Source organism: Rhizobium sp. Leaf311, assembly GCF_001423445.1.
In the GTDB taxonomy this organism is placed as follows: Bacteria; Pseudomonadota; Alphaproteobacteria; order Rhizobiales; family Rhizobiaceae; genus Agrobacterium.
Map to the genome: position 1 here is coordinate 413,316 of NZ_LMNZ01000020.1, position 57,671 is coordinate 470,986.

A 57,671-nucleotide genomic window follows, 5' to 3' on the forward strand; every position below is an offset into this window, starting at 1 on the left:
ATTGAGCGCCAAAAGGTTGGTCTGGAAGGCAATTTCATCGATAACGCTGATGATGTTGGTGATCTCGCCCGAGGAGCGTTCGATTTCGTTCATGGCAGTCACGGCCTGACGAACGACGTCGCCGGATTTTTCCGCACCCTGACGGGCCTTGGAAACAAGGCCGCCCACTTCTTCGGCGCGACGGCTGGAATCCTTCACTGTGGTGGTGATTTCTTCCAGAGCAGCTGCGGTTTCCTCGACGGATGCTGCCTGCTGTTCGGTGCGCTTGGAAAGATCGTCTGCGGCGGAGCGGATCTCGTTTGCGCCGGCATCGATGCCACGGGCATTCTGGCCAACGGCACGCAGTGCGTCGTTAAGATTGCCTACGGAGCTGTTGAAGTTTGCGCGGAGCGTATCGAGATGCGCAGCGAATGGCGTTTCAATGCGATAGGCGACATCACCGTCTGCCAGACGGTTAAGTGCCTTTGCGAGATGATCGACAGCGAACTGGGTATCTGCGGCATCCCTCGCCTTCTGGGCTTCGTTGTCTGCACGTTCTTTTTCAGACATGCTGCGGTTTGCTGCGGCTTCCTTTTCGAGGCGAATGGTCTCCAGCGCGTTGGTACGAAAGACCGAGACCGCCTGCGCCATTTGTCCCACTTCGTCTTTACGATCCTGCCCATCAACCGGCGCATCTGTCTGGCCGTTGGCCAGCGTTATCATGCGCTTGGACAAATTCGCGATTGGCGTGGTAATACCCTTGGCAGCAACCACGAGCGAAGCAACGATGCCAAGCGCGAATGTGAGACCGACGAAGATCAGCGACCAAAGAATCGTCGAGTCCGCCTGTTCGCTCAACGCGTGACTTCTTTCTGCGACATCAGTCATAACCTTATCCAGGAATTTGGATGCATCGGCTGCCAGCGGCACAATCATCGCGTCTGCTTTTGCCAGTGCCGCCTTCGCCGCATCATCCTGATCCATCGAGCCCAGACGGACTGCGTCATCCGTCAACGCAGTTACTTCTTTCGCCCTGGAAATAAAGGCGTCGACGGTTGGCTTTTCGGCAGGCAGAAGTTTAGCCGTTGTCTCCAATCGATCAAACAGCTTTGCTTTGGCGTCCGCATAAAGCGTCACTGCTGCTTTCATGCCGGGAGTGTCGCGGCCGTAGGCGAGAGTTTGATAGGCACCATAGGCGGTCGCGGCGAGATTTCTGTTCGCCCGAGCCATTGCTGTCACGCCGGCCGTGTCGTTGGAGATAAAATCCGTGTAACTGTTATCGGCACTCTTGAAGCTGCTCGACATAAAGGCCGTCGCACCCAACCCCACGACACAGAGTGGCAGGACGAGAGCGAGTATTTTCGTGCGTATGCTCGCGTTTTTAAGAAATGACATGATTTCTGGAGAACCCTGTTGATCGCCTAGGGCGCAGCAATACACCAGAAGACGCTCACTGAGCGAAGCCAGTGCCACTACGGAAGAATCGGCAGTTGATGATTGATGACAACCATCGCTCGCGATCATCGCGGCTCGGTGAAACTGTCTAGTAAATAACTAAAACAGCCAGTATTTAAATACTGTTAAAATGTTAGGGATACTTGCGAAAACCATTCTCGTCCCCATCAAGCCGGTCGTCGTTGTTGGTCAGCCTGAGTGTTCGATGTCCAGTCTGGCGCGAAGGCAATTAACGAAAAAGGCCGCATCGCTGCGGCCTTTTCCAATTCTCACTCAACAACCTCAACTCAAACCAACCGGCTACGCTCCAGCGCGGCTTCGATGAAGCTGGCAAAGAGCGGGTGCGGATCGAGCGGACGGCTCTTGAGTTCTGGGTGGTATTGTACGCCGATAAACCATGGGTGATCGGGATACTCGATGGTCTCAGGAAGAACGCCGTCCGGAGACATGCCCGAGAAGACGAGGCCGCAGCTTTCGAGGCGGTCCTTGTAATCCACGTTCACCTCGTAACGGTGGCGGTGGCGTTCGGAAATGTCGGTGGAGCCGTAGATTTCCGCGATCTTGGTGTCCTTTTTGAGCGATGCCTTGTAAGCACCAAGACGCATCGTGCCACCGAGGTCGCCGGCTGCGTTGCGCTTTTCAAGCTCGTTGCCCTTTACCCATTCGGTCATCAGGCCAACAACCGGCTGTGACGTCGTACCGAATTCGGTCGAGGATGCGTCTTCGATGCCAGCAAGATTGCGTGCCGCTTCCACGACTGCCATCTGCATTCCAAAGCAGATGCCGAAATACGGAACCTGACGCTCGCGTGCGAACTGCGCCGCACGGATCTTGCCTTCAGATCCACGCTCACCAAAGCCACCGGGAACGAGGATGGCGTCGACCTTTTCCAGATACGGCGAAGGATCTTCTTTTTCGAAGACCTCCGACTCGATCCATTCCAGCTTCACCTTCACACGGTTGGCAATGCCGCCGTGATGCAGGGCTTCGATCAGAGACTTATAGGCATCCTTCAGGCCGGTATATTTGCCAACGATGGCAATCGTGACTTCGCCTTCCGGCGTGTGAATACGGTTACAAACCTCTTCCCACAGCTCAAGGCGTGGCTTGGGAGCAGGCTCGATGCCGAACGCTGCCAGAACCTCATTGTCGAGACCTTCCTTGTGGTAGGCCATCGGCACGTCGTAAATATTGGCAACATCCAGCGCCTGGATGACGGCGGAAGGACGCACGTTGCAGAACAGCGAAAGCTTGCGACGTTCGGCTTCGGGAATTTCGCGGTCGGCACGCACCAGCAGAATATCGGGGTGAATACCCAGCGCCTGCAATTCCTTGACCGAATGCTGCGTCGGCTTCGTCTTCAACTCGCCAGCAGCGGGAATGTAAGGCATCAACGTCAGATGAACGAAGATGGCCGTGCCGCGTGGCAGGTCGTTCTTGGCCTGACGGATGGCTTCCATGAACGGCATGGCTTCAATATCGCCCACCGTGCCGCCGATTTCGCAGATGACAAAGTCGTATTCTTCATTTCCCTCGGTCACGAAATTCTTGATTTCGTTTGTGACGTGGGGAATGACCTGCACCGTCGCGCCGAGATAATCGCCGCGACGTTCCTTATCGATGATGTTCTTGTAGATGCGACCCGTGGTGATGTTGTCGGTCTTGGTGGCCGAACGCCCGGTAAAGCGCTCATAGTGACCGAGATCGAGGTCAGTCTCCGCTCCGTCATCCGTCACGAAAACCTCACCGTGCTGGGTGGGGCTCATCGTACCTGGATCGACATTGAGATAGGGGTCTAGTTTGCGAAGCCGAACCCGATAACCACGGGACTGCAACAACGCTCCGAGTGCTGCGGCCGCAATGCCCTTACCAAGTGAGGAGACCACGCCGCCTGTGATGAATACATATCGCGCCATGGGATTTACCGCTTACCTTTAAATGAGTGATTCCGCCAGCACAAATTTTGGAACATCCACATTCCATTTCTGGAACGCGTCCGCTTGGCCGGAATGTGAACAAAAGAAAACCGGCAGGCTTTTGGCCTGCCGGAGTGATATGCTTGAACCGGTTTTATTGGCCGGTTGGAACTGCGTTGGAATTGGCCGGAGCCGGAGTGGCTGGCGCTGCTGGCGTCGTTCCAGTTGCCGGTGCGGCTGCACCGTTGTTGGTGGACGGAACGCCATTCTGCGACGGAGCCTGATTGGCAGGCGGCGTAGCGGACGAAGGACCAAGCGTATCCAGAATACCATTGCCCTGCCCCTGCGTGGCGGGAATGCGATCCAGAATATCGGTTGGACGTGCTTCATACCGGGTCAACAGACCGAGACCGAGCGATGTTGCGAAAAACAGTGCCGCAAGAATGGCTGTGGTGCGTGTCAGGGCATTTGCCGTACCGCGGGCGGACATGAAGCCCGAACCACCGCCGATACCAAGACCACCGCCTTCGGACCGCTGGATCAGGACCACGCCGACCAGGGCCAGCACGATCATGAGGTGAATAACAATCAGTACGTTCTGCATGACAATCCATTCCATGCCCCAACTGGAGCACAATGAAGAAGTTTGCGGCTCTTTACATGAGGCGAAAGCGTATTCCAAGCCCCTCAAGGACGAAAGACGTGATCAAGCTGTCAATTGCTCATATGCCGCATAGATGGACAGGAAATCCGTCGCTTTCAAGCTGGCGCCGCCAATCAGCGCGCCATCGACATTCTCTACGCCCATCAGTTCCAGCGCATTGGTCGGCTTGACCGAGCCACCATAGAGAATGCGCATGACCTTGCCCTCGGCGCCGAAGCGCTTGACCAGCTCTTCACGCATGAAGGCATGTGCTTCGCGCACATCGTCCGTGGTGGGCGTAAGCCCAGTGCCGATTGCCCAGACGGGTTCATAGGCAATCACGGTATCGGCGGCCGTCGCCTCATCCGGCAGGGAGCCTGCAAGCTGGCGCTTGAGAACATCGAGCGTCTGGCCGGACTTGCGCTCGTCAGCCGTCTCACCGATGCAGACGATTGCCACCAATTCCGCCGCATGGGCGGCAGATGCCTTGGCCCGTACCAGATGGTCGGTCTCGGCATGGTCAGTGCGCCGTTCCGAATGGCCGACGATAACGTGGGTGCCAAAGCAATCGGCGACCATTTCAGCGGAGATATCGCCCGTATGGGCACCAGACGGGTTCTGGTGGCAATCCTGCGCGCCAATCAGGAGCGGGCTGTCATCGCACAACGCAGTCGCCACATAGAGCAGCGTTGAAGGCGGGCAGATCAGCGCATCAATCTTGCCAGCGAGCGATCCTTTGACACCTTCGGCCATCGCCTTGATCTGATCGAGCGACTGGCGGGTTCCGTTCATCTTCCAGTTTCCAGCGACGAGCGGGCGGACATCAGGTGTCATAAGCGATCCATTCCTTTTGCTTCATAGGGTGCTCAAACGCATCAGGCACCTGTCATGGAGGGTTTAGGTGAGTCTTAAAGGCTACAAATTCGATTTGGTACTAAAAAGAACGATTTTCGCTCAAAACATTGATTAAAATCGTGCCATTAAGTCGCTTTTTTCGCCGGGCGGCGCCTTCACCGCTCAGTGCACGAGCAGGAAGTTCAATACCGCCTTCCAATCCGTCATGCGTACCGGAGTACCGTGCGTCCCGGTTTTATAAAGCGTGAAGCGAGTTGACAGGCCAGCTTTCAAAAGGCTGCGAAAAATGGTCGCCTGCTGCTCGGCCGAATAGACCTTGTCTTCGCTGCCATGGGTAAACCAGACCGGTTTTTTAGCCTTCACATAGGCGCTTTTTGGAAAGTCGGGATCAACCGCGCCACCCAGTATGGCCATGCCCTTGAGATCGGAGACGGCTTTCTGATCGCGGCTGATGCCGTAGCAGATGAAGCTGCCCATTGAGGCGCAGGCAAGAATAACAGGACGACCGCCGGATTTTGCACGCGCATCGGCGATCAGCGCAGCAATATCCGCCACGCCCTTCTCATCGAAATTGCGGACGGTTGGCGCGTAGTAAGTGCCACCATTGGCGACAGCCAGATTCTTCAGGCGATTGAAATTGCCCCCGAATGTGTAGTCGTTCATTCCAAGCCTGCGATCCCCGGCGCGGCCGTGGATGAAAATGACCGTGAATGCCTGCCCGGATGCAGCCCCGACCCGTCCGACTTCGAGCGCCCTGCCCCCGGCGTCGATCGTTTCCATGGCCTGATATTTCTTTGGCGAGAGATCGACATAGTCCCGTTTCACGCGCCGTTCCGGGCTCTCGTCCCGGCCGTTGATATCGCGCATCTCATTATAGTCGATAACATTGGAGGCACCGCCATCGTCAGTCGAGAGCACGGTCTGGTTGGAAAACAGCTCATCCTTGAAAGGCCGAAGCGGACCGCCACTGTTTTGGGCATGGGCGGGCGTTATCGCAACAGACAGGCAAAAAAGAGTACAAAAGGTGAAGATAGCTGTGGACATGCCTTGAGTAACCGTTTCATTTGAGCCAGAACACTTGTCATCCGGGCGGGGGCAGCGCAATCCTTGTCGATGACGCAAACCCGATTATTCCGTGCTTGAGTAACAGTATGTTCTGCCGTTTCTGGCAAAACACACTGATTCGCATGGCCAAATTCTGATCGAACTGGGTACAATGGACGATAGCAACGACCTATTTTCAAGCCAAGCCGCACCGCAACGTCAGGAGATCGACAAACGGGAGGCCGCGCCTGTGGCAGCCGTTAAGGCCGTTTCCGCCGCGCCAAAGCCCGCGCTTGTCAGCACATCGTCCGGCGATGATTACGGTGCTTCCTCCATCCGCGTGCTGGAAGGCCTTGAGCCCGTGCGTATGCGTCCGGGCATGTATATTGGCGGCACGGACGAGAAAGCACTTCACCATCTGTTTGCCGAAGTCATCGATAACTCGATGGACGAAGCCGTTGCCGGGCACGCAAATTTCATCGAAGTCCATCTGGATGCCGAGGGCTTCCTGACCGTGAGCGATAATGGTCGCGGTATCCCTGTGGAAAACCATCCCCAGGTTCCCGGCAAATCGACGCTTGAAGTCATCATGACCAAGCTTCACGCCGGCGGTAAATTCGATGGCAAGGCTTATGAAACGTCCGGCGGTCTGCATGGCGTGGGCGTGTCTGTCGTCAATGCGCTCTCGGATGTTCTGGAAGTTGAAGTTGCGCGCAACCGCAAGCTATATCGTCAGCGTTTCTCGCGCGGTGTGCCGCAGGGCGGACTGGAAGAGCTGGGCGATGTGCATAACCGCCGGGGAACGCGTGTGCGCTTCCATCCCGATCCGCAGATTTTTGGCGATCACGCCCGCTTCGATCCGGCCCGCATTTTCCGCATGGCGCGTTCCAAGGCCTACCTTTTTGGTGGCGTGGAAATTCGCTGGAGCTGCGATCCCGGCATGGTGCCCCCGGATGGTGACATTCCGGAAAAGGCCGTATTCCATTTTCCCGGTGGTTTGAAAGACTATCTGGCGGCAACGCTTGGCAAGGACTTCACCGTTACCCGCGAGATATTCTCCGGACGGACGGAAAAGACCGGTGGACACGGCGCCATGGAGTGGGCCGTGACCTGGTATGGTGGCGATGCGCAGCTGCATTCCTATTGCAACACCATTCCGACGCCTGAAGGCGGCACCCACGAAGCCGGCCTTCGCATCGCGCTGACCAAGGGTCTCAAGAACTATGCGGAGCTGACGCAGAACAAGCGCGCCCGTGAAATTACCACCGACGACGTGATGATCTCTGCCGTCGGCATGCTCTCGGTTTTCATCCGCGAGCCGGAATTTGTGGGCCAGACCAAGGACAAGCTGGCGACGGTAGAAGCCCAGCGTATCGTCGAGAATGCGCTTCGCGACCCCTTCGACCACTATCTTGCCGGTAACCCGAACGAAGCGGCCAAGCTGCTGGATTGGGTTATCGAACGGTGTGAAGAGCGCCTGCGCCGCCGCAAGGAAAAGGAAGTCAACCGCAAGACCGCTGTGCGCAAGCTTCGGCTTCCCGGCAAGCTGGCAGACTGCTCGCAGAACACGGCAGAAGGTGCGGAACTCTTCATCGTCGAAGGTGACTCGGCTGGCGGTTCTGCCAAACAGGCGCGCAACCGCGCCAATCAGGCAATTTTGCCTTTGCGTGGCAAAATCCTAAACGTTGGCAGTGCCAGCCGTGAAAAGCTTTCGGCCAATCAGCAGATCGCCGATCTAATTCAGGCGCTCGGTTGTGGAACGCGCACCAAATACCGCGAGGAAGACCTGCGCTACGAACGCATCGTCATCATGACCGATGCCGACGTGGACGGCGCGCACATCGCATCGCTGCTCATCACCTTCTTCTATCAGGAAATGCCGGAACTGATCCGTGGCAATCACCTCTACCTCGCGGTGCCGCCACTTTACGTCATCCGTCAGGGTGCCAAGACAGTCTATGCCCGAGATGACGCGCACCGCGCCGAACTCATGGAGACGGTTTTCAAGGGCAAGAAGGTGGAAATTGGCCGCTTCAAAGGCCTCGGCGAAATGATGCCGGCGCAGCTGAAAGAAACCACGATGGATCCATCCAAGCGCACCCTGCTGCGGGTGGAAATAGACGATGTGGATTTTGAAGGTACGCGCGAGGCGGTGGATAATCTCATGGGCACCAAGCCCGATGCCCGTTTCCGCTTCATTCAGGACCGCTCGGCCTTCGCAGAAAACCTCGATATCTAAAGATCGAGCGCCGCGAAAATCAGGGAAAGCTCGTCAGGAGCTTTCCTTCTCTTCGGATGACCCACGTGCCAGTAAATGGCCGTTTCAGACGGCGAAATACCTGACATAGGCAAACTCGTCACCATCAGGTGACCAGTTGGGCGAGTTCATTGTGCCCTGCCCGCCAAACAGCTCAAACAGTGTTTCTACATTCGCCCCGTCTGGGTCCATCATGCGAACACGGACGTTGAGGTCGCGCGGATGATCAAAGACATCGGCATCGTAGGAAACGAAGACCACCTTGTCACCGCTGGGTGACGGATGCGGAAACCAGTCTCCGTACTGACTGTCCGTGATGCGCTCGACAACCGATCCGTCGACCTTCACGCGCCATATCTGCATCAGGCCGGTGCGGCTGGAGTTGAAATAAATCCACTGCCCATCCGCCGAGTAATCCGGCCCGTCATTGCGGCCTTCTCCATGGGTCAGACGGGTTTCAACGCCATGCTCGACATCCATCGAGTAGATATCGAATACCTGATCTCGGATGCCGCAATAGGCGAAGTTCCGGCCATCTGGTGACCAGCCATGCCAGTAGGACGGCAGATTGTGGGTCATCAATCGAGGCGTACCGCCCTGTGATGGCACGAGATAAATCGCGCTCTTGCCAAACTCGACCTTGTCGGAGATGGCATAGAGCGAACCGTCCGGAGAAATGCCGTGGTCGTTGTTACACTCTCTGGCGAAGCCCGTGTCGACAGGCGTCAGCACTGCTTCACCACCGAGTGACAACCGATAAAGCAAACCATTGCTGTTGAGCAGCAGGTAAGACCCGTCCGGCGACCAGTTCGGTGCCTCGAACAGTTCCGATGTCTGCCAGATGACCCGGTTCTGCCGGGTGCGGATGTTGAAGATTTCAACGGAACTGCGCATCGTGACTCCCACTAGATTACGGATCCTGGACGGGCAAAAGTCGATAACCTGTTTGCATCAGCCAGGATGATGGATATGACTCTATTGCCGCAGGCACCGTCCTGTAAATTTAAAAACGGAAGACGGCAGCGTTGCGGCACCGCCCGCATTCTCTGAGCCGGTTTTTCCCAATATTGAGGTTCCGCGATGACGACCATCGCTGATCAACCCATCCGGTTTGGCCGAGTGGCGCCAATGCTTCCTGTCAAGGATGTCCAGAAAGCTCACAATTTCTACGCCAGCATACTCGGCTTTCAAAAGACGTTCGAAAACGGAAATCCCGTCGGCTTCATGATCTTGAAGCGAGATGATGCCGAGTTGCATCTGACATTGCAGCCAGCTCACAAATCTCCGCCGTTTAACGTCGCGCACATGCTGGTAAGCGACGTAGATGCAGTCCACCGCCTTTGCAGTGACTACGGATTACGGATCATCAAAAGACTGGAAACAAAGGACTACGGCTTGCGGGCATTCGTTTTCGAGGATCCGGACGGAAACCGGATCGATGTGGCGCAAGTCATCTAGGCAGACGAGCGGCGCGGTTCATGACGCGCCGCTCAATTCGCTACCTGTCCCGGAAGCGATTGGTAATCGGATAGCGGCGGTCGCGTCCGAAATTCTTCTTGGTGATCTTCACACCCGGCGCAGACTGGCGGCGTTTGTATTCGGCCAGATATAGCAGGTGCTCGATGCGATGCACGGTCGCAACATCATGACCGCGCGCCACAATCTCCTCCACCGACATTTCCAGTTCAACAAGGCACTCGAGAATATCGTCGAGAACGGGATAAGGCGGCAGCGAATCCTGGTCGGTCTGGTTGGGTCTAAGCTCCGCAGAAGGTGCCTTCGAGATGATGTTGGCGGGAATGACCTCACCGGAAGGACCGAGCGCGCCCGGCGGCACATGGCTGTTACGCCATTTGGAGATGCCGTAGACCTGCATCTTGTAAAGGTCCTTGATGGGGTTGAAGCCGCCGTTCATATCGCCGTAAAGCGTGGCATACCCCACTGACATCTCGGACTTGTTTCCGGTTGTGACCACCATGGAGCCGAACTTGTTGGAGATGGCCATGAGAATGGTGCCACGTGCGCGGCTTTGCAGGTTTTCTTCGGTAATGCCCTCTTCGGTACCTTCAAAAAGCTCCGTCAACGCCGTCATGAAGCCATCGACCGGCTCGGCGATCGGCACGATGTCGTAACGGCAACCGAGTGCCTTGGCGCATTCCGCCGCATCCTTCAGCGATTCGTCTGATGTGTAGCGGTACGGTAGCATGATGCAGCGCACCCGCTCCTCACCCAGGGCATCGACCGCAATGGCGGCGCAGATGGCCGAATCGATGCCGCCAGAAAGGCCCAGCACGACGCTCTTGAAGCCATTCTTGTTTACATAATCGCGGAAGCCCAGCATACAGGCGCGGTAATCCGCCTCCTCACCCTCGGGTATCTGGGAGAAGGGTCCCTCGCTGCAGTGCCAGCCTTTTTCCGTGCGTTTCCAGTCCATCACCGCAAGGGTGCTTTCGAACTGGCTCATCTGGAAGGCCAGCGTCTTGTCGGCGTTGAAAGCAAAGCTTGCGCCATCGAAAACAAGCTCATCCTGTCCGCCAACCTGATTGGCGAAGACGAGCGGCAGCCCGCTTTCTATGACCTGGCGCAATGCCACCTGATGCCGAACATCCACCTTGCCGCGGTAATAGGGCGAGCCATTCGGCACCAGCAGAATTTCCGCACCGCTTTCGGCCAGTGTTTCGCAGACGCCGAAATCGTTCCAGATTTCCTCACAGATGGGAATACCGATACGCACGCCACGGAAATTATAGGGGCCGGAAATCGAGCCTTCGGCAAAGACGCGCTTCTCATCAAACTCGCCGTAATTCGGCAAATCTACCTTGTCACGCAGCGCAACGATCTTGCCGCCATCCAGCAGCGCGACGGAATTGTGCCGTCCCATTTCGCCCTGACGCGGCAAGCCAATGATGACACCCGGACCGCCATCTGCCGTTTCAGCCGCCAGTTCCTCCACCGCCTTCAGGCAGGCCTTGAGGAAGGATGGCTTCAAGACAAGATCTTCCGGCGGATAGCCGGAGATGAAAAGCTCGGTGAGGAGCAGCAGGTCCGCGCCCTGGGCAGTCGCATCGGCACGCGCTTCACGTGCCTTGGCAAGGTTACCCGCGACATCGCCGACGGTTGGGTTGAACTGCCCGACGGCAATTCGCAGAACATTGGGATTGGTGTGTACTTGGCTCATGACTCTCATTTACCGCGCTCCCGTCCGGCGCGCAACGCAAGCTGTTCAACTGGCTTAAAAAACGGCGACCAGACATTGGCAATGCGCCTCACGCAAAGGTTATTCCGGGCACCTGTGGATTCCGCATAGTTCATGTCGCATTCACCCCGCTTATGTGACAGTTACATGACACTTTCATGACGCCTGATTCACGGGCGCAGACACACTGCCGGAGTTGAAAATTGAGGAATTCGGTGCCCAGAGCGGTTGCCGAAAGGATGAAGCTCGTCCTTTCGAAACCTTTGACGCGCAACCCGGACAGAGTTGTTGGCGATGTCTATCCGGTTCTGAATCTTGCGCTTGCTGCCCTGCTGCTGATTGTCTGCATGGAGTGGATTGCGCGAGGCTCCCTGCATGACATCGGCACGTTCCTGTTTTCACCAGCGCGCCCCGGTCTCACGACTCTGGTCGCGGTCATGCTTTGTCTCACGGCACTCGATGCGCTGTTCGGCAGACACTATCAATCGCTTCTGGTGGCCGCCCCGGTTTTGCTGGTCACGGCCTTCATGTCGCATCAAAAGCAGCTTTATCTGTCAGATCCGCTCTACCCCTCCGATCTGTTGTTCGGCCGGCAAATACTGCAGCTGTTGCCGGCCATGCTGAAAGCCCAGCCCGTTACCGCGGTCGCACTTGCGGCAGGCCTTGTTCTGGCCGTCGCATCCGGTGTGATGATCTGGCACTTTATTCGCATGTATACACCGGCGATGGCGGCAAAAGCACGCTTCCTTCGGCTGGTGCTCGCACTTCCTTTGCTGGCGGGGCTTGGTTCGCTGATGGAATATTCGCACTATTCCTGGGTGCGCGACCGGCTCAACATCATTCCCATGATGTGGGATCAGAAGGAGAATTACCGGCATAACGGCTTCCTGCTTGCCTTCACATTCAACATTCCCATGGCGAATGTCTCCGCACCCGCAGGCTATGGTGAAAACACAATCGCTGACATCCCATCCGATGGCTCTGCCTTTGCCGTGAACCACAGCACGCGGCCGGATGTCATCATGATCATGAGTGAGTCGCTCTGGGACCCTACCCGGGTTCCTGATGTGGCTCTGTCCAGAGATCCGATGCCTTCGATACGCGCCAGACAATCCGGCCATGTTTTCTCGCCCGAATTTGGCGGCATGACTGCCAATGTCGAGTTCGAGGCGCTGACCGGTTTCTCGAATGCCTTCCTGCCCTATGGCAGCATTCCCTATCAGCAATATATTCGCCGAAACGTGCCTTCCCTCGCGACCTTCTTTCGCAGCGAGGGCTATTCCTCGATTGCGCTACACCCGTTCCAATCCTGGTTCTGGAACCGCGCCGAGGTCTACAAATCGCTCGGCTTCGAGGAATTCCGTTCGGAAGAAACGCTGCCAGCAATGGAAAAGCGCGGCATGTTTGCTTCAGACGCGGCCCTCACAACGGAAATCATTCAGACGGTGGAGGCAGCGGACAATCCTCTGTTTCTATTCGCTGTCACCCTTCAGGGACACGGGCCCTACGAGGCTGACCGATATGCTGATAGATCCGTTGGCGTGACGGGAGCTCTCTCTAATGGTGCAGCCGCATCGCTTGCGACCTATGCTCAGGGCGTGGCAGAGGCGGACGCCAGTTTCGCAAGGCTGATCGACTGGGCAAAGAACCGTGAACGCGACACCATTGTCGTTCTGTTTGGAGACCACCTCCCGCCGCTCGGACACGTCTATGTGGAAAGCGGCTATATGCCTGAGATGGTGGCGACCCGCCGCGCGCCGCTTGAAACGATGAAGAAGGAGCACGAGACACCACTCGTGGTCTGGTCATCCAGAACAGGACTTCATAACCGCATTGGTACCATCAGCCCGGCCTTGCTGCCCTACCACATCTTGAAGACAGCGGGCCTCGGCGATCCCTTCTACACCGGCGTTCTGGGCAAGGTGCAGGCATCATACTCCGTGATCGATCGGCATATGCTCATGGAAAGAGACGGCTCTGCATTGCCGGACTGGTTGACAGGGCCAAGCGAGATACCTGCTCCGATATCGGAATATCGCCAATTGCAGTTCGACATGATGTTTGGCAAGCAGTTTGCGAAGGAGCGGTTTTTCCCGGGCTTCAACTGGTTGAACAGTGGCAATCCCTCTGGCTGACGGCATCCTGAACACCGCCGAATTCATTTGAATTCGACACTCTTGCCAGCTTATCTCTTGATCCGCGCCGGACTTTAGCTCCCGGCGGTTCATGTAGGCTGGAGACCAGAATGGCAGCTATTCCGGATTATATCACCTCGCATTTCAAGCGTTCCTCCCGGGACATTGGCGAGGTGGAGAAGCGCATTGTTGATATAGCTCACCAGAAGAAGCTTATTTCAACGGATACGAATGCTGAGTTTTCGAAGGAATCGACCTTTGGAGAAAGACTGGCCGACAGTATTGCGCGGATTGGCGGCTCATGGGGCTTCATCATAAGCTTCCTCGTCTTTCTGGCGCTCTGGGCCGTGGTCAACACCATCGTCCTCACAACCCGTGCATTCGACCCCTACCCCTTTATTTTCCTCAATCTCATTCTCTCCATGCTGGCAGCGGTTCAGGCACCTATCATCATGATGTCGCAAAACCGGCAGGCTGTGCGAGACCGTTTTGAGGCGGCCAAGGACTACGAAGTGAATCTTAAAGCAGAGCTGGAAGTCCTTTCCCTTCATGAAAAGATCGATGTGAAAGTTCTGGCCGAGCTCGCAGCCCTGAGGCAGGAGATTGCCAAACTTCACCACCGCCGGGAAAACGAAGGCGAACTTCCCTGATTTCGATGAAGAAACCGGTGCCCCGTTTAGTCATGTCAGGTCAATTTGCGTCTTTTTTTGCGCTGGTTACGAATCCGTCAGATTCTTCCGCTACACATTGACGCGGGCATTTGTTGCATTGCACTCTTGGTGCAGCGACACGGGAATCACTTCCGTATCAGAATGGCATCACGCTTTTCCGAGCAGCGACGCCTCCGCACTGGAACATCCGTGTCCAGTAACCGCAAATTCTGTTCCGAGGCTTCTTCATGAACCAGTACGATCTCATTGTTGTCGGTAGCGGTCCTGCTGGCAGGCGCGCCGCCATTCAGGCCGCGAAGCTGGACAAGACTGTTCTGGTTATCGAAAAGGGTCGCCGCGTTGGCGGCGTGTCCGTTCATACCGGAACAATTCCATCCAAGACGATGCGCGAAACCGCACTCAATCTTTCCGGCTGGCGCGAGCGCGGTTTTTACGGCCGGTCCTACCGCGTCAAACAGGAAATCAGCGCGGAAGACCTTCGTCGTCGCCTTCTGATTACGCTGGATCACGAAGTCGATGTTCTGGAACATCAGTTCGCCCGTAACCGCGTAACCCATTTGCGCGGCAAGGCGACGTTTCTGACATCCGACACCATGGAGATCACCAAGGACGATGGTGAAGTCGTTGCCGTCAAAGGCAAAAGCATTCTGCTGGCCGTCGGCACCCGCCCCTTCCGGCCAGATTACATGCCCTTCGATGGAAAGACGGTCATCGACAGCGATGAACTGCTGGAAATGGAAAAGCTGCCACGCTCAATGGTGGTCATCGGCGCAGGCGTCATCGGCATCGAATATGCCACCATCTTCAGTGCGCTGGACACAGCTGTTACGCTGATCGATCCCAAGCCGACCATGCTGGATTTCATCGACAAGGAAATCGTCGAGGACTTCACCTACCAGCTGCGCGACAGAAACATGAAGCTGCTTCTTGGGCAAAAGGCCGACAAGGTGGAGCGCACGCCGGAAGGCAAGGTTGCCGTAACGCTGGATAGCGGGCGCACGCTGACAACAGAAATGGTGCTGTTTGCAGCTGGCCGCATGGGAGCGACCGATAGTCTGAACCTCGCCGCTGCCGGCCTTGAGGCAGACAGCCGTGGCCGCCTTTCCGTGAACCCGGAAACCTTTGAGACATCCGTACCTGGCATCTATGCCGCGGGCGATGTCATCGGCTTTCCAAGCCTCGCCTCCACCTCCATGGAACAGGGGCGAATCGCCGCTCGTGTCGCCGTAGGCGCCATTGCCATGGAGCCCCAGAAGTATTTCCCTTACGGCATCTATGCAGTGCCGGAAATTTCCACCTGCGGTCTTACCGAAGAGGAAATGAAGGAACGCGGCATTGCCTATGAGTGCGGGATTGCCCGTTTCCGCGAAACATCTCGCGGTCACATCATGGGTCTGGATACCGGCCTGCTGAAGCTGATCTTCTCGCTGAAAACGCGCCGCCTGCTCGGTGTCCACATCGTGGGTGAAGGGGCGACCGAACTCGTCCATATCGGTCAGGCTGTGCTCAACCTCAAAGGCACTGTCGAATATTTCGTTGAAAACACCTTCAACTATCCGACGCTTGCCGAGGCATACAAGATTGCCGGTCTGGACGCCTGGAACCGGATGGGCGACATCAAGAACGAAAATGCGACGGTCTGACACGACGGCGCGCGCTACCAACGAATGCTGTAGCGCGCGTTCACCGAGGGGCGAAAGCGATCCTCATCGTTCTGGTTAATCTGCCCCGTGACGGTGAAGTTCTTGCCGAACTTCTGCTCTACCGCCACACTCGATTCGAACTCATCGAAGGTATCACGGGTGGCACCCGTCAGAACGAAGGCAGTTCCCGTCTGCGAACGCGTCAACCGGAGCGATTGCGACACATCCAGCCCGCTCCATTGCTGTGCGGTGCCATCGTAGCGAATCGTCATATTCCTGTTTGCCTCGAGATCGAGATCCGCAGTGGCGATGCGCTTCTGCCACGTCGTCACTGTCCAGGCACTTGAGCCCGTCAATGCATTCATCAAGACGGCAACATCGCTGGCGATCTTCGCTCCCGGCAGGTTGGAAGACAACAGCGTGATGTTGCCCCAGAATTTGACGGGCGTGTCTACCAGTGCCCCGCCCTCTGAGCCGACCATTCCCATTTCAAGACCGGCACGGATCGGGGTTTCAACGGGCAATTTCGCACCGATCCGGGCGGAATAGGATTGATCGGAGTTCTTCGCAGGAGACCAGATTAGGCCGCGTTCCTGGGCATGAACCACACCCGCTGACAAGAATAAAACTATGGCGCTGACGAGAGCAGCGTGCAGGCCATGACGCATTTTACACATCATCTCTGTTCCTCAGGCCTGTCGCTGCACCGCCCCTGGGAGGCAAAACGGTGCTTGACCAAGGCTTGTGGCAATCGGTCTTTCCGGCTCGATTGCTTTGAGTTGGCAGATCACGCGCAATGGCTGTTTGAGAGCCATTTCCGAGTGAGCACATCTTTGATGGCTGCACCGGCGCGATGAAAAAATCATCCGGCGCAACGATGCTGTCGATAGCGCCAAATGGAGAGTTGAAACTGGGGCTTGATGCCGGGCCGCGATGTTTCGCGACGGATTTGCGACGAGCGTCTCGTGCAAATCAATGAGGAGAGTCTGCCAGATGAACGGGAGATGAACAAGAGCAGATGCAGCAAAAAGTCATTGTGCGCTGCATTGTGATCGTGGTGCTACGATGCACACCGGAAATGGCATAGCTTCACCACGTCAGCCGGTTCTTGCAATGGCGATTGCCCCGCTGCCTGCACCAAGCTTTCCAGCGACGGTGAAATGGCTTGGCCCGAGCGACACGGTCGCTGAAAAGCAAAAGGCCGCAGCTTTCGCCACGGCCCTTGAAAATATTTTGCAGAAGAGGCTTATTCAGCGTCGCCTTCGGCGGCCTTCTTCTTTGCAGGAGCCTTCTTCTTAGGAGCGGCTTCTTCGCCTTCAGCGGCGTCGGCCTTGGCAGCTGCCTTCTTCTTGGCAGGCTTCTTCTCAGCCTTTTCGCCTTCTTCAGAGTCGTCAGCCAGAAGCTCTTCCTTGGTAACGGTCTTGTCCGTTACCGAGATTTCGGTGAGCAGCTTGTCAATGACCTTCTCTTCGAAGATCGGAGCGCGGAGCGAAGCAGATGCGCCTGGGGTGTTGCGGAAGAAATCAAGGATTTCCTTCTGCTGGCCTGGGAACTGCTGCAGCTGCTGGAACAGCGCGCGCTGCATTTCTTCTTCGGTGACTTCTACGCCAGCCTTCTCGCCGATTTCGGAAAGAACGAGGCCGAGACGAACGCGACGCTCTGCAAGCTTGCGATATTCTTCGCGAGCTTCTTCTTCGGTCGTGTCTTCGTCAGCAAAGGTCTTGCCGGACTGTGCAAGGTCCGTGTTGATCTGACGCCAGATGTTTTCGAACTCTGCATCAACGAGACCAACCGGGGTTTCGAACTGGTAGACTTCGTCCAGCTGGTCGAGGATCTGACGCTTGACCTTCTGACGTGTGACGTTGCTGTACTGGCTTTCGATCTGGCCGCGAACAATTTCCTTCAGCTTCTCAGCGGACTCAAGGCCCAGCTTGGAAGCAAGTTCATCGTTGATTTCAACGGCGGCAGCAGAAGCAACTTCCTTGACGGTGATGTCGAAGACGGCTTCCTTGCCAGCAAGGTTTGCGGCCGGATATTCCGTTGGGAAGGTAACAGTGATCGCCTTCTCATCGCCAGCCTTTACGCCGACCAGCTGGTCTTCGAAGCCAGGAATGAAGCGACCGGAGCCGATGACCAGTTCTGCGTCGTCAGCAGCGCCACCTTCAAAGGCAACGCCATCGACCTTGCCGAGGTAGTTCATGGTGACGCGGTCGCCTTCAGCGGCCTTGCCATCCTTGGTCTCGTATGTGCGGGCGCTTTCAGCAATCTTCAGGATCTGCTCGTTTATTTCGTCTTCTGTGACTTCAACGACTTCACGCGTAACCTTGATGCCTTCGTTCGACTTCAGCTCGATGGCCGGAATGACTTCGTAGGCGAGCGTGAATTCCAGGTCGCTTTCTGCGGCCAGGATCTTTTCAGCTTCAGCCTGATCTTCGGTCATGGAGATTGCCGGCTGCGTTGCAGACTTTTCGCCGCGACCGGAAATGATTTCGGAAGGCTTGTCGCGAACGAGTTCGTTGACGAGATCAGCCATGATCGACTTGCCGTACATCTTCTTGAGATGAGCAACCGGTACCTTGCCTGGACGGAAGCCATTGATGCGAACCTTGTCCTTCGCGTCGATCAGGCGCTCATCGAGGCGAGCCTTCATATCGGCGGCCGGAATAACGACCTTGATTTCGCGCTTCAGCCCTTCAGCGAGCGTTTCGATAACCTGCATTTTCATACCTTCACATCATGGCGGCGGTGCTCAGACAGCCGTTGGTTTACTTTCGAGCACAGCGCCGGAACCTAAATTCACCGGCCGTGGCTATATAAAATCCATGCACAAGCATTTTGCCGGGCAAAAACTGCACTTGAGCCAGAGAAGCGGCGAAGCAAACTTCACACATTCTTCCCGGCGATTCATGTGGTGCGGGTAGAGGGACTCGAACCCCCACAACTCTCGTCGCCAGAACCTAAATCTGGTGCGTCTACCAATTCCGCCATACCCGCGCTCTTGAATCCTGCATAAACAACATCTGGCACATGAGGCCTTCCGGAGCGCGCGTCTCTATATCACCCGTTTCCGGGAGCGCAAAGGAAAAATGACGGTTTTACGTCGCTATTTGCTCTGTCTCAGCCCGGAAATGGCAATATGTATAAGCCACGACGGAAAGTTTGGTGACGGCGCATTCCAATTGGGCTCCCCGACCGAGGCGAGTCGCCCATCTGTGTGCATCCCTCCGCTGCTATCGGCTTGCCAGGCACTATTCTCCCACCGGGCCTCATGAGAGTGCGTCACATTCGCGCAGTTTACGGCTCGAATGACGACAAATTATGCAATTGTTAACAAAACCGCATCGTTCCGGGCATATGCAATGCGTCGGGCGCATAGGTGGCATACTTCATTGTCTGTTTTTGTTTCTTCTAAACCGATTATATTCCGGTTCAGCAAATGAGTTCGGGCCGACCCAAGCGGCGCCGACACACGAACGAAGGAAACGATCATGAACATCACCCGCTCGCTGAACAACTGGCGCAAGTATCGTCAGACCGTAAACGAACTTGGTCGCATGAGCGACCGCGAACTGAGCGACCTCGGCATCGGCCGCAGCGACATCCGTCGCGTTGCACGTACAGCTGTAGGCATCTAATACCGCTTCGCAGTACTCGCTGCGGCGCATATAGAACAGCTAAAAAAGGTCTTGAGCTTCGGCTCCGGACCTTTTTCTTTTTTGGCAAAAATCTGCCTCCGACTGCCCAATCTTACCCGCCTAAAAATAACGCACCATCGCCTAATAGATGCAAAAATATGCGACACATTGCACAAACGCATGGCAGTCGCCTAAAATCTGCACTCCACATCACTGCGTTGCATATGTATATACAGATCAACAGCAGAGAGCGCAGCGAACTGAGCCTCCGCACCAGAGTTTGAAAATTAACCGAACCTAGATTGAGGCAAATATCATGAACCCTATCCGTATCGCTAAGAACTGGATGAGCTACCGCCGCACGATGAACGAACTTGGCAACCTTTCCAGCCAGGCTCTGAACGACATCGGCCTGACACGCTACGACATTCGCAACGTTGCATCCCGTTCGTTCCGCTAATCAGCGTACCCCGTCTGCCTGCCGACCGACCTCCCACGGAAGCAGACAGACCGAGCGACAGGTAATCGAAAGCGGCGCCATTGGCGCCGTTTTTGATTCCGGGTGGTTATTCACCGGTACCCGCTCCCTTTTTCAAAAGCCTGCTCACCGCACTTCTATCCAAAGCCGCCATTTTTGACCACGCACGTTGCTCGCGCTGGCCACGCTTGACAATCCGCTAGATGCACCTACATATTAGAACATAAAGTGAACATATGGAGTTGCAGCCATGAACGCAGCAGATAGAACCATTGAGCACGCAATGTCGCTGGTAGCGCAGTCGCGCAGCCTTCGTGAAAGAGCTTTGGAGCGCCGACGCGAATTACAGCGACAGGCTGAAATGGTGACGGCAAAGCCAGTCTATATCTTGAAGAAGAAGGGCGGGAGACAATTGTCTCTGCGGCTTGATAGCTGACCTATCGTTGGCGACCGGATCATCGAGTCGCTTCAGGTCGGTTAATGTCGGCGCTTCGACATCGCACAGGCCAAGAAAAATCCCGCGCAGGCCTGTCACCGCACGGGATTGCTCAAAACTGTATCATGCATCGGATTATTGCATACGCTGAAGGGCAGACTGTGGGGAAGCCACTGCTGTTTCTGTCGCGCCGGGCAATCTGTCCGTCTTGCGCAGAACCATGATTGGCTTCTGTGCTGGTTCCGTTGGAGGCGTGATGCTTGCGGTCTTGAATTCACGATCCACAGGTATGGATGCGTTGATCTTTTCATGAGCGATGCAATCGGCAAATGCCGCCGGGGCAGAAAAGCCGATCATGGCTGCGATTACGAGAATTGTCTTCATGTCATTCTCCCATCTTTTGTATTGGTGAAATATTGGGACTTTGCTGCGGTATTTTAAATAACGCGGTCGGGTTAGGCATTGCCCAAAGCTGCTAGCTATTTTGGGCGACAAGTCTATTTTTCAGAGAACGCCGAAAAATCATTGCGACGTAAGTACCTCTAAGAGGAACAATCAACGGCTTATATGTAGAGGTCACGGCGCTATTAGCTGCCTGTAACGTACGCCTGTTATCTGAACTGTTTTGCGACTTCATGTCACCTCTCCTTCGTGCTGAACAAACGGAAGGAAAGCTCTTTGGTTCCTGTGGCGCGTTAGTAAAGGTTAACAATTATAGCTGAAAAGCTTCAACACGCATTCACGGATGCGTGTAAAGGGCATATGGGCCGAGATTTTAGCCGGGAAGTATCAGAGATCGAGCGTGCCGGTAGCAATGCGCACAGCGTGGCCACCAATTCTGGCGCGGGAAATTTCGTTTTCCTTCACGTCCATGATCAGGTGAATATGCGAAGGCCGCCCCATCTCGACGCCCTGCTCTATCATGAGCGGATAATGACCATCAGACAGTCCATCGAAATGATGGATGGCGCCCGAAAGAGCGGCAACTGCAGCGCCTGTAGCAGGGTCTTCGGCAATTCCCATATCCGGCGAGAACATGCGGGCATGAAATTTTGCAGCATGATGAACACCGCCACGACAATAGAGATAGGCAGATGTCAGGCGGCCCTCGACCAGAGGAGCCGACTTGACCCAAAGCCCGGCATCGAAATCAACCTCTTCCATGGCAGCAAGATTATGCACGGGTATGGTCAGAAACGGTACACCGGCTGTCCAGATTGAAGACACGTGGTTCTCGAAGCCGATTTGCGATGTGGCGAGACCAATGGCATCGGCCAACTGTGCTTGGTCCAGTGGGAGATGAACGCGAGAGGATTTTCGTGGCAGATCGAACTCGGCGAAGCCAGGCTCCCCCTGACGGATGCGAATTGCGCAACGAACCGGTCCGACCTTCTCCTCAAGCACAGCAACCATGTCGACATCATCGTCAGGATGATTCGCCTCGGCTATGGCAATCGCGGTTCCGACTGTCGGATGTCCGGCGAAGGGCAGTTCAGACGCGGGCGTGAAAATTCTCAGCGATGCAGCATAGGCAGGATTGTCCGATTTCCCCACGAAGACGGTTTCCGACAGGTTCATTTCCCGTGCGATGGCCTGCATGGCCGCGTCATCGAGGTTTTCTGCTCCAAACATGACAGCGAGTGGATTTCCGGCCAGTTTCTGCCGCGTGAAAACGTCGTAGATGCTGTAACTGATGGCCACATCCCGCTCCTGCAGTTCCGCTTGTCGCGCAAACTGCCCGACCTCTTCGCCGTCCGCAACCCCGTTTGGGAACCGTTGGCGAAGAAGCTGTGGACTTTCTCGGCGTTGGGCGACCATTCACCGGGTCATTCCCGATGAGTGCCTTAAAGAGCTTGTCCTGACCGTGGGTCATCATGTACCAAAGACCGTCAACAGGGGTGACGGCATGTCGCGTTCAACACAGCCATTATGTTTTGTAGCCTCGACCACGGACGACGCCCAGGCCGCAAGACAAGAGCTGATCGAGCTTTATGGAAATGCCGCTTTTGACGAAGCCGAGGTCATTGTCGTGCTCGGTGGCGATGGCTTCATGCTGCAGGTTCTCAACGAGACGATGAATTCCGGCAAGCGGGTCTACGGCATGAATCGTGGCTCCGTCGGTTTTCTGATGAATGATTATCGTGTCAAGGATTTGCCCAGACGGATTTCCGTTGCCACCGGAAACGACTTCCACCCGTTGCGCATGACCACAACAGACGGAAATGGCGATGAGTTCTCTGCGCTGGCCATGAATGAAGTCAGCCTTTTTCGCCAATCCCATCAGGCAGCGAAGTTGCGGGTGGATGTGGACGGCAAAACGCGCCTCGAAGAACTCATCTGCGATGGCATGATGGTGGCGACGCCAGCCGGATCAACCGCTTATAACTTCTCCGCCCATGGCCCGATCTTACCCTTGGAATCGCCTCTGCTCGCGCTGACCCCTGTCAGTGCCTTTCGCCCTCGCCGCTGGCGTGGAGCCTTGCTGCCCAACAATGTCACGGTGGACATTCACGTTCTGGAAAGCGAAAAGCGGCCCGTCAATGCCGTGGCAGACCACACCGAGGTAAAGTCGGTGCAGACGGTTCGCATCGCGCAGTCTGAGGACAGAACTGCAAAAATCCTTTCGGACCCGGACAGGTCGTGGTCTGACAGAGTCCTTGCCGAACAGTTTACGAATTGAAATAGTAGAATGATGAAAACACTCCTTACCATCGCCTTCCTTGCCGCCAGCAGCTACTGCGTCCAGGCGCAGACGACAGGCATCGAAGCCCTTCCGACCTCGACCATTTTTGTGGCGAGCAGCGGCATGTGGGAACAGGACGCCTTGCCCCAGAAGGAAAGCCAGCAGAATGCGGCGGGTACGCGCGGCTATTACAAGATTGCCGCCATGCGTCAGGCAGACGGAACAGCCAAGATCTATCTTCAACGCATTGCCTATACCGCAGACGGCCCACAGCTTGTGGAAACAGTAGAGCTTGAAGAGTTTGCACAGATGAAGGCTTACGTGACCGATGTAAGACCGGAAAGCTCCAACGGCGCTTCCGACTTACCGGGCCTCTTCGTGACCGTACACCTGAAGACCGATCCGAAGCAGAAAGAGGCGGATGCCTGGACCGTCCTTATCGACGAACTGGGCGACATGAAAATCGAGAAAGCTTCAAACTAACCCGTCGCTCGGTACCTTCATCCGTTTTAAAGCCCTAGATCATCCGGCCCTTCCAACACCGCACCGAAGTGATGCTTCCAAAGTCGCGCACCCAGGGCGCCCGAGCGATCAAGGCTTGAGCCGACAGTCAGCCAGGGGATGAGTGTGGGATGCAGCCCCGCATCGAACAGCGCAAAGCCAGCCGCAAGAACGCAGGTATCGGCCTGAATGCCGCATACGAGAACCCGATCGGGCGTTAAGGACAGGAGATAGTCCACAGCCTCGCGCGTTGGCGCATAGCCGTATTTTATAAAAACGCGATCGGCAGGCACCAGCGACGTATCAGAGGGTCCCGGTTTCCAGCCAAGCTGGCGCTCGAAGGGTGTAATGCTTTCATCGTGCCGCTCCACGCTGGCAACACTGGGCATATGTCTGGCAAGGCTCGCAATGTCTTCAACGAGCTTGCCGGGCGGATTGAAGCTTGGTTGGACATCGACGATATACAGCACCTGCTTCACATTCATCTCCGCACTGGGTCGAGATTGCCTTCTGGAAGGTCAACCAGTTCACAACGTGGCCGACGTTTCATTCAAAAATGCCTCCCGCAAGGGCTTCCGAGAGGCATCATTCTGGACTTCTTTTTCAGCGATCAGTCGATATCGCTGACCTCGACATTGGCACCACCGCTGATGCGGTGAGCAAGTGCCGCTTCCATGAACTCGTTGAGATCGCCATCAAGGACGTTGCTGGGTGCTGTGCTTTCCACACCGGTGCGCAAGTCCTTGACCAGCTGGTAAGGCTGCAACACGTAGGAGCGGATCTGGTGGCCCCAACCGATATCGGTCTTGGAAGCCGCCTGCGCATTGGCCGCGTCTTCACGCTTTTGAAGTTCTACTTCGTAAAGGCGCGAACGCAGCATTTCCCAAGCCTTCGCACGGTTTTTGTGCTGCGAGCGTTCCTGCTGGCAGGCAACCGCGATACCGGTTGGAATATGGGTGATACGCACCGCGGAGTCTGTCGTGTTGACGTGCTGACCGCCAGCGCCTGACGAACGATAGGTATCGATGCGGCAGTCGCTTTCATTGATATCGATCTGGATCGAGTCATCAACGACGGGGTAGACCCAGATGGACGAGAAGGATGTGTGGCGACGCGCATTGCTGTCATAGGGAGAGATACGAACGAGGCGGTGAACGCCGGATTCGGTCTTCATCCAGCCAAAAGCATTGTGGCCCTTGACGAGAATCGTCGCGGACTTGATGCCTGCTTCTTCGCCTTCATGAACTTCCAGAACCTCGACCTTAAAGCCCTGACGTTCCGCCCAGCGCGTGTACATGCGCAGCAGGATGTTCGCCCAATCCTGGCTTTCCGTGCCGCCGGCTCCCGAGTGCACTTCGACATAGGTGTCGTTGGCATCCGCTTCGCCCGAGAGCATGGCTTCAACCTGACGACGGTTGGCCTCGTTCTTCAGCGCCTTGAGGGCATCTTCGGCTTCCTTGACGATGTCAGCATCGCCTTCGGCCTCGCCCATTTCGATCAACTCGACATTGTCGTTGACCTGCTGCTCGAGTGCCTTCACGCCATTGATCGATTCATCAAGCTGTTGACGCTCGCGCATCAGCTTCTGGGCTTCGGTGGCATCATTCCAGAGGTTTGGATCCTCTGCCTTGTTGTTCAACCAGTCCAGTCGTCTTATCGCCTGGTCCCAGTCAAAGATGCCTCCTCAGCAGGCTTATGGCCTGCCTGATTTCGTCGACTACATTCACGATCTCATTGCGCATGTCGCAGATACTTCGCTTTCATGGAATTGCTATTGAACTCGATGGGCTGAATAAATGCGAGGGGCGCGGATGTAAAGCCCGCGCCCCTCGCCTTTCCATCAATTGAAATTAATAGAGGCCGCCGCCACCGCCGGTGATGGCCTGCTGGGCCTGCGGTGAAGCGCGCAGAATATCTTCCTGAGACATGGCGCCATCCATACCGATCACGTTGAAGCTGCTGGCCGGGCCTGTTCCGGGTTTGAAGGCTTCCATGATCGTATCTGGCTCACCTTCCATTGCGGCCATGCCGGTCTTGCGATTGACCGCTATGAACTGCATTCCGTTCGGCACGATGAACTTGCTTGGCTGCAAATGCTTGGACGCCTGCGCAATAAATTCTCCGAAGATTGGCGCAGCGAGAGACCCACCGGTGCCCCCACGGCCCAAGGGCGCAGGGCTGTCGAAACCGATATAAAGACCGGCAACCAGGTCAGGCGTATAACCAACGAACCACGCGTCTTTTTCATCATTGGTGGTACCGGTCTTGCCGGCAACCGGAAGGTCGACCTTGATCTTGCCTGCTGCCGTACCGCGCTGCACGACGCCCTGAAGCATCGACGTCGTCTGATAGGCGGTCATGGGATCGAGAACCTGCTCGCGATTATCGACGATCGTCGGCTCATCCTGGTTCTGCCAGTTGGTCGCATTGCAGCCCTCGCAGCCACGCTCCTCGTGACGGAAGATCGTCTTGCCGTACCGGTCCTGAATGCGGTCGATAACTGTCGGATTGATCTGCTTGCCACCGTTGGCGATAACGGAATAGGCCGAGACCATCCGCATGACAGTGGTTTCACCCGAACCGAGCGACATGGCAAGCAATGGCGGCATCTTGTCATAAATACCGAAGCGTTCGGCATATTCAGCAACCAGATTCATGCCCATGTCCTGAGCCAGACGAACCGTCATGAGGTTGCGCGACTTTTCGATGCCGAGACGCAGCGTGGACGGACCAGCCGATTCTCCACCATAGTTCTGCGGACGCCAGACCTGACCGCCGGATACGACTTCCAGGGGCGCATCCATCACCACCGAGGCAGGCGTATAGCCATTATCCAAAGCTGCTGCGTAGATGAACGGCTTGAAGGATGAGCCTGGCTGACGCATGGCCTGCGTTGCGCGGTTGAATTCCGACTGGGCATAGGAGAAGCCGCCAACCATTGCCAGTACACGACCCGTGTGCGGGTCCATGACCACCATGCCGCCCTGCACCTTGGGTGGCTGGCGCAAACGGTAGTCGTCACCCTTGTCGGAAAGCGGTTCCGCATAAATAACATCGCCGGTTTTCAGGACACCTGTCGGGGATTTTGCGGTTGCCCGCTGGCCCTTGGAATCGCGATAGGCCCATTTCATGTTTTCCGGCTTGATGCGTCCGCGGGTGCGAAGATCGGGATTGTCGCTGTCGTTATCAGGCCGCAGCCCGATATCCACGCCCTCTGCAGAGACAGCCAGAACAACTGCCATTCTCCACTCGGGTACGTCTCGCAACGGCTTCAGCTTGGACAGAGCCTCGCTCCAGTTGCCGCTGGTTTCGATCTGGTCAACGGCGCCATGGAAGCCGCGGCGCTCGTCATAATCCAGCAAACCGTCCTGAAGTGCCTTGCGGGCTTCCATCTGGATATCGGGATCGAACGAGGTACGGACGGAAAGGCCGCCTTCCAGCAACGCCTTCTCACCGTATTTCTCAACGATCTGGCGACGCGCCTCTTCGGAGAAATAATCGGAAGCTGCAATATGGCTACCGCCACGGCGAATGTTCACGCCAAGCGGCTGTGTCTTGGCATCCGCCGCATCAGCCTGGGTTATGTAGCCGTTTTCAGCCATGCGATCGATCACCCAGTTACGACGCTCGACAGCTGCCTTTTCGCGGCGGATGGGGTGATAGTTGGCGGGACCCTTGGGAAGGGCTGCCAGATATGCCGTCTCGGCAATCGTCAGTTCCGTCACGGACTTGTTGAAATAGGTCAGCGCTGCGCTGGCGATACCATAGGAGTTTTGCCCGAAGAAAATCTCGTTGAGATAAAGCTCGAGAATCTTGTCCTTGCTGTAGGCCTGTTCGATGCGGAAGGACAGGATCGCCTCTTTCGCCTTGCGCTCCATCGTCTGTTCGTTGGTCAACAAGAAGTTTTTGGCGACCTGCTGCGTAATGGTCGAGCCGCCCTGCGTCGGACCGCCCGTGACATAAGCAACGGCGGCGCGGGCAAAGCCGGTCACGTCGATACCGGGATGCTGGTAGAAATTCTTGTCTTCAGCGGAAAGAAACGCTGCCTTGACACGATCCGGCACGGCCTGAATGGGCAGGAAGAGACGTCGCTGCTTGGCATACTCGGCCATCAACGCACCGTTGCCCGCATGAACGCGGGTCGTCACCGGCGGCTCATAACTGTTCAGCACAGCATAGTCAGGAAGATCCTTCGTTATCGTCACCAAATAAATGGCGATACCAGCAGCCACCACAAGGAACAGCATACTGGCCAAGCCGAAGAAATATCCAATAAGTCTGATCATATTAAGCTACCGATACTTCGAATCGTAACTGGTGCGCCCGCGTCACGCGCGCATTCTTGCATATAGCGTGCCGTTTTGCACACCGCTTCCTCGATGACAAGCTGCCAATAGGGGCATTCTCTTATATGTTACCGTATGCCGCGTTTTTCCTTCACGGAATGCGCGAACATCACCATCGATTCCTGATGCCGAGTAACGTCTTGAATGTGAGTAAAATAGGGCCCGACGCCGATATTCTCTCAGGAGCGTGAAGAGTTCCCCCGTTTTCAACAGATGGGTCGCGAAGATGTCACACCCGAGGTGGTGCCAACATCAGCGCCAGGCAATCGCCCTACCCGCCGTTAGCGAGAGCCTGCGCACGATACTTTGTTACCGCGACGGCAAGCGTATCGGCCACTTTTGCGCGCCAGTTGTCGTCAAGCAGCAGTTTCTCGTCTTCCGGATTGGAAAGGAAACCAAGTTCCAGCAGAACAGATGGAACGTCATGGGCGCGCAAAACCTGGAAACCGGCATAGCGATGCGGATTATTGATGAGACCGACCTGCCCTTCAAAGGACTTCACGATGTTTTCCGCAAGCGTAACCGAGAACGCCTGCGTTTCGCGACGGGTGAAGTCGAGCAGAATGTCGGCGACTTCAGGCTGGGCATTTGGGACGGCGACGCCCGCAATCTGGTCCGAGAGGTTTTCACGCTCGGCAAGGTTTTGCGCCATGCGGTCTGAAGCGCGGTCGGAAATCGTATAAACGGTCGCGCCGCGAATATCTTTTTGTTTCAACGTATCGGCATGAACGGAAATAAAGAGATTGGCATTCTGCTGGCGAGCCAGTGTGACGCGCTCCGAAAGCGCGAGGAACACATCGTCGTCTCTGGTCAGGAAAGCCTTGATGCCGGGAATCTTGTTCAGACGTTCGGTAAGCTGTTTGGCAAAGGTCAGCGTAATAACCTTTTCATCCGTTCCCGTCACGCCACCTTTTGCGCCCGCATCAATACCCCCATGGCCTGCGTCTACGGCGATCATGAAGTCGGACTGGCGACTGGTTTTCGGCATAATATCAGGCGTGACAGAAGCCGTCGTTGCCGGTGCGAGAGCCTGCCAGTTCTGGTTCTTGAGAAGATCGGCAAATTTCTGCTTTGTCGCGATTTCGGTATCCAGCACGAAACGAAACAGTTTCCCGTCTTCCTCCGATTTCGTTTCTGCAATTGCGACCTGAACGGGCTTCTTTGCAGTCAGGACAAGGCGCGCGCTCCCCTCACCCATGCTGCCAAAGCGTATGTCGCTAAAGAGGCCGGTCGGAGCGAGGTCTTTGGTTGGAAAGGAAAAGCCCACCGCCGGGAAGTCGACAACGATACGGGCGGGCGAATCGAGATAGTGCACCTCGAATTCCGGCTCCTGATTGAAATCCAGCACGATGCGCGTGCGTGCCTCGTCACCGATGATGCGTGCCGCGTTGGCGATAAGAGACGGCGGCGAGTCGGTGGCGGCTGCAACCAGCGGCATGGATGAGGCAGATAACGAAGCCAGCGTCAGAATGCAGACGATTCGGCGTCGTCGGACAGCATTCAGCACTCCAATCGCACCATCGATCATGTTTTTTAAGGTCGCCAACATCATGTCCGTAATTCAGTCAAGGCAACCCGAAAAGCCGCCATGAAATGCCCTGTTGCCGCATTTATATCAGCCAGAATGGCCTGATTTGCGATGCCGCGCAACAATCGCAGCCCTTGGTGAAGCAATTCTTAACCACCAAATTCCACCAATGATATGGCATATTTAGCCACCCTATTGCTATTATGACAGATAAAACATACAACATGATTGAGGGTTAAAAGTGTTGACGGGATAGACGCCCGCCGGCTGCCAATCGACCAAAGACGCTGGCGCTGTAAAATCGGGCAATCATCTGCCGTCGCTGCATTTTTCTCCTGAAACTGGATCAATTCTGGCCGTGGCCAGAACAATACCCGGTGGCACGCCACCGCACGCTCGAGGAGAGCATTTTCATCGGATCCTTCGGGGTCTATTTATTATAGTCGTTCTCGCTTGGCCAATGATGTCGTTGCAGCAGCTTTCATATGAACCGGATACCAGGAGCAGGCATCATGCTTTGCCAGTTGTCCGGATGCTGCCAGTTTACAGACGCCGGGCAAGAAACTTCATATCCGGCACACCCTTGAACATAGATGAAAGGCCTGTCCTTGCGGCGGGCCTGTTCTCGTATAAGACAGGGCTGCGCCGAGGAGCACAGCTTACATGGCAGACAAAATGCTTATCGACGCCTCCCATGAAGAGGAGACGCGCGTTGTAGTTGTTCGTGGAAACAGAATTGAGGAATTCGATTTTGAATCCGAACACAAGAAGCAAATCCGCGGCAATATCTATCTTGCCAAGGTCACACGCGTAGAACCATCCCTTCAGGCAGCCTTCGTCGATTACGGCGGCAATCGTCACGGATTTCTGGCCTTTGCCGAAATTCATCCCGACTACTATCAGATCCCGCTGGCCGATAGACAGGCGCTGCTGAGAGCGGAAGCAGAAGACCATCGTCGTGGCGATGACTTCGAGCCAGCCGATGCGCCAAATGACGCCCACTCCCCCGCCATCGATCTTTCGCAGGTTGATCAGCCCGATATCGGCATCTTACCCGTAACTGAGCCCGCCGTTGAAGACGGCGTAACGCCACAGGCTTCCACGGTTGAAGCTGACGAAGCGGAAGTCGACGCTGCGCCGGATGTTGCGGCCGCGGAAATCGCTGCTGAGGAAACACCGGCAGAAGAAGAAAAGCCGAAGAAGCGCGTTCGCCGCCCCCGTACCAAGAAGAAGACGGAGACGGACGAAGTTTCCGCCGACGCAGCTTCCTCTGAGGACGGTTCGGACGACGACGGCAGCAAGGGCGGCGAAATGGCCGCTATGGTCGACACCGACTCGATTTCCGAAGAAGTCGAAGGGCTTGGCCGTCGCAACGACGATGATGACGACGACGATGATGACGATCATCACGAAAAGGAAGTCATCGAGTCCGTCGGTGCGGAAGATGCAATGGAAGAAGTTCCGGATCGCATTTCCCGCAAGCCACGCAAGCAGTACCGTATTCAGGAAGTCATCAAGCGCCGCCAGATTCTTCTGGTCCAGGTCGCAAAAGAAGAGCGCGGCAATAAGGGCGCAGCTCTGACAACCTATCTTTCGCTTGCAGGTCGTTACTCGGTTCTGATGCCAAACACGGCACGTGGCGGCGGCATTTCCCGCAAGATCACCCAGCCGACAGACCGCAAGCGCCTGAAGGAAATTGCACGCGATCTGGAAGTGCCGCAGGGCATGGGCGTCATTCTGCGTACCGCCGGTGCCAACCGCACCCGCGTCGAAATCAAGCGCGACTTCGAATATCTGATGCGCCTGTGGGAAAACGTCCGCACGCTGACGCTGAATTCGACCGCACCTTGCCTCGTTTATGAGGAAGGTTCGCTGATTAAGCGTTCGATCCGCGATCTCTACAACAAGGATATCAGCGAGATCATCGTGTCTGGCGAAGAAGGCTATCGTGAAGCGAAAGACTTCATGAAGATGCTGATGCCGAGCCATGCCAAGGTGGTTCAGCCCTATCGCGATATTCACCCGATCTTCTCGCGCTCCGGCATCGAAGCGCAGCTCGACCGTATGCTGCAGCCTCAGGTGACGTTGAAGTCCGGTGGATACCTCATCATCAACCAGACGGAAGCGCTGGTTTCCATCGACGTGAACTCCGGTCGTTCGACCCGTGAGCACTCCATCGAGGAAACCGCTGTTCAGACGAACCTGGAAGCGGCAGAAGAAGTGGCCCGTCAGCTGCGCCTTCGCGACCTTGCCGGTCTCGTGGTCATCGACTTCATCGACATGGAAGAGAAGCGCAACAATCGCGCCGTCGAAAAGAAGCTCAAGGATTGCCTGAAAAACGACCGCGCCCGCATTCAGGTTGGCCGGATCTCGCATTTCGGCCTTCTGGAAATGTCGCGCCAGCGTATCCGCGCCTCGGTGCTGGAATCGACTACACAGGTCTGCTCGCATTGCGGCGGAACCGGCCATGTCCGCTCCGAATCCTCCATCGCCCTGCATGTTCTGCGCGGCGTGGAAGAATATCTGCTGCGCAACACGACCCACAACATCACGGTTCGCTGCACACCAGAGACTGCCCTTTACCTGCTCAACCACAAGCGCGGTACCATCGTTGACTATGAAGGCCGCTTCGGTGTCGCCATCATTATCGCAGCCGATGCCAGCGTCGGTGCACAGCACTTCGCCATCGATCGTGGTGAAGCTGTCGAAAACCCGGTCAAGATCGAAAGCCTCATCCAGATGCTTCCCGAAATAGAGGAAGACGAGGACGACATCATCATCGAAGCCGATGAGGATGACGAAGAGGAAGAGATCGTAAAGGCAGAGGCAAGCGAACCGCGCCAGCCACAGGCCGACAATGGCGAAGATGGCAAGCGCAAGCGCAAGCGTCGCCGTCGCCGTCGCGGCAAGGGCGCTGGCCAGAACGGTCAGGAATCGCAGTCTGAGGCCGGTGACGACACATCATCCGACGATCAGGACGAGGATGGCGATAGCGATCAGGACGAGGACGCAACCGTCTCCGCTGAAAATGGCGCAGAAGCTGCTGGCTCTGAAGAAAACAGACGCAAGCGTCGCCGTCGTGGTAAGCGCGGCGGTCGTCGCAATCGCGATGAGAACGGCGAGATGATCGAAGAAAACGGCGCTGAGGCGGAAGCCGAGCCCGAGACCTCCGATATGGTCGAAGACGGTGCAGCTGCCGCTGCCATTGAAGGCGTAGACCAGCCCGCAGTTGCGGCGGCTGTCGAAGCCGAAGCGGCAACGCCAACTGTTGAAGAGACCGAAAAGCCAAAGAAGCCGCGCCGGACCCGCAAGGCAAAGGAAAAGGTTGGCGATGTTGCAGAGGTTGAAGCAGCGCCTGCTGTCGCTGCCGAAGCTCCCGTTGCTGCGCCGGCCGTTGAAACGGTCGAGCCGGTCGTAGTGGATACCACGGTTGCGGAAGTTGCCATCGAGGAAGCCGGTCAAGCATCGGCCGATCTCGGCAACGAGGCTCCTGCTGCGGAACCAGCCAAGGCGGTCCGCGCTAACCGTGGCGACAACGTCTCTTCCTCAGAGCCGGTCGTCACCTCCGCGACGAACGAAGGCGGAGAAGGCGATCAGTCCAAGCCCCGCAAGGGCGGCTGGTGGCAAAGACGCGGCTTTTTCTAAGCCGTAGTTTATCACTAAAAAGATCGGGGCTCCGCATTGCGGGGCCTCTTCTGTTTTCGGGCTAGAGCACGTTCATTTCAATCAAGTTCATATCCCATGATCTGAACTCGCTGGTGCATTTCTGCCCCTCGAACAGCGCGACGGTCTGTCCGACCGTATTCCGTACGCCCTTAAACGGTCGCTCAGCTTTGGCGCGCGAGGCTGCCTTAGGCCTGCCAATCGCTTTCTTGATGGTTTGAAGTCCAGGCAGTAAATGAAATCTCGAGCAATCGGCATCCTACAGCTTCGATTGCTTGACGCACGCGCACGGTCTGTGCGCCGGCAGATTTCCATGAAGCCGAATGTGGCCCGGTGCCAAGGTGGGAATAAGAACCTGTCACCGATAGGCTTGAAATGAGGCCCTCTTAATCGCCGTCCGGACCATGGACGCGTTTACGCCGGTAGCACGCGTGCTGTGTTTGAGGGAGTGGTCATCCGGTACCCGTGTGGGATCGGAAAGCAGCATCATGCTCTATAAATGGCTCGTCCCCGCAGCCGTGATATCTTTGTGCTCAGGCCTGTTTTACCGATGAAGACGAAGCGCGCGTGATAGAGGTCGAGCTGGCTATCGTATCAGCCCCGGCGGTGCTGGTGGAGGTCGTGCGATCCTTCTGCAATGCCTGGGCCGTCTTGTTTCAGTTTCCGACAGCGCCTTCACAGCCGGATATCGAGCACCCTATGGCCAATGGAAACGGCTCTCTCCTCGTGCCAGCGCAGGACCATCTCGTCTAGGGTAATGTACTTTACCTCTCCGATCATGCCGGTGAAGAAGTCCCGGCGGGCATCGAACGCGTTTCCGCGTTCAATGGACCCGCATCAGAGGAACGAGATTTCACCGCCCTTCGGCAAATCAGGCGCTCCAGTCACCCACCAACTCTATGAGGGTATAGCCGGTGACGGGTTTTCCGCCATATGTGCCTGAGATATTCGCGACTCCCTCATATTTGGGTTGAACAGGCGACGCGACTTCCTGATCGAGCATGATGGCGGCGACTTCGAGGACGCAATCGAGAGCCGGAACATTGACTTTGAAGCGGGTCGGATAGCGCTGACCGGAGGCTGTGCTTGTCCAGAATTCGCTGGCATCATCGGCCAGTGGCTCCAGCGCGGCAATGATGTGCGTACCATCTTGAAGAAGTGCAGTAACCCAGCCGTGGCGCTCGCCCGATAGCTCTATATCCCAAAGGCCGAGTGCGATGCCGTTGCTGAGATTGAGGTCCATCCACACCCATTTGTACGAGGATCCGACGAGTGCCCGGTGCCCTTCTTCCATGATGCCGCGCGAAATAAGCCATTGGCGATCAAACCAGAACTCTCCCGTCAGATCGTGGCGGACACCATCGAGCGTGATCCAGCCAGATCCCTTGCCCCAGGGAATGGAATATTGGACGGTGGGCAAGCTATCCACGCAATTGAACACACCCGAGCCGCCATTCATCATGATGTGCCCAGGAAATTCCGCCGTGAAATCAAGTGCGCCCCAACCGAATTCCGCCTGGGCGTGCACCGAGCGGTGATCTCCTTCGATGGTGGAAGTCGGGGTAACGATCTGCATGCGGTCCGTTGCCAACGTTACCTCGCCCGCCGAATGAACCCGCTCTTCGCTTCGGTATTCGAGACGCGACAGATCCGTGATGTTGAGGATGCTGGCGATCTCCACCGGTTGCCCGGGGGCAGAACGCACCAACTGGTGAACAAGGCAATTGAATTTGTGGCCAGTTGCGGTTTCTAGGTAGCCACTCAGGAACCACGAGTTGCTGTGTTGATCCGGGCGAAAGGCAAGGCTTCCAACGGGATCAAAAAGCGGTGGGCACAATTCGTTGACTGCTTTCACCCGCTGCGCGGCCATTTTCTGCGGAGCGTTTGTTTCCGATGCAGATATAGGCTTCGATATATTAGAATTACTCATGATGTCACCTCAAAGGTTATAAATATAGATCAATTCTAAATGCCAATGGGGTAAACACAGGAAGCGCAGACCCCGTGATTTCAATCTGAAACATAGTATAAGGTGGTTCGATTTGACGTAAATCAAACGGATTTTCGTTTTTGTCAAAATTTAATTATATAAATTACTTATACTTGAACTTCAAATAGACGCCTGGAATAATATTAGACATTGGTACTCAATCAGCCAGTCGGGTTAACCGCCAAGTCTGAAATGCGGGGTTGCCTGAGCGCTCCGGTAAATCTTGTCGCCGCCTAAAGCCCGTGCGGAATCGGAGTCGTTCCACAAATGGTGCGATCATGGCTGGAGGCTGGCTCAATTCGCGTGAGTTGGACGTGGATGGAAGAACTTCATCCAACGTCGCTTCAATCTCCACTCACTGGCAGATGACTGCAACTGGCACGAATTGCTTTTCGTACCCCCTGAAAGCAAAAAGCCGCCTCGTACCCGAAGCGGCTTCTTGATGTTGTGACAGCTGATGTCACGGAAGCTAAATGCTCACTCGTCGCGATAAACTTTTTCGCGGCGCTCGTGGCGTTCCTGGGCTTCGATGGAGAGAGTGGCAATGGGGCGGGCATCAAGTCTCTTGATACCGATTGGCTCCCCTGTCTCTTCGCAGTAACCGTAGGTGCCGTCTTCGATCCGCTGAAGTGCAGCATCGATCTTGGAGATCAGCTTTCGCTGTCTGTCGCGCGCCCGAAGCTCGATGGCGCGGTCTGTTTCGGAAGATGCTCTATCCGCGAGATCCGGATGATTGGCGCTTTCCTCAGCGAGGTGCCCCAGGGTCTCTCTTGCTTCTCGCAAAATGTCATTTTTCCAACCAATGAGCTTCGACCTGAAGTAGGCTCGCTGGTTGGCATTCATGAACTCGTCGGTTTCCGAGAGCACATAGTTGCTAAGATCGATCTTCTCACTCACGCGATTCTCCTCGAAGAACATCTCATATTGCGCGGGTATACTCCAATGGCGTATCGCCGTTCAAGTGCGCAAAACGCTTTTCAAGCATTTTTAAATCTGTCACAAAATTCAGCTAAACGATTATTTTTTATGCTTTATTCGCAGAACACGAATTATTTCTTCGATCACGTTATCAGGACTTGTCTATACCGCTCGCCACTTGCGGCTCGCCACTTTAATCCTGTAAAGCTATCCTGAGATGTTTGCCGCTAGACAGGAAAGCCGGAAATGCCAGTGCTCCAACCGCCACCTTTCCGGGTATATCTGATGCGCCACGCGCGCGCGGCCTGGCCTGCACCAGGTGGTCGCGACTTCGACAGACCGCTCGATAACGCGGGCTATGCCGAGGCCGAACTTATCGCCGACAAGGCTGCCGATAAAGGCTTTGCGCCGGACGTTGTGCTAAGCTCCACCGCACTGAGATGCCGTGAGACCGCGCAGGCCGTGCGCAGAGCCTTCAATGATACATTCGAAGTCTCCTATGTGGACGAAATGTACAATGCCGAGGCGGCTCTTTATCTGGCCCTGATTTCCGCCCAGACAATGAGTCAGTCCGTCATGCTGGTAGGCCATAACCCTGCCATGGAAGCCGCACTGGAAACATTTATCGGCCAGCAGAAAATGGCGGCACTCTTGCCGATGGGCTTTCCAACGGCGGGACTTGCAGTCCTCGACGCCAAGTCCGAGCAAAACGCTAGCGGCGTCATCTGGACGCTCAGCGAATTTCTAGCTCCCTGAAGGCCTGGCATTTTCGAAACTTTCCTTGCGCTTCTTTTTTGAGCAGCGGCCGACACTATATGTTTTCACACTGTCGAGATTTTTAGGAAACGTTCATTGCCGCCATCTTTTACGTCCGTCACCGATAGCGCACTAATTGCGATGGATAACCTCGCGGACCGTGCGAGCGCACTGACGAACCCTACGCTGCGACTTGGCGTGACGGGCCTTTCCAGGGCTGGAAAGACCGTGTTCATATCGTCTCTGGTCCACAATCTTCTGAACGGAGGTCGTCTTCCCGTTTTTGAAGCCATGCGCTCCGGTCGGGTATCGAACGTGAGGCTGGAACCGCAGCCTGACGACGCAATCCCCCGCTTCCAGTATGAGGACCATATTCAGGCTCTGGTTCGGGATCGGATCTGGCCGGAATCGACACGCGCTATCTCTGAATTGCGCATCACGCTCGATTATCAAAGCGCAAGCGGATGGGGCCGCTGGTTCTCACGCGGGCGCCTTGCCATCGACATTGTCGACTATCCCGGCGAATGGCTTCTCGACCTTCCGCTTCTGTCGCAGGACTACAATACATTCAGCGATAGTACCCTGTCATTGGCTGGAAGCGGTGTGCGCGCGGAATTGGCGCGTGAATGGCTGGAGATCGCTTATTCACTCGATATTGACGCTCCCGCAGACGAGATGACGGCGAGACGGCTGGCGGAGAGCTTTGCAACATATTTGCGCGCCTGCAAATCGGACGAGCGGTCGCTCTCCACACTGCCGCCAGGCCGGTTCTTGATGCCGGGGGATCTGGAAGGCTCGCCTGCCCTCACCTTCTCACCGCTTCCCGGTCTCACCGAAGGAAAGGCACCCAAGGGCTCCCTTCGCGCCATGATGGAACGGCGATATGAGGCTTACAAGACGATTGTCGTGAAGCCGTTCTTTCGGGAACACTTCGCGCGTCTCGACAGGCAGATCGTGCTGATCGACGCGCTCCAGGCGGTCAACCGCGGGCCAGAGGCCGTGCAGGATCTGGAGCGTGCACTGGGCGACGTGCTTGCATGTTTCCGGCCCGGAAAGAACAGCCTGCTCTCGTCGCTCGTCGGCCGACGCATCGACAAGGTTCTGGTGGCAGCCACCAAGGCCGATCACCTTCACCATGAAAGCCACGACAGGCTGGAGAGCCTCACCCGTCGCCTCGTTGATCGCGCCGTCACCACAATTGGCATGAGCGGTGCGGGCATCGATGTGATGGCGCTCGCCTCCGTAAGAGCGACCAAAGAGGCGAGCGTTCGCCAGGATGGCCAGTCGCTTGCCGTCATCGTGGGAACGCCGATTGCGGGTGAAAAAATTAACGGCGAAATCTTCGACGGCAATCGCACCACGGCCATCTTCCCCGGCGATTTGCCCGAAGACCCGGAACCTCTGTTTCGGGCTATGGATGTCGGTGGTGCCGGAACTGATCTGCCGGACGTCAATGTTGTCAGATTTCGCCCACCAAAGCTGGAAGAAACCAGCAGCGGCATGAAACTGTCCGTGCCGCACATTCGGCTGGACCGGGCCATGCAGTTTCTGTTTGGAGACAAGCTCGCATGAATGATGACGACAAGAACTCCAGCCGCCGACCAGCGGCATTTCCCCTCGAAGGCGACGTGTCTCAACCTCGCACAATTGAAGCGAGACGTGCGCCGCGCAGTTTCGATACCGACTTCTCCCTGACACCGGAAGCGGAAGACCCGTTTCTTGCCCCCGAAGAAGTAGACGCCGCCGCGCTGCCAGTCGCGGCGCCACGCAGGCGCCGTTTTTCCTTCGCGAAGCTGGCGATGGGCGCGATAGGCGTTCTCCTTTCACTGGCTTTCGGCCTCTGGGCAGATCAACTCATCCGCGATCTCTTTTCGCGATCGGACTGGTTGGGCTATACGGCAAGCGCCGCTTTGGGCATTGCTGTCTTTGCCGTACTGGCGCTGGTTGCCCGCGAGACCATCGGCATCATGAGGTTAAACGCTGTCCAGTCGTTGAAAGAGGACGCAGCGGTGGCGGCACTGGAGAAGAAACCTGGCGCCGCTCGCGCGATCATCACCCGCTTGAATGCCGTCCTGTCTCATAGGGCAGAGACCGCAAAGGGCCGCGCCGCGCTTAAAGAAACGGAAAACGACGTCATCGACGGGCCTCATTTGATTGAGCTTGCTGAACGCGAGCTTTTGACACCGCTTGATCGCGAAGCACGCGCGCTGATCCTCAATTCGTCCAAGCGTGTTTCGGTCGTCACCGCCGTCAGCCCCCGGGCCGTTGTTGATCTCGCCTATGTCCTGTTTGAAGTGACCCGGCTCGTTCGAATGATGGCGGAGCTCTATGGCGGTCGTCCGGGAACGCTTGGCATGTTGCGGCTGCTGCGCGACGTGATCGCGCATCTGGCGGTAACCGGATCGATCGCCGTCGGCGATGGTCTTGCGCAGCAGGTGCTTGGTCATGGCCTTGCATCGAGGCTTTCGGCGCGGTTGGGTGAAGGCGTCATAAACGGACTGATGACCGCACGAATCGGAATCGCAGCCATGGATCTCTGTAGACCCCTGCCATTCAAAGCGCTGCGTCGCCCCGGCATAGGCGATTTTGTGTCCGATCTGACACCGGATCTGATGTCAGGCAAAAATATCCAGAAGCCCTGAGCTGAAAGGGTTACAGCGCCCGAAAGGTTACGACGGGACACGTCTTCATCAAGCAAATAAACCAAGCATTAACCATTCCCGGCATAAATTGACCCAACACAAAACGGCCAATTCGCCAGGGAAAGTATCATGTATTCGCGCTTCTTTTCGCTACTTGGCGGACTTGCCGCCGCCATGTCCTTTAGCAGTGGACTGGCAGTTTCAGATGTTCAGGCTGCTTCGCGCGATGACCAGTTCTTTGGTTCTGTTGCGGGCGTATGGTCGGGCCCAGGCGAGATTGTTGCCGGCAAATACAAAGGCACGAAATTCACCTGCGACCTGACGGGCGAGCCGCTGTCTGACAAAGACACCGGCATCAAGCTGGGTGGCACGTGCCGCGTGGGCGTCTTCAAGCAGCCGATGTCTGCTGTCATCTCCAAGAATGGCAACAGCTATGAAGGCAAATTTCTTGATGGCGCGGAAGGCAAGGGCCTGGACATCGTTTCCGGACAGGTCAGCGGCGACAAGGTCGTTGTCGGCATCAACCGCGCAAAACTGAACGGCGCCATGGTTGCGCGCGTGACCAACAACACGTCCATGAATATTACGATCTCCGTCAAAGTGGCAGATCAGATGGTGCCGGTTATCGGTCTCACGCTCGCGCGCAACGTCGATCAGATCGCCGTCGGGTCTATCAAGGAATAGACCAAAAGCGCGCTAATCAAACCTCTGGAAACGGGAGTGTCCACCACTCCCGTTTTTCGTTTGCGCGTTTGATGCCGGTCGTGTCTGCATCACTGAGCCAGGACACTATATCCCTGCCCTTCACCCTGATGTCGGGCGCGATATCTGCCAGCGGCAAAAGCACGAAACCACGCTCTGTCATTCTTGGATGCGGGATCTCGACACGTTCCGTGACAATCGACTCATCGCCGAAGGTCAATACATCGATATCGATTGTCCTTGGTCCCCAGCGCTCAAGACGCACACGCTTCATGTCACGTTCGATATCGAGGCAGAGATCGAGCAGGGCTACGGCGGCCAGCGTCGTCTCGATCATGGCGCAGCAATTGAAGAAATCCGCCTGATCTGTCTTTCCCCAGGGCGGCGTGCTGTAGAGATGCGAGACGGCCAAGAGGTTGCAATCATCGTGCAAGGCCAATGTTGAAAGAGCCTGCGCCATTGCAGCGGGTGGATTGCCAATATTTCCGCCGAGACCGAGCGTCGCGATCGTCATGCTCTCAGCCACGCTGCTCGACGCTGACCTGGGCATAGTCGAGAATTCCGGGAACAGGTGCCGATGGCTTTCGGACGGTGATCTTGACGCGGACGATCTGCGGGTAGCGATGCCGCAATGCGGTGGCGATATCGTTTGCCAAAGCCTCGATCAGATACCGGCGCTGACCGGCCACGATTTTCTCGATGACATCGAAGGCAACGCCGTAGTCCACCGTGTTGGAAATATCGTCCGTCTCCAGCGCGTTTCCGGCCTCAACCTCCATCTCCGCATCCACGAAGAAACGCTGACCCAGCGTCTCCTCCTGCGCGAGAAGTCCGTGCCTGGCAAAAAACGAACAGTTCTTCAGCAGTATCGTGTAGAGGCTCACTGTTGGCCCTCCCCTTTTATGTTTCGTTTCTGCCTGAGAACGGCATCTGCAATTGCCAGAGCATCGCGCGTCATGGCGACATTATGTACTCGAAAAACAACCGCTCCTGCCATCCTGAGAATCGCGGTCGTTGCAGCTGTGCCCACGTCTCGCTCCTCCGCCGTTTCCCTGCGCGTCAGGGCGCCGATAAATCGCTTCCGGGACGTTCCCGCAAGAATAGGCAATCCGAAGCCGGAAAGCTCATCGAACCGCGACATCAGAGCAATATTTTCAGCCTCGTCCTTCGCAAAACCGAAACCAGGGTCCAGGACTATCGCGCCTCTTTCGATACCGGCCTTCTGGGCGATATCGAGGGAAGAATTAAGGAAAGCGTATTGATCTTCGATGACATCATCGAGCTTCTGCCGCTCGCGGCCCGTATGCATGATGCAGACGCCGGCGCGGGCAGCCGCAACCACGGCGGCCATGTCATCATCCTTCTGGAGACCGAAAACATCGTTGACGATATGAGCCCCGGCCTTGAGCGCAAGCTCCGCCGTTGATGCGCGATAAGTGTCTACCGAGATCACCGCATCGCTCTCTTTCCTCAGTTTTTCAATGACAGGCAGGACGCGGTCCTGCTCCTGCGCGTCACTCACGGCCAGCGCGCCAGGTCTCGTTGATTCGCCGCCGATATCGATGATGTGGGCACCTTCCTCGACGCAGGAGAGCGCGTGCGAGACCGCCTCTTCAGCCGCCAGATACAGTCCACCATCCGAAAATGAATCCGGCGTTGCATTGACGATAGCCATAATAAGGCCATCCCCATCAAGTTTCAGGGAGCGCCCATGCGCGACTTGCCACACATTGTCACTGGCTGTTATCACGTAACATCACGCCTTTCCGGAATAACGGAGTCCCCGCCATTCGTAATCTGTTCACTGCGCCTATGCAGCAATTGCAGGGCAAGTTCAACCGGAAGACCCCGCCGATGAAGCATAAGTCGCTAGTGCTTAGCACAGTCGTTGCCGGTGCGTTTCTATTCTGTGGTTCACAGGCGGCTATGGCGGAGGCGCTCATCAGCAAATCCTTCTCCTATTTCACCATTGGCGGGAAGACGGCTGAGGATCTGGACCAGGAGCTTTCCCGCCGTGGCCCGATGACAAAATCCACCGGCGCGCGCCATCCGGGCGCCACGGAAATCAAGTTTGGCGGGGAGTTGACCTATGTCGAGCAGAATGGCCGATGCGGCGTAGGAAGCGTGCGGGTAAAACTTCACACCAAGATTCTCCTGCCTCGCTGGACGAACCGGAAGCGGACCTCCGCAGAACTTGCGCTGATATGGGACACGCTGGCTGCGGACATCAAGAGGCATGAAGAACGCCACGCCGAAATTGCGCGCAACTACGCGCGCATTCTGGAAAAGCGCCTGTCTTCGCTGCGTCCGCAAAAAAGCTGCGACGAGATACAGTCGCTGGTGGGCAAGACGACGCAAGAGGTCATGAATGCCCATGACAAGGATCAGCTTCGCTTCGATGTTGTGGAGTCGAAGAATTTCGACGCGCGCATGACGCGCCTGCTCAAAAACCGGCTGATGCAACAACGGTAGACTTTGCTTGGATGAGAGAATTCGATTGCAGAACAGTCAGCTATTCGCTTTTTCTCTCATGCAGCATGAAAGACCAAACCCCACGCACATGTCGATATTGATCAATGAATTCTTGCCGTGGCGGTGAAACGCCGACTCGCCTATCGATTGACCTGAGGGTTTTTATTCAATTGCGTTGTTTCCACCATCATCGTTGTCTCCCGGCACGTATGACACCTCGGGTGTCTCCTCCTTCGCCCGAAGGTGATGTGCCCACCTCGCCTCGCTTGTCCCGCGAAACGGAAAGCGAGGCTTTTTGTGTGTGGAAACCGGAGTGAAATGGCTGAAGGGCGTATCAACCCTGCCGTTCGGGCACGTGCACGACCAGACCATCCAGAGCGTCGGTCATTTTGATCTGACAGGAAAGCCGTGAGGTAGGACGGACGTCGAAGGCAAAGTCCAGCATATCCTCTTCCATCGGCTCTGGCGGGCCAACCCGCTCACTCCATGCCTGATCGACATAGACGTGACAGGTCGCGCAGGCGCAGGCGCCCCCACATTCAGCATCAATGCCGGGAACGGAATTGCGCATGGCATTTTCCATGACGGTAGAGCCGTTGCTCACGTCCAGTTCATGCGGCGTACCGTCGAAGGCGACGATGGTCAGTTTGGTCATGTCGGGATTCCAGAGAAGTGTTTGAGAATGTTTCTAAACAAATAGAAAGGCCGGGTCCGCTTGGCAACCCGTCAATGCGGATGCCAGGCGAAACCGGCCTTAAAAAATTTGGTCGGCTCTATTAGCGGCAGAGCTTCAAGATGAAGTTTTCAGCCTCAATGACGGTGGTTGCTACCTTGGCCAGAGCGGCGCTGTCGCGACTGCCGTTCTCCACCGCTTCGGCGGCCGCAGAGACATTGAATGCTCCAACTGCGTCCGCAGAACCCTTGAGACGATGCGCGATGCCCTTCATTCCGGCGTCATCTGCCGCAGCGAGGTCATGGAGCAAAGTGCGGGCATTACGGGTAAAGAGCTTGAGTATTTCGATCTCCAGCTCCTTGTCACCCATTGTCTGACGGGCCAGGTGCGTGAAGTCGATTGGCTTGCTGCTGGCGGGTGCCGCGCTGCCATAATTGTCCGGAGCTTCGAATGCGATACTCAACGCTGCCATTTTGCATATTCCTCGTTTGGGCCAGTTTCTTGTTTTGAGGCACATCTGTCCTGCTATTACGCAGACTAGGATTTCGATGAGCTTAAATTGGGGCACCAGACGCCGGCAAATCTTTCGCTATGGTTAATTTATGCTAAACTTAGGAGAAACAAGGCTTTCCGCGCGCGACCTCGGTTTAAAAACTGTTAACAAGCCATTCGTGATCCATCGCAGTCTCGCGGCATTAATTGTTTCAAAGGCGCAAATGTGTCACTACGATACTTCCGTATTGCACGACCTCCACACTGGTTGTGCAAATTCGGCGAGGACATGAATATCGCCTGAAAGCCCGACAACGAGCTCTCAGGAAATGGTAAGACAAGACACTATATACCGGCTGGTACCGTGTCTTGAGGCAATATGGCGTCCATCCGCGCACAAGCGGCGCGAATGGATGGATGGCATGAGGCCGGGCGTAGAGTAACGAGGCGTAAGCGTATGGCGAATAACAAGATAAGCGACTCGATTGATGAGACTGCGTTTCAGGCATTGGAAGATGCCCTGCAGCTCGGCGCATACGAAACCAAGCCTGAGCCTCAGAAGAAATCGTCTCCAAAGCCTGCGGAGGCCCGCGTGCCAGAACAGCCCAGAGTGCAGGAACAGAGAAAATCCCGCCCAGCCGAACCGGCAACGCCGCCACGCGCTGCACCAGAACCCGCGCCCAGATCGCCATCTCTGGAAGCTGCGAATGATGGGACGAAGCGCAGCCCCGCCATGATTTTGAAATCCCTTGACGCCGGCTCGATGGCCGGCGCGCTGCGTAATGCAGGGATTTTTTCCGTTCTATGGGCCATTGCCGGCGTTGGCCTTGCCAATGTCATCTATGGCGACCTCATCTGGAACGTCAGTTCCCTCGCGGCACTCTTCGCCATCCCCGGCGTCATGGCCATCATCGTCGGCGTCATCGTGCCGATCATGCTGTTCTTCGCCTTTGCGATCATGATGGCGCGCGCCCGCGATCTGCGTAACGCCGCCCGCTCCATGGCGGAAGTCGCGCTTCGCCTTGCTGAACCAGAAACCATCGCATCCGAACGGATCATGTCTGTGGGTCAGGCCGTTCGCCGCGAAGTTTCGGCCATGAACGATGGCATCGAGCGGACGATTGCGCGCGCAACGGAACTCGAAACGCTCGTTCATTCCGAAGTCAATGCGCTGGAGCGTAGCTACGCCGATAACGAACTTCGCGTGCGCAGCCTCGTGCAGGAATTGAGCGCAGAACGCGACGCAATCATCAATCACGCCGAGCGTATTCGCTCGTCCATCGTCGGCGCACAGGATCAGATCAAGGAAGAGCTCTCCATCGTCGGTGAAGAGCTTTCCATGCGTCTTGCCACGAGTGGTGAGGCATTTGCGACGATGATCGACACCCGCTCTGCGGCGCTGCTTGAGAAGTCGCGTATTTCCACCGAAGCGATGGGCACCCTGATCTCGGCGAAAACCGACAATCTTCTCAAGGCCCTCAATACGTCCGGCGCGACTCTATCGAACGAATTCGACCTGCGCCTGCATGATCTCAGCACCACGCTCGATGAACGCGGTAAACTGCTTCTGGAGCAGTTTGCGACGCAGGCATCGAACCTCAGCACCGGCACGGACAACCTCAACCGGTCTCTCGAAGAGCGGACACGGCTTCTCAACGACATACTTTCGAAGCGTACACTGGAAATCGGCCAGAATATCGAGCGTGGGCAGCAGGTCATCGGTGGCTCTCTTGACAATGTTCTCGATAAGCTGACGACAACGCTTGAAGAAAAAGGCCTGTCTTTCCGCCAGAGCCTGCAGAATTCTGCAGACGATGCGATCATGGATATGGATCTGCGCTCGGGTCTCTTCGAGGAAAAGCTTCAGACAACGGTCGGCCTTGTCAATTCGGCCTTCGATGAGCGTGTCGCAGAGTTCGCGACCGCCTTCGACCAGCGCGCTGGCACTCTCGACAGCAAATTGATGGAAAGCCTCGCGCGGATCAATGAGACGGTTGCCGGCGGTACCGATTCCATCGATGGCATGCTCAATTCTGGCATCGAACGCCTCAGCACCACCCTCACCGACCAGTCCTTTGCGCTTGCAACAGCCCTTGGAACGGGTCAGGAAATGCTGGAAAGCACGCTGGAAAGCCACAGCCTTGAACTCAGCAAGGCCATCGGCGCTCGTACGGCGGAAATTACAGGCGCCTTTAGCGATACACATCAGAAAATCGACGCGGTTCTGGCAGAGCGCAGCACGGCCCTGTTTGGCGCTCTCGCTGCTACGCAGGATCGTTTCGATCTGGCCCTGGCCGACCGAGCCGAAGCCATTACCGGCTCCGTGTCTGGCACAGCCCAGCATCTTGCAGCACTTCTCGAAGAGCGCGCTGCTGCCATCAACAATATCGTGGCAGATGTCGAACGGCGACTGGCAGAGACACTGGACAGCCGCGCTGCTGCCATCACCGGCGCGGTATCCGGCGTCGAGGAGCGCCTTGCAGACACTCTCGACGTTCGCACGGCAGCAATCCACCACGCCGTTGCCGGCGTTGAAGACCGTATCGCCGATACGCTGGAAAGCAGAACCGCCGCATTGGCCAATGTTGTCTCGGGTGCGGAAAGCCGGATTGCGGAAACGCTCGACAGCAGAACTGCGGCCCTCAGTGGCGTCGTATCTGGCGTGGAAGAACGCATCGCGGACACGCTCGATAGCCGCACGATGGCCATCGACATGGCGTTTTCGACTGCTGAAGAACGTCTTTCCGAGACGTTGGACAACCGCACATCGGCTCTGAACACCGTCGTTTCGGGTGTCGAAGAGCGCATAGCAGACACGCTTGACAGCCGTACCATGGCACTCGACATGGCGTTCTCCGGCGCGGAAGAGCGCATTGCGGAAACTCTCGATTCTCGGACAGCCGCTCTCAACACTATTGTATCCGGTGTCGAAAGCCGCATTTCCGATACGATCGAGAATGGCACGAACGCACTCACCAATGTCGTAAGCGGCGTTGAAGACCGGATTGCTGAAACGCTGGATAGCCGGACGGCCGCTCTCAACAGCGTGGTCTCAGGTGTAGAAGAGCGCATCGCTGATACGCTCGACAGCCGCACCATGGCGATCGACATGGCATTCTCCGGCGCGGAAGAACGCATTGCGGAAACTCTCGACTCCCGGACAGCCGCTCTCAGCAGCGTCGTATCAGGCGTTGAGGAACGTATCGCCGATACACTCGACAGCCGCACCATGGCCATCGACATGGCATTCTCCGGTGCGGAAGAACGCATTGCGGGAACGCTCGATACACGGACGGCTGCCTTGAGCAATGTTGTTTCAGGCGTCGAAGACCGCATTGCCGAAACCCTGGACAGCAGAACCGCAGCGCTCAACTCCGTTGTTTCGGGTGTGGAGGAACGCCTCGCAGATACACTCGACAGCCGCACCATGGCCATCGACATGGCTTTCTCCGGTGCGGAAGAACGTATCGCAGAAACGCTGGATAGCCGCACAGCGGCCCTGAGAAGCACTGTTTCTGGTGTTGAAGAACGTATCGCCGACACGCTTGATAGCCGCACACTTGCCATTGACATGGCATTCGCCGGTGCCGAGGAACGTCTTTCCGAAACTCTGGAAAATCGTGCGCAGGCGCTGACCAACACCGTAAACAGTGTAGAAGGTCGCCTCGCCGAGACCCTGGAAAGCCGTACATCTGCCCTGCAGAACGCTGTATCCGGTGTTGAAGACCGCATCGCTGATGTCATGGACAGCCGCGCGCTTGCAATCGACATGGCAATTTCGGGCGCTGAAGAGCGGATTACCGAGACGCTGGACAACCGCGCCCATGCACTGACCCAGTCTGTAACCGATGCAGAGCAGCGTCTTGCCTCCACCGCTTCAACTCTTGAAGAAGCATTGTCCGTTGGCCATCTTCGCCTCGATACGATGCTTGGCGTTCAGGCAGATGCGATAACGAGAACGGTTGAGCGCAACAGCGGGCTTATCGAACAAACGGTCGGCACTGCTGCGACACGCATCGAAACCGCCATCGAAGGCGGCGCAGGCCGCTTCTCGGAGACCATGGAAAATGGCGTTTCACGCCTGGAGAACAATCTGGTCTCCTCGCATGAGCAGCTTCGCACCACGCTCGATCAGCACCACGGAGCCTTCGCGGAAACCTTGGGTTCCGCTCAGGAACGCATCAACGATCTGCTCTCCGAACAGGCCATGTCCATCGGCACGACGATCGCATCGAGCGCAAGTATGCTGGAAATGTCTCTGGAGACACAGCAGGAAGCCATTCAGCGCACGATCGACACCAGCGGTGCGACACTTGAAGAGCGCCTGCGCAACAGCGCAAGTGCCGTTTCTGCCCGCATGGATGACGCCGCACAGCAGATCGGCGGCGCGGCGGAGGCACTCTCGCAGCGTGTCGAGCAGTCTGTTACCGCTGTTTCCACCCGCCTTGATGAAACAGGCGCACGTCTGGAAACCAACATCGACGGTCTACAGACGCGCCTTCAGGCCGATCTGAGCACGGTCAATTCGTCCATCGAAGATGCCAGCCGCAAGATTTCCGAAACACTCGATGGCAAGACCGCCGATTTTGTACGTACCAGCGACGATGCCACGCAGCGTATCGCAGGTGTTCTCGACAGCGGCACGGCCCGCATCGACGAACGTCTCGGCACCATGGATCGCGCGCTCAATATCGGCCTTGAGAACGTCAACCGGACCATCGAAGGCAAGGCAACGAATCTCGCTGTCACCCTCCGGGATGCGGTGGTCAACGCCACTCACACCATGGATGGTGAAGCCCTGCGGTCGACGGAAATCCTCGCCAAGACGGGTTCCGATTTCGCCGAGCAGATGAAGACCCGCAACGACGAGTTTGCCCGCGCCATCGAGCAGCGGTCGGAAGATATCGTAGGTCGTATATCCGAAGCTCAGGGTCGCCTCTCGGGCCAGGCCGCGGCGGTCGCCCAGACATTCTCGGAAGCTGGCAATGCCATCGTCAACAAGGTGGCAGAGGCCGAGGCTGTCGTCCGTTCGCAGGTTGGCGCAATTTCCGAAACGCTTTCTGGCGTAGAGAGCTCGCTGGACGCCCGTGGCGAATCGATCCGCTCGACACTGGACAGCCGCACACGCGAACTCAATTCCATGCTCGCAAGCCGGTCTGCCGAGCTGTCCCGCCTCATCGAAGAAAAAGCCAAGCCTATCGTCAATGAATATGCGACGATTGGCCAGAATGCTGCCGAAAAGATTGTGACCGCAGCACAGCAGAGCGCAAGCCTGCTGGCGGAAAGCAACAGCGGCATGGCGCAACTGGTCGAGCAGGCTATCGGCGATTACGCCAAGGCTGGCGCAGACGCAGCAGACAAGCTGGTATCGGCTACCCGTCAGAGCACGACGATGCTGTCGGAAACGCATTCCGGCATGGCCAATGTCGTCACGGATGCGGTAGACAACCTCAATGTGGCGGTCGCGCGCGCCTCGCAGGAGTTCAAGGCAGCCGACCACTCGCTGAATACTGCTGCGACTAGCTTCTCGGACTCCGCATCTCGCGCCGCTGACATGGTTTCGAGCTCGAGCCGCCTGCTGGAAGGCAAAATCGATCGCCTGTCGAATATCTCTGGCCAGACATTGTCGCAGGTTGCGGGCATTGTGGGCCGCTTCGAGGAACATTCCTCCGTGCTTTCCCAGGCCTCCGAGCTGCTGAGTGCAGCCCAGACAAGCCTTGTCGGAACGCTGGAAGAACGCCAGGAGGCACTTCGCACGCTTTCCGTTGGCCTGCTGACCCGTTCCGAAGAAATCGAGAACTCCATGAAGGGCGTCATGGGCGTTGTTGAACAGACCCTTGCACAGGCCGAACAGCGTGCGGCCAATGTTGCGGGTAATCTGCGCGATAACCTGAGTTCTTCCTTTGACCACATCGGTCGCTCGCTGGACGAGACAGAAAATCGCGCGCAGCTCGCGGCACAGAATATGCGCGGTGCGCTGCTCTCTGCCGGTGAGGATGCAAGCCGTTCTATCGAAGGCACGATGGCGGACGCACAGAAATACTCCGACGAACTGGTCAACCGCCTGCGCGGCGGTGTCGCCTCTTCGCTTTCGGATGTGGACAAGCTGCTTGGCAACGCCACCGACAAGTCTGCCGCCGCAGCCGCCGTTCTTCGCGATACACTGCGTGAAGCCGTGGAAGAAGCGGTCGCGCGCTTTGCGGGTGCAACGGATGAAATCCGTCGCTCCAGCGTTGATATCCGCAAGGAGCTCGACCAGACGCGCGCTGAACTGAAACGCGGTGCCTTCGATCTGCCGGAAGAGGCAAAGGAAAGTGCTGCGGCCATGCGTCGTGCGGTTTCCGAACAGATCAAGGCGCTTCAGGATATTTCGCAGCTGGTCGGACGCTCGACACAGCAGCTGGAAATCTCCGAACCTGCTGCACGCGCCATCGCTGCAACCAGGCAGGCGCCAGCACCGCAAATCCAGCCGCAGCCGCAGCCACGCGCAGAACAGCCGCGTCCTCAGCCAGCGGCCTCCACTGTGGTTCCGCCTTCGCCTGCTCTGGCCCGCCCTGCACAGCAACCCGTTGCGCAGCCACAGCCATCTGCACCGCAGTTCCGCACCACGCAGCCAGCTGAAACCCGTGCCGTGCCGCCACAGGCAGGCCTGGCAGCTCCGGCACAGCGTCGTGAAGATGGCGGTGGCTGGATCAGCGATCTCTTGCGCGGAGCGTCGCGTGACGCTCAGGAGGCAAGCGCTGCTGCTCCGAGACAATCGGCCGAGCCTCAGACCCGTGCAGCGGATCCGCGCAATCCACGCCACGTCGTGGAATCGCTTAACTCCCTTTCGGTGGATATTGCACGTGCGATTGACCATGATGCGTCGGTAGAGCTTTGGGGTCGCTACCAGAGAGGCGAACGCGACGTCTTTACCCGCCGCCTCTACACGCTGAAGGGTCAACAGACCTTCGACGAGATCAAGCGGAAGTATGAGCGCGAAGCGGAATTCCGCACTGCGGTCGATCGCTACATCTCCGATTTTGAAAAGCTGCTTGCAGACGTTGCAAGGACCGATCGTGATCGGACGGTTACGCAGTCTTACCTGACATCCGATACCGGCAAGGTCTATACGATGCTTGCCCACGCCGCCGGCCGCTTCAACTAAGTCGCTGTCGGGACAAGTCAAAGCCCTTCCGGTTCTGCCGGGAGGGCTTTTTTTGCTGTTCGACCATGCCTTGAAGAAAAACCTCACAGGATTTATATGGAGGTTGCGAGGACGACCTCGGCCATTTTGGTGACAGCATACGGGACGGCCCGGAACTTTCGGGAGTATCCCATGCGAACCATCGCAGATCGTATCCGCCACGCACTCAGCTTCGAAATTATTGGCCTTATCCTTGTCATACCTTTGGGCGCCTGGGTTTTTGGAGTGCCCCCTGAGGATATTGGAGTCGTTGGCGTTGTCAGCGCCACGATCGCAACGGCCTGGAACTACCTCTATAATCTGGCTTTCGACCACGCCATGAAGCGGTTCAGGGGTACGACGCAGAAGACGACGGTCATTCGCGTTGCCCATGCAGTCTTGTTCGAACTCGGCCTGCTGGTCGTGCTCATGCCATTCATCGCCTGGTACCTGAACATCACCCTCATGCATGCACTGGTCATGGACGTGTCATTCGCCCTTTTCTACGTCGTCTACGCCTTCGTCTTCAACTGGTGCTACGATCGGCTGTTTCCGCTACCCGAGTGGAAAACAGAGATGCAGACGAAGTGACGAAAACAGAAACGCCGCGCATCTTTCGATACGCGGCGTTTAAAATTCGGAAATTCACAGGCTTAAAGCGAGCGGAGCGTCCAATTGACGATCTCTCGCGACGATGAGGCAAACGCGTTGTCCAACGCCTTTACGAGGTTTGCATTGCCAGAGCCGCTAACCCTCGCGCTTGAGCGGAAAACTTCCTGCGCCCTGACCGTGCCGTTCTTGTCGTTGAGCAGTTTCACCGAAATCTCGATATACGCAATGTTCTTTGTCGTATCGACTTCGAAGGCGCGGATGTCGGTCACGACCTGATAGTCGATTGCGAGGCCCTGCCCCGGACGTCCGACGCCCCCGAGTTTTCCTGTATCTTCAAAAGCTTCCACAAGCTTCGACTGCACCATACGCGGCAGCTTGTCGCTCCACTGTGAATTGGCGAGGTATTGCACCTCGGAGCCCGACAGGCGTACGACGATATTCTCGCTGTCCAGCGCTTTCAACGCGGTTGGATCCGCAATCAGCAACTGGCGCGCCTTCAGCGATGGTGCCTGCGAGACCTGCGGCGATGACACGGAAAGATCGAACGTATCATTCTTGGCACTCCCACCGCAGCCGGTGAGCAAGCCAGCCATGACCGGCAGCACGACAAGAAGACCGGTTTTGGCCGCGCGAACACCCGGCCTGCGCATCAACAAAACTCTCAAATTCCTAACCCCCGTCAACGCCTTGTCCGGCCATCATACTGTTTCACGTTCTCGCCGCCGAAGATCAGGCGTTGCGGATCGCGATCGAAATTCGTGATCGTATTGTTGAGATTGTCCACCGTCTGACGGGTGCTGCCGATCAGCGCCTGGAAATCCTTGAGGCCTGAGCTGGAGAACCGCGCCAGATTGTCGGCAATCGGACCGATACGTGTGTTGAGATTATCCGCAACGGCCTTGAAGGACGCCAGCGTTTCCCGCGCCTTTGCAAAGAGCGAATTGGCATCATCGGTTCCAAGCAGACCGTCAACTTTCGCAAGAATTCCATCGACACGGCTCGACGCGGAATTCAGCTTGCGTGACATATCGGTGAAATCGGCAATTGCCTGATCGATATCCGGGCGACGCGTACCGACATCGTCAGCAATTTGACGGAAGATCGAGATGGCCTGTCTCGCATCGGCGGTAGCAGCAGACACATCTTCCACCGCATTGCTGACCTTGGCTGCATCCACAGATGCCAGCAGTTCATCCGCACGTTTGACGACAACCTGAACCTCGGCACTTGCCTGTTCGAAATTGTGTGACGTCCGCTGCACCGTTTCCATGACATCCTGAATTCCGCCGGAAGACGCGGCAACATCGGCAGTCACCTTGTCGACATTGGTCAGAATGGAGTCGATCTTCTGGGAGTCGACAGCTTTGACGAGATCCTCAACGGCCGTCAGCGTGCTATCCAGGCGGACAGAGACGGACTGAACGGTGGTGGAGAGCGAGCTCAGGCTTTCAAGAAAGTTCTCGATACCATCAGAGTTCGAAGCAAGCGCATTGGAAAATTTCTCCGCGTTGCGAACCGTCTGAGTGAGCGGACCGCGCGCGTCCTGCACAAAGCCCTGCAATTCGCCGATGGCGCCATCCGCCCGCCGAAGGATTTTGTCGGCCGTGGCCAGAAGATTCGTTACGCTGGAAAGGTCGGCTGTCAGCTCTGCGGGAACGCCCGTATCGAACGACTTCTGCAGGATCCGCTCTTCGTTGTTGCGTCCACCGGAAAGCTCGATATAGGCAGCGCCCGTCAAGCCCTGAATTTCAAGCACGGCACGTGTCGAAGGAAACACAGGGGCGTCCGCCTGCACTTCGGTAAAGGCAATCGAATATGCGGGGTCATCGCGGTCGATGGAAAGGCCGCGCACCGTACCAACGGGAATGCCGTTGAACCGCACGGGTGAGCCAACCGACAGGCCGTTGGCTGAGCCTGGGATGCGGATGGTCAGCTGTGCGGTTGGGCCGCCTCGTCCAAATTCCGCCATCCAGTAAACGAAGCCAAAGGCGGCTGCGATCACGATCAGCGTGAAAATCCCGACGATGGTGTAATTTGCCTTGGTTTCCATGGCTATCCGTTACTCCCCGGAATTTGTTGCGTGCCATCCGGCAGGACGACGGCGCGAGCCCGCTTTCCGCGGAAATATGATTGAACCCAAGGATCGTCGCTATCGAACATTTCCTCGAGCGTGCCTTCAACGGCGACTTTCTTGTTGCCCAGTACGGCTATCCGGTCGCAAACCGAGAACAGGCTGTCCAGGTCATGCGTCACCATATAGACGGTCAGTCCAAGCTGGTCACGCAAGCGCGCGATCAACATATCGAATTCTGCAGCGCCGATAGGGTCCAGACCGGAGGTGGGCTCGTCCAGAAAGACGAGGTCCGGATCGAGCGCCAGTGCGCGCGCCAGTGCGGCACGCTTGATCATGCCGCCGGACAGTTCCGATGGATATTTATCCGCCGCATCGGCGGCCAGGCCAACCATCTCGATTTTCAGAGCTGCAAGCTCGTCCATCAACTGCTGCGGCAGATCGAGGTACTCCCGCATCGGAAGCTGGATGTTTTCCTTGACCGTCAAGCCGGAAAACAGAGCGCCCTGCTGGAACAATACGCCGAGGCGGGTGTCGAGCGCCATGCGCTCCTCTTCCGTCGCCTTGTCGTAATCGGTACCCAGAATCTTGATCGTGCCATCCTGACGCGGCAACAACCGCAGCACGGCGCGCATCAACACGGATTTGCCGGCGCCGGAAGGCCCGATAAAGCCAAGAATTTCGCCGCGGTAGACATTCAGATCAAGATTATCGAGCACGACCTTGTCGCCAAAGGCAACGGTCACACCCTCGACCGAAAGGATCACTTCCCGATCTTCCTGATTGCTGTCTTTCTTTACTTCCGAATCCTGCACAGCCTCTCCTTAAAAATCGATGGCTGCATAGAAGATGGCAAATACGCCATCGACCAGAATGACAACAAAGATGGATTTAACCACTGACGACGTAACGTGCTGCCCCAGGGACTCTGCACTTCCGCCAACCTTCATGCCCTCGACAGCCGCGACGATGCCGATGATCAGCGCCATGAACGGCGCCTTGATCATGCCCGAAGCGATGGTCGAAGCCTCGACTGCTGAGTGAAGGCGGGACACGAAGACTTCGAAGGTGATCCCTGAATACAGAAGCGAAACAACAGCCGCGCCGAACAGGGCTGCGAAGTTTGCGATGATGGTCAGCAGCGGCAAAGCGATGGTCAGCGCCACCAGCCGTGGGAAGACGAGCACACCGACCGGGTTCAACCCGATGACCTTCAATGCGTCGATTTCCTCACGCATTTTCATGGAGCCTATTTCAGCGGTGATCGCGCTGCCGGACCGGCCAGCAATCATGATCGCCGTCAGGAGAACACCGATTTCACGCAGCTGAAGAATGCCCACGAGATCCACGACGAAGACTTCCGCGCCGAAATAACGGAGCTGGAACGCGCCCTGCTGGGCAATGATCGCGCCAATCAGGAAGGACATGAGCAGGATGATGGGCACCGCACGCACGCCCATGTGATCGATCTGGTTGACGATGGCCGCCGGCGAAACGCCTCGACCACGGCCAAGCTTCATCTGCGCGCCACGCACGGCGGAGCCGAGAATGTACATGCCAGCCAGAAAATCCGCGCCAGCCTGAATGACATTCTTGCCAATCGGATCGAATATCCGCTCAACCAAGCCCTTTTTATTTGATTCCTTTGGTGCAAGCGGTGCCTCGTCAGGCAAGGCACTGATAATGCCCTCTACCCGCTCGTTGCCCTCAAAAGAGACCTGCGTGCCGGCCTGCTCCATTCTGTGGCGCATACGGCGCAATATCCAGGCGCCCGTCGTATCGATGTTATCGACATCGGATAGATCAACGGTGATGGAGCCAGAGGGGCTGGATTTTTCGATCTTTTCGATGTCGGAAAGAACGGAGGCTATATTGGCGTTGCGCCATGAACCGCTCAGGGCATAGCGCACAGCCCCGCCGCTCGCATCCTCATCGGATGAGATCGCTGCCGGTTGCGCCTGTTGCCGTGTTTCGAGTTCTTGCATCTTGCTCCGAGCGCATGCAGCCTATTAGAGATTCTTAACGATTCATATCGAGTGACGGATCACCAAGCCACAGCACTGGAGGCGAAATCCGGAGTTTTTTCGCTCGTTTACCAGTTTATGCACAGACCCGAGGCTAATTTTGATGCGTCGTTACATTCAAGCAACAGCTGAAACATTTCCGGTTGCAGGCAGCTTCACCATTTCACGCGGAAGCCGAACGGAGGTTCATGTCGTGCGCTGCACAATCGAACAGGATGGTGTTCGAGGAACCGGCGAGTGCGTGCCCTATCAACGGTATGGCGAAACGATAGAGGCGGTCCTTGCGGATATTATGAGCGTGGAACAGGCGATCGCGGCAGGGCTGACGCGGCAGGACCTGCAACAGGCAATGAAGCCCGGCGCCGCGCGCAATGCGGTGGATTGCGCCCTGTGGGACCTGGAAGCCAAACTCTCGGGCAAGAGCGTGTCTTCGACCTTGATGTCAACGAAGCCGGTGCCAATCGTGACGGCGTTCACGATTTCTCTTGGCAATGCGCAAACCATGGCCACCCAGGCGGCGGACAATGCGCAAAGGCCCCTGTTGAAGATAAAGACCGGGACACCGGATGACGAGACACGCCTGCGCGCCGTTCGCGCGGCAGCTCCGAAGGCGCGCATCATCATCGACGCGAATGAAGGCTGGACGGACGACAATATCGAGCATCACTTGAAAATTGCCAGAGAACTGGACATCGCGCTGATCGAGCAACCACTGCCAGCTGGAAAAGACGATATTCTTTCGCGCATCGAGCGGACTGTTCCAATCTGCGCCGACGAAAGTGTGCACCTGACAAAAGATCTGGCTTCGCTGCGTGATCGCTATGACGCCATCAACATCAAGCTCGACAAGACAGGCGGCTTGACCGAGGCGCTGATCATGAAAAAGGAGGCGCAGCGCCTGGGCTACACCATCATGGTTGGCTGTATGCTCGGCACATCCTTAGGCATGGCCCCTGCCCTTATGCTGGCGCAAGACACCGAGTTTGCCGATCTGGACGGCCCACTCCTGCTCGCTAGGGACAGGGAACCGGGTCTTCTCTACGAAGGATCGATGGTTCACCCGCCGCAGCCGGAGCTGTGGGGCTGAACTGACGCTACCACTCAAGCCGCATAGGTATCGATGAGCTTGGGGAAGACCACGGGCTCAAGTGTGCCGACAGTGTTATCCTCGGTCTTGTCATCGGACTTCATCCAGGTGATCAATTCGAAGGAGCCGTCGGTATTCTCTGCGATGGCCGTGCAGCTTTCCACCCAATCGCCGGTGTTGATGTAGCGGATACCATCGATATCCTCCATGACGGCGTGATGGATGTGACCACAGATAACGCCATCGACCTTGTTGCGACGGGCTTCGTCGGCGACCACCCGCTGAAATTCTCCGATGAAGTTGACAGCGTGCTTGACCTGCAGCTTTGCCCAGGCGGAGAAGGACCAGTAAGGGAGGCCGATGCGGCGACGTACAGCGGCAATTGCCACGTTCAGCGCAATGGCTGCGTCATAGGCCCAATCGCCGAGATAGGCCAGAAGCCTTGCGTTGCGCACCACGACATCGAATTCGTCGCCATGGATGACCAGATACTTCTTGCCGTCGGCGGCTTCGTGGATCATCCGCTCTGCCACTTCGATCCCACCGAAATGGGTACCGGGAAACTCGCGAAGAAATTCGTCGTGATTTCCGGGAATATAGACGATGCGCGTTCCCTTGCGGGCCTTGCGAAGAAGTTTCTGCACCACATCATTGCAGCCTTGCGGCCAGTACCAGCTGCGGCGCAGACGCCAGCCATCGATGATATCGCCAACGAGGATGATGGTATCGGCCTCATGATGGCGCAGGAAATCCAGAAGGAAATCCGTTTTGGCCGCTTTAGAGCCAAGATGCACATCGGAAATGAAAAGCGTTCTGAACTGTCTGGCTTCGGTTTGCGCGGCCATGGAATTCTTCCCCCGTCTCGGCAACTTTCCCCTCTGCAAAACCAGACTCGTGTTTCAGCAAGATGACAGACCCAGATTTACAACCAACACGCTGCATTTTTCCGAGATACCTAAACTACCGTTTTTGCGCCTCCCGAATGAAATAAACGGCTGTACGG

The 57,671-nt window shown here is 56.6% G+C and carries 47 protein-coding genes and 1 tRNA gene; 20 read left to right on the top strand and 28 right to left on the bottom strand.

The window, feature by feature from the left end:
• The 5 genes from ASF69_RS18815 to ASF69_RS18835 form a co-directional block, all read right to left on the bottom strand.
• Window positions 1–1,374, bottom strand: a 1,374-nt coding sequence (locus tag ASF69_RS18815) for a methyl-accepting chemotaxis protein (RefSeq protein WP_062589748.1), incomplete at its 3' end; no start/stop codon positions are given.
• 347 nt (window positions 1,375–1,721) lie between these two features.
• A complete protein-coding gene (locus ASF69_RS18820; protein WP_062589749.1) occupies window positions 1,722–3,350 on the bottom strand; it encodes a CTP synthase in 1,629 nt (542 codons plus the stop codon).
• Between the two features lie 154 nt (window positions 3,351–3,504).
• A complete protein-coding gene (gene secG, locus ASF69_RS18825) occupies window positions 3,505–3,954 on the bottom strand; it encodes a preprotein translocase subunit SecG (protein ID WP_062589911.1) in 450 nt (149 codons plus the stop codon).
• A 102-nt stretch (window positions 3,955–4,056) separates the two neighbouring features.
• Window positions 4,057–4,827: a triose-phosphate isomerase gene (gene tpiA, locus ASF69_RS18830; RefSeq protein ID WP_062589750.1), complete on the bottom strand. Its 771-nt coding sequence runs from the start codon at window positions 4,825–4,827 to the stop codon at window positions 4,057–4,059.
• A 183-nt stretch (window positions 4,828–5,010) separates the two neighbouring features.
• The gene (locus ASF69_RS18835) at window positions 5,011–5,892 is read right to left on the bottom strand and encodes a phospholipase (protein ID WP_062589751.1); all 882 of its coding nucleotides are present in this window, start codon (window positions 5,890–5,892) and stop codon (window positions 5,011–5,013) included.
• A gap of 226 nt (window positions 5,893–6,118) precedes the next feature.
• Here ASF69_RS18835 and parE point away from each other — a divergent pair, with 226 nt between their 5' ends.
• Window positions 6,119–8,131, top strand: a complete 2,013-nt coding sequence (gene parE, locus ASF69_RS18840) for a DNA topoisomerase IV subunit B (RefSeq protein ID WP_244475525.1) — start codon at window positions 6,119–6,121, stop codon at window positions 8,129–8,131.
• 84 nt (window positions 8,132–8,215) lie between these two features.
• On the opposite strand, the gene ASF69_RS18845 is transcribed toward parE, so the two are convergent.
• Window positions 8,216–9,043, bottom strand: coding sequence for a TolB family protein (locus tag ASF69_RS18845; protein WP_062589753.1), 828 nt, complete (start codon window positions 9,041–9,043; stop codon window positions 8,216–8,218).
• A 186-nt stretch (window positions 9,044–9,229) separates the two neighbouring features.
• Between ASF69_RS18845 and ASF69_RS18850 the strand changes: the two genes are divergently transcribed.
• Window positions 9,230–9,607: a glyoxalase superfamily protein gene (locus tag ASF69_RS18850; protein WP_062589754.1), complete on the top strand. Its 378-nt coding sequence runs from the start codon at window positions 9,230–9,232 to the stop codon at window positions 9,605–9,607.
• A gap of 40 nt (window positions 9,608–9,647) precedes the next feature.
• Here ASF69_RS18850 and ASF69_RS18855 read toward each other — a convergent pair whose 3' ends face one another.
• Window positions 9,648–11,327 carry an NAD+ synthase gene (locus ASF69_RS18855; protein ID WP_062589755.1) on the bottom strand — a complete coding sequence of 560 codons (1,680 nt, stop codon included), beginning with the start codon at window positions 11,325–11,327 and terminating at the stop codon, window positions 9,648–9,650.
• Between the two features lie 257 nt (window positions 11,328–11,584).
• On the opposite strand from ASF69_RS18855, the gene ASF69_RS18860 reads away from it, so the two are divergent.
• The 3 genes from ASF69_RS18860 to sthA all read left to right on the top strand — a co-directional run bounded on the left by ASF69_RS18860 (window position 11,585) and on the right by sthA (window position 15,794).
• Window positions 11,585–13,480 carry an LTA synthase family protein gene (locus tag ASF69_RS18860; protein WP_062589756.1) on the top strand — a complete coding sequence of 632 codons (1,896 nt, stop codon included), beginning with the start codon at window positions 11,585–11,587 and terminating at the stop codon, window positions 13,478–13,480.
• A gap of 110 nt (window positions 13,481–13,590) precedes the next feature.
• The gene (locus ASF69_RS18865; RefSeq protein WP_062589757.1) at window positions 13,591–14,130 is read left to right on the top strand and encodes a DUF1003 domain-containing protein; all 540 of its coding nucleotides are present in this window, start codon (window positions 13,591–13,593) and stop codon (window positions 14,128–14,130) included.
• Between the two features lie 248 nt (window positions 14,131–14,378).
• Window positions 14,379–15,794 (top strand): Si-specific NAD(P)(+) transhydrogenase, encoded by a 1,416-nt coding sequence (gene sthA / locus ASF69_RS18870; RefSeq protein ID WP_062589759.1) that lies wholly within the window; start codon window positions 14,379–14,381, stop codon window positions 15,792–15,794.
• Between the two features lie 14 nt (window positions 15,795–15,808).
• On the opposite strand, the gene ASF69_RS18875 is transcribed toward sthA, so the two are convergent.
• The 3 genes from ASF69_RS18875 to ASF69_RS18885 all read right to left on the bottom strand — a co-directional run bounded on the left by ASF69_RS18875 (window position 15,809) and on the right by ASF69_RS18885 (window position 18,788).
• The gene (locus ASF69_RS18875; RefSeq protein WP_244475519.1) at window positions 15,809–16,474 is read right to left on the bottom strand and encodes a hypothetical protein; all 666 of its coding nucleotides are present in this window, start codon (window positions 16,472–16,474) and stop codon (window positions 15,809–15,811) included.
• A 566-nt stretch (window positions 16,475–17,040) separates the two neighbouring features.
• On the bottom strand, window positions 17,041–18,513 hold the full coding sequence (gene tig / locus ASF69_RS18880) for a trigger factor (protein ID WP_062589761.1): 1,473 nt from the start codon (window positions 18,511–18,513) through the stop codon (window positions 17,041–17,043).
• A gap of 190 nt (window positions 18,514–18,703) precedes the next feature.
• A tRNA-Leu gene (locus tag ASF69_RS18885) sits at window positions 18,704–18,788 on the bottom strand.
• A gap of 494 nt (window positions 18,789–19,282) precedes the next feature.
• On the opposite strand from ASF69_RS18885, the gene ASF69_RS22870 reads away from it, so the two are divergent.
• From ASF69_RS22870 to ASF69_RS18890, 3 genes are all read left to right on the top strand, one after another.
• Entirely contained in the window at window positions 19,283–19,429 is a 147-nt protein-coding gene (locus tag ASF69_RS22870) for a DUF1127 domain-containing protein (RefSeq protein ID WP_082469784.1), read from the top strand.
• Window positions 19,430–19,745: 316 nt separating this feature from the next.
• Window positions 19,746–19,889, top strand: a complete 144-nt coding sequence (locus tag ASF69_RS22875) for a DUF1127 domain-containing protein (protein ID WP_082469785.1) — start codon at window positions 19,746–19,748, stop codon at window positions 19,887–19,889.
• A gap of 268 nt (window positions 19,890–20,157) precedes the next feature.
• Entirely contained in the window at window positions 20,158–20,343 is a 186-nt protein-coding gene (locus ASF69_RS18890; protein ID WP_062589762.1) for a hypothetical protein, read from the top strand.
• A 135-nt stretch (window positions 20,344–20,478) separates the two neighbouring features.
• On the opposite strand, the gene ASF69_RS18895 is transcribed toward ASF69_RS18890, so the two are convergent.
• Both ASF69_RS18895 and ASF69_RS18900 read right to left on the bottom strand, forming a co-directional pair.
• Window positions 20,479–20,727 (bottom strand): hypothetical protein, encoded by a 249-nt coding sequence (locus ASF69_RS18895; RefSeq protein WP_062589763.1) that lies wholly within the window; start codon window positions 20,725–20,727, stop codon window positions 20,479–20,481.
• A 405-nt stretch (window positions 20,728–21,132) separates the two neighbouring features.
• The gene (locus tag ASF69_RS18900; protein WP_062589912.1) at window positions 21,133–22,044 is read right to left on the bottom strand and encodes a PhzF family phenazine biosynthesis protein; all 912 of its coding nucleotides are present in this window, start codon (window positions 22,042–22,044) and stop codon (window positions 21,133–21,135) included.
• Between the two features lie 205 nt (window positions 22,045–22,249).
• Here ASF69_RS18900 and ASF69_RS18905 point away from each other — a divergent pair, with 205 nt between their 5' ends.
• A complete protein-coding gene (locus tag ASF69_RS18905) occupies window positions 22,250–23,023 on the top strand; it encodes an NAD kinase (protein WP_062589764.1) in 774 nt (257 codons plus the stop codon).
• 9 nt (window positions 23,024–23,032) lie between these two features.
• On the top strand, window positions 23,033–23,509 hold the full coding sequence (locus ASF69_RS18910) for a hypothetical protein (protein ID WP_062589765.1): 477 nt from the start codon (window positions 23,033–23,035) through the stop codon (window positions 23,507–23,509).
• Window positions 23,510–23,535: 26 nt separating this feature from the next.
• Here ASF69_RS18910 and ASF69_RS18915 read toward each other — a convergent pair whose 3' ends face one another.
• The 4 genes from ASF69_RS18915 to ASF69_RS18930 all read right to left on the bottom strand — a co-directional run bounded on the left by ASF69_RS18915 (window position 23,536) and on the right by ASF69_RS18930 (window position 29,311).
• Window positions 23,536–24,006, bottom strand: a complete 471-nt coding sequence (locus ASF69_RS18915) for a cysteine hydrolase family protein (protein WP_062589913.1) — start codon at window positions 24,004–24,006, stop codon at window positions 23,536–23,538.
• A 131-nt stretch (window positions 24,007–24,137) separates the two neighbouring features.
• Window positions 24,138–25,269, bottom strand: a protein-coding gene (gene prfB, locus ASF69_RS18920) for a peptide chain release factor 2 (RefSeq protein ID WP_162238096.1) whose coding sequence is annotated in 2 segments (ribosomal slippage) — window positions 24,138–25,199 and window positions 25,201–25,269 — 1,131 coding nt in all. Because the reading frame shifts where the segments join, the coding sequence is not laid out codon by codon here.
• A gap of 108 nt (window positions 25,270–25,377) precedes the next feature.
• Window positions 25,378–27,813 (bottom strand): penicillin-binding protein 1A, encoded by a 2,436-nt coding sequence (locus ASF69_RS18925; protein WP_062589767.1) that lies wholly within the window; start codon window positions 27,811–27,813, stop codon window positions 25,378–25,380.
• 331 nt (window positions 27,814–28,144) lie between these two features.
• Window positions 28,145–29,311 carry an N-acetylmuramoyl-L-alanine amidase gene (locus ASF69_RS18930; RefSeq protein WP_244475526.1) on the bottom strand — a complete coding sequence of 389 codons (1,167 nt, stop codon included), beginning with the start codon at window positions 29,309–29,311 and terminating at the stop codon, window positions 28,145–28,147.
• Window positions 29,312–30,064: 753 nt separating this feature from the next.
• Between ASF69_RS18930 and ASF69_RS18935 the strand changes: the two genes are divergently transcribed.
• Entirely contained in the window at window positions 30,065–33,046 is a 2,982-nt protein-coding gene (locus tag ASF69_RS18935) for a ribonuclease E/G (RefSeq protein ID WP_062589768.1), read from the top strand.
• A 585-nt stretch (window positions 33,047–33,631) separates the two neighbouring features.
• Window positions 33,632–33,817: a hypothetical protein gene (locus tag ASF69_RS18940; RefSeq protein ID WP_062589769.1), complete on the top strand. Its 186-nt coding sequence runs from the start codon at window positions 33,632–33,634 to the stop codon at window positions 33,815–33,817.
• A 118-nt stretch (window positions 33,818–33,935) separates the two neighbouring features.
• On the opposite strand, the gene ASF69_RS18945 is transcribed toward ASF69_RS18940, so the two are convergent.
• Both ASF69_RS18945 and dksA read right to left on the bottom strand, forming a co-directional pair.
• Window positions 33,936–34,994 (bottom strand): lipocalin family protein, encoded by a 1,059-nt coding sequence (locus ASF69_RS18945; RefSeq protein WP_082469786.1) that lies wholly within the window; start codon window positions 34,992–34,994, stop codon window positions 33,936–33,938.
• 537 nt (window positions 34,995–35,531) lie between these two features.
• Complete coding sequence (dksA, locus tag ASF69_RS18950; RefSeq protein ID WP_062589915.1) at window positions 35,532–35,951, bottom strand: RNA polymerase-binding protein DksA; 420 nt, start codon at window positions 35,949–35,951, stop codon at window positions 35,532–35,534.
• Between the two features lie 267 nt (window positions 35,952–36,218).
• On the opposite strand from dksA, the gene ASF69_RS18955 reads away from it, so the two are divergent.
• The 4 genes from ASF69_RS18955 to ASF69_RS18970 all read left to right on the top strand — a co-directional run bounded on the left by ASF69_RS18955 (window position 36,219) and on the right by ASF69_RS18970 (window position 40,054).
• Window positions 36,219–36,728, top strand: a complete 510-nt coding sequence (locus tag ASF69_RS18955) for a histidine phosphatase family protein (protein WP_062589771.1) — start codon at window positions 36,219–36,221, stop codon at window positions 36,726–36,728.
• Between the two features lie 141 nt (window positions 36,729–36,869).
• Window positions 36,870–38,300, top strand: coding sequence for a YcjX family protein (locus ASF69_RS18960; protein ID WP_162238097.1), 1,431 nt, complete (start codon window positions 36,870–36,872; stop codon window positions 38,298–38,300).
• Window positions 38,297–39,370, top strand: a complete 1,074-nt coding sequence (locus ASF69_RS18965; RefSeq protein ID WP_062589773.1) for a YcjF family protein — start codon at window positions 38,297–38,299, stop codon at window positions 39,368–39,370. Before ASF69_RS18960 ends, ASF69_RS18965 begins: the two co-directional genes overlap by 4 nt.
• A 129-nt stretch (window positions 39,371–39,499) precedes the next feature.
• The gene (locus ASF69_RS18970) at window positions 39,500–40,054 is read left to right on the top strand and encodes a hypothetical protein (protein WP_062589774.1); all 555 of its coding nucleotides are present in this window, start codon (window positions 39,500–39,502) and stop codon (window positions 40,052–40,054) included.
• Between the two features lie 16 nt (window positions 40,055–40,070).
• On the opposite strand, the gene folK is transcribed toward ASF69_RS18970, so the two are convergent.
• The 3 genes from folK to folP are packed head-to-tail and all read right to left on the bottom strand — an operon-like array spanning window position 40,071 to window position 41,747.
• Window positions 40,071–40,586: a 2-amino-4-hydroxy-6-hydroxymethyldihydropteridine diphosphokinase gene (gene folK, locus ASF69_RS18975; RefSeq protein ID WP_062589775.1), complete on the bottom strand. Its 516-nt coding sequence runs from the start codon at window positions 40,584–40,586 to the stop codon at window positions 40,071–40,073.
• Window positions 40,587–40,590: 4 nt separating this feature from the next.
• Complete coding sequence (gene folB / locus ASF69_RS18980) at window positions 40,591–40,956, bottom strand: dihydroneopterin aldolase (RefSeq protein WP_062589776.1); 366 nt, start codon at window positions 40,954–40,956, stop codon at window positions 40,591–40,593.
• Window positions 40,953–41,747: a dihydropteroate synthase gene (gene folP / locus ASF69_RS18985; protein ID WP_082469787.1), complete on the bottom strand. Its 795-nt coding sequence runs from the start codon at window positions 41,745–41,747 to the stop codon at window positions 40,953–40,955. Before folP ends, folB begins: the two co-directional genes overlap by 4 nt.
• 251 nt (window positions 41,748–41,998) lie before the next feature.
• Between folP and ASF69_RS18990 the strand changes: the two genes are divergently transcribed.
• Complete coding sequence (locus ASF69_RS18990) at window positions 41,999–42,544, top strand: DUF922 domain-containing protein (protein ID WP_244475527.1); 546 nt, start codon at window positions 41,999–42,001, stop codon at window positions 42,542–42,544.
• Window positions 42,545–42,878: 334 nt separating this feature from the next.
• Here the strand turns inward: ASF69_RS18990 and ASF69_RS18995 are convergent, their stop codons facing one another.
• Together ASF69_RS18995 and ASF69_RS19000 are read right to left on the bottom strand one after the other, a co-directional pair.
• A complete protein-coding gene (locus ASF69_RS18995) occupies window positions 42,879–43,199 on the bottom strand; it encodes a 2Fe-2S iron-sulfur cluster-binding protein (protein WP_062589779.1) in 321 nt (106 codons plus the stop codon).
• A gap of 121 nt (window positions 43,200–43,320) precedes the next feature.
• Window positions 43,321–43,689, bottom strand: a complete 369-nt coding sequence (locus ASF69_RS19000) for an Hpt domain-containing protein (protein ID WP_062589781.1) — start codon at window positions 43,687–43,689, stop codon at window positions 43,321–43,323.
• Window positions 43,690–44,166: 477 nt separating this feature from the next.
• Here ASF69_RS19000 and ASF69_RS19005 point away from each other — a divergent pair, with 477 nt between their 5' ends.
• Together ASF69_RS19005 and ASF69_RS19010 are read left to right on the top strand one after the other, a co-directional pair.
• Complete coding sequence (locus tag ASF69_RS19005; protein WP_062589782.1) at window positions 44,167–50,856, top strand: hypothetical protein; 6,690 nt, start codon at window positions 44,167–44,169, stop codon at window positions 50,854–50,856.
• A gap of 171 nt (window positions 50,857–51,027) precedes the next feature.
• Complete coding sequence (locus ASF69_RS19010) at window positions 51,028–51,465, top strand: PACE efflux transporter (RefSeq protein WP_062589916.1); 438 nt, start codon at window positions 51,028–51,030, stop codon at window positions 51,463–51,465.
• Between the two features lie 62 nt (window positions 51,466–51,527).
• Here the strand turns inward: ASF69_RS19010 and ASF69_RS19015 are convergent, their stop codons facing one another.
• From ASF69_RS19015 to ASF69_RS19030, 4 genes are read right to left on the bottom strand one after another with little or no spacing between them, the layout of a single operon-like run.
• Window positions 51,528–52,136, bottom strand: a complete 609-nt coding sequence (locus ASF69_RS19015; protein ID WP_062589783.1) for an ABC-type transport auxiliary lipoprotein family protein — start codon at window positions 52,134–52,136, stop codon at window positions 51,528–51,530.
• 29 nt (window positions 52,137–52,165) lie between these two features.
• Window positions 52,166–53,536: an MlaD family protein gene (locus tag ASF69_RS19020; RefSeq protein ID WP_062589784.1), complete on the bottom strand. Its 1,371-nt coding sequence runs from the start codon at window positions 53,534–53,536 to the stop codon at window positions 52,166–52,168.
• Window positions 53,537–53,538: 2 nt separating this feature from the next.
• The gene (locus tag ASF69_RS19025) at window positions 53,539–54,372 is read right to left on the bottom strand and encodes an ABC transporter ATP-binding protein (RefSeq protein WP_062589785.1); all 834 of its coding nucleotides are present in this window, start codon (window positions 54,370–54,372) and stop codon (window positions 53,539–53,541) included.
• A 9-nt stretch (window positions 54,373–54,381) separates the two neighbouring features.
• Complete coding sequence (locus ASF69_RS19030) at window positions 54,382–55,542, bottom strand: ABC transporter permease (protein ID WP_062589786.1); 1,161 nt, start codon at window positions 55,540–55,542, stop codon at window positions 54,382–54,384.
• Window positions 55,543–55,684: 142 nt separating this feature from the next.
• On the opposite strand from ASF69_RS19030, the gene dgcA reads away from it, so the two are divergent.
• The gene (dgcA, locus tag ASF69_RS19035) at window positions 55,685–56,668 is read left to right on the top strand and encodes an N-acetyl-D-Glu racemase DgcA (RefSeq protein ID WP_062589787.1); all 984 of its coding nucleotides are present in this window, start codon (window positions 55,685–55,687) and stop codon (window positions 56,666–56,668) included.
• Between the two features lie 14 nt (window positions 56,669–56,682).
• Here the strand turns inward: dgcA and ASF69_RS19040 are convergent, their stop codons facing one another.
• The gene (locus ASF69_RS19040) at window positions 56,683–57,513 is read right to left on the bottom strand and encodes a UDP-2,3-diacylglucosamine diphosphatase (protein ID WP_062589788.1); all 831 of its coding nucleotides are present in this window, start codon (window positions 57,511–57,513) and stop codon (window positions 56,683–56,685) included.
• Between the last annotated feature and the right edge of the window lie 158 nt (window positions 57,514–57,671).

What these genes read in the sequence shown, in the direction of transcription:
- folP (WP_082469787.1), bottom strand. Translation starts at nt 41,747, where the DNA reads ATGGCTATCGTCAATGCAACGCCGGATTCATTTTCGGATGGTGGACTG.
- ASF69_RS18890 (WP_062589762.1), top strand. Translation starts at nt 20,158, where the DNA reads ATGAACGCAGCAGATAGAACCATTGAGCACGCAATGTCGCTGGTAGCG.
- ASF69_RS19020 (WP_062589784.1), bottom strand. Translation starts at nt 53,536, where the DNA reads ATGGAAACCAAGGCAAATTACACCATCGTCGGGATTTTCACGCTGATC.
- ASF69_RS18905 (WP_062589764.1), top strand. Translation starts at nt 22,250, where the DNA reads ATGTCGCGTTCAACACAGCCATTATGTTTTGTAGCCTCGACCACGGAC.
- ASF69_RS18990 (WP_244475527.1), top strand. Translation starts at nt 41,999, where the DNA reads ATGGCGGAGGCGCTCATCAGCAAATCCTTCTCCTATTTCACCATTGGC.
- ASF69_RS18945 (WP_082469786.1), bottom strand. Translation starts at nt 34,994, where the DNA reads ATGAGTAATTCTAATATATCGAAGCCTATATCTGCATCGGAAACAAAC.
- ASF69_RS18875 (WP_244475519.1), bottom strand. Translation starts at nt 16,474, where the DNA reads ATGATGTGTAAAATGCGTCATGGCCTGCACGCTGCTCTCGTCAGCGCC.
- ASF69_RS18895 (WP_062589763.1), bottom strand. Translation starts at nt 20,727, where the DNA reads ATGAAGACAATTCTCGTAATCGCAGCCATGATCGGCTTTTCTGCCCCG.
- ASF69_RS18850 (WP_062589754.1), top strand. Translation starts at nt 9,230, where the DNA reads ATGACGACCATCGCTGATCAACCCATCCGGTTTGGCCGAGTGGCGCCA.
- ASF69_RS18820 (WP_062589749.1), bottom strand. Translation starts at nt 3,350, where the DNA reads ATGGCGCGATATGTATTCATCACAGGCGGCGTGGTCTCCTCACTTGGT.
- ASF69_RS19000 (WP_062589781.1), bottom strand. Translation starts at nt 43,689, where the DNA reads ATGGCAGCGTTGAGTATCGCATTCGAAGCTCCGGACAATTATGGCAGC.
- ASF69_RS18925 (WP_062589767.1), bottom strand. Translation starts at nt 27,813, where the DNA reads ATGATCAGACTTATTGGATATTTCTTCGGCTTGGCCAGTATGCTGTTC.
- ASF69_RS19010 (WP_062589916.1), top strand. Translation starts at nt 51,028, where the DNA reads ATGCGAACCATCGCAGATCGTATCCGCCACGCACTCAGCTTCGAAATT.
- ASF69_RS18835 (WP_062589751.1), bottom strand. Translation starts at nt 5,892, where the DNA reads ATGTCCACAGCTATCTTCACCTTTTGTACTCTTTTTTGCCTGTCTGTT.
- ASF69_RS22875 (WP_082469785.1), top strand. Translation starts at nt 19,746, where the DNA reads ATGAACCCTATCCGTATCGCTAAGAACTGGATGAGCTACCGCCGCACG.
- ASF69_RS18910 (WP_062589765.1), top strand. Translation starts at nt 23,033, where the DNA reads ATGATGAAAACACTCCTTACCATCGCCTTCCTTGCCGCCAGCAGCTAC.
- ASF69_RS18970 (WP_062589774.1), top strand. Translation starts at nt 39,500, where the DNA reads ATGTATTCGCGCTTCTTTTCGCTACTTGGCGGACTTGCCGCCGCCATG.
- sthA (WP_062589759.1), top strand. Translation starts at nt 14,379, where the DNA reads ATGAACCAGTACGATCTCATTGTTGTCGGTAGCGGTCCTGCTGGCAGG.
- ASF69_RS18860 (WP_062589756.1), top strand. Translation starts at nt 11,585, where the DNA reads ATGAAGCTCGTCCTTTCGAAACCTTTGACGCGCAACCCGGACAGAGTT.
- ASF69_RS18955 (WP_062589771.1), top strand. Translation starts at nt 36,219, where the DNA reads ATGCCAGTGCTCCAACCGCCACCTTTCCGGGTATATCTGATGCGCCAC.
- ASF69_RS18855 (WP_062589755.1), bottom strand. Translation starts at nt 11,327, where the DNA reads ATGAGCCAAGTACACACCAATCCCAATGTTCTGCGAATTGCCGTCGGG.
- ASF69_RS18845 (WP_062589753.1), bottom strand. Translation starts at nt 9,043, where the DNA reads ATGCGCAGTTCCGTTGAAATCTTCAACATCCGCACCCGGCAGAACCGG.
- ASF69_RS19005 (WP_062589782.1), top strand. Translation starts at nt 44,167, where the DNA reads ATGGCGAATAACAAGATAAGCGACTCGATTGATGAGACTGCGTTTCAG.
- folK (WP_062589775.1), bottom strand. Translation starts at nt 40,586, where the DNA reads ATGACGATCGCGACGCTCGGTCTCGGCGGAAATATTGGCAATCCACCC.
- ASF69_RS19040 (WP_062589788.1), bottom strand. Translation starts at nt 57,513, where the DNA reads ATGGCCGCGCAAACCGAAGCCAGACAGTTCAGAACGCTTTTCATTTCC.
- ASF69_RS18865 (WP_062589757.1), top strand. Translation starts at nt 13,591, where the DNA reads ATGGCAGCTATTCCGGATTATATCACCTCGCATTTCAAGCGTTCCTCC.
- ASF69_RS18930 (WP_244475526.1), bottom strand. Translation starts at nt 29,311, where the DNA reads ATGCCGCTGGTTGCAGCCGCCACCGACTCGCCGCCGTCTCTTATCGCC.
- ASF69_RS18935 (WP_062589768.1), top strand. Translation starts at nt 30,065, where the DNA reads ATGGCAGACAAAATGCTTATCGACGCCTCCCATGAAGAGGAGACGCGC.
- dgcA (WP_062589787.1), top strand. Translation starts at nt 55,685, where the DNA reads ATGCGTCGTTACATTCAAGCAACAGCTGAAACATTTCCGGTTGCAGGC.
- secG (WP_062589911.1), bottom strand. Translation starts at nt 3,954, where the DNA reads ATGCAGAACGTACTGATTGTTATTCACCTCATGATCGTGCTGGCCCTG.
- ASF69_RS18960 (WP_162238097.1), top strand. Translation starts at nt 36,870, where the DNA reads ATGGATAACCTCGCGGACCGTGCGAGCGCACTGACGAACCCTACGCTG.
- tig (WP_062589761.1), bottom strand. Translation starts at nt 18,513, where the DNA reads ATGCAGGTTATCGAAACGCTCGCTGAAGGGCTGAAGCGCGAAATCAAG.
- tpiA (WP_062589750.1), bottom strand. Translation starts at nt 4,827, where the DNA reads ATGACACCTGATGTCCGCCCGCTCGTCGCTGGAAACTGGAAGATGAAC.
- ASF69_RS19015 (WP_062589783.1), bottom strand. Translation starts at nt 52,136, where the DNA reads ATGCGCAGGCCGGGTGTTCGCGCGGCCAAAACCGGTCTTCTTGTCGTG.
- ASF69_RS18965 (WP_062589773.1), top strand. Translation starts at nt 38,297, where the DNA reads ATGAATGATGACGACAAGAACTCCAGCCGCCGACCAGCGGCATTTCCC.
- ASF69_RS18995 (WP_062589779.1), bottom strand. Translation starts at nt 43,199, where the DNA reads ATGACCAAACTGACCATCGTCGCCTTCGACGGTACGCCGCATGAACTG.
- ASF69_RS19030 (WP_062589786.1), bottom strand. Translation starts at nt 55,542, where the DNA reads ATGCAAGAACTCGAAACACGGCAACAGGCGCAACCGGCAGCGATCTCA.
- ASF69_RS22870 (WP_082469784.1), top strand. Translation starts at nt 19,283, where the DNA reads ATGAACATCACCCGCTCGCTGAACAACTGGCGCAAGTATCGTCAGACC.